This window comes from Rhodospira trueperi (assembly GCF_900101965.1).
Lineage (GTDB): Bacteria > Pseudomonadota > Alphaproteobacteria > Rhodospirillales > Rhodospirillaceae > Rhodospira > Rhodospira trueperi.
On the sequence record NZ_FNAP01000008.1, the window covers coordinates 1 to 56,356 of the forward strand.

The following is a 56,356-nucleotide window of genomic DNA, read 5'->3' on the forward strand; positions in this document are numbered from 1 at the left end:
GTCAGACCATCAACCTCCGAAAGCCAAACCAAAAACGTGTCCCGATCCATACCCGCCTCCCGCGTTCAGCATCCTTTATGATACCAAAAACGGGATCGCATACCTAACGCTAATTGAGCCTTAAATAATTAGAGCGCGTTGGGTGAGTCGGAACGCATGCAACGCGTCCTGGGCCCGTCAATCGTTCTTGGGATTTTGATGCCGAAACCTGAAACGGGCGTCAGTTGTTACGTCTTGGCTTCATGTTTTCAGCCCAGAATCACACGGCCCTCTTCCGCATCCCGGATCATCCGGTGAGCTTCGGAGGGCCGCGCGTCCCGAACCCCGCCGAGAGGTGACCGGGACCGGCCACCTCCGCAGCAAGGGCTTACATGACGTCGGGCTCGAACACCTTGACGGAGACGAACTTGCCGTCCTGGATTTCCCACAGTTCGAAAGTGCCGGCGACGTCGCCGTTGGAATTGAAGTTCTGCGAACCGGCCGCGCCCTCGTAATCAATGTCGGTGCCGGCGGCGATCAGCTCCATGGCCTTGGCGAACTCGCCGGGGTTCACCGTCTCGCCGGGCGGGTTGGCGACATCGCGCAGCGCATCGCGCACGGCCGCCGGATCGGTCGAGTCGGCCGCCAGCGCCGCCAGCGCCAGCAGATAAACGGCGTCATAGGCGGTGTCGTGATAGGGCTTGTCGGACTCGGCGCCGTATTCGGCCGCCCAGGCCTCGGCGAAGTGCTTGCTGCCCTCGCTTTCCAGGGACTTGGCGGTGGTGCCGAAGGTGCCGTTCAGATATTCGGCCCCCAGCGCCTCCACCAGTTCCGGGGCCTTCAGGCCGTCGGTGAAAATGAACTGGCTGAAAGTGCCGCCCTCCAGCGCCTGACGCAGAATGGTCTGGCCACTTTCCGGATAGGCGATCAGCACCAGATGACCGGCGTCGTCCTCGGCGGCGTTCTGCAACTCACCGCGGTAGGAGGACTGGTTCTTTTCGAAGCCGACCGACTGCGTGACCGTGCCGCCCATGGCCTCGAACGCGGCCTGGAAGGAATCGGCCAGTCCCTTACCGTAGTCGTTGTTGACGTACATGATCGCGACGGTGTCGATCTCGCGCTCCTTGGTGACCTGGGCCAGCGCCACGCCCTGTCCGGCGTCGGAGGGCACGGTGCGGAACAGGAAGTCGTTGTCCTCCAGGTCGGTGATGACCGGCGAGGTGGAGGCGCCCGAGATCTGCGGCACGCCGACCACGGCGGAGACGGACTGGGCGATGGGAATGGTCACGCCGGAGGACAGCGCGCCGACCAGACCGCTGACCTGCTCGACCGAGACCAGCTTCTGGGCCGCGTCCACACCGGCCTGCGGGGCGGTCTGGGTGTCGCCGACCACGACCTCAATGCTGCCGCCGGCCGCGTTGATCTCCTTTTCCGCCAGACGGATGCCGTTCAGCGAGGTTTCGCCGTAGGCCTGGAGGTCACCGGTCATCGGCACGATGGCGCCGATCTTCATGTCCTGCGCGTGGGCGGCGGTGCCCAGGGCGACGGCCGTGGCGGTCGCGAGGCCCGCGATCTTCAGGATGCGCGTCGTCATGATGGTCTTCCCCGTGAAGTGGTGATGGTGCGTTTCGTTGTGTCGGCGCCGCGTGCGTTTCGGACGCGCGCCTCGCCCCATATGGTGAGCCCGGGGAGGATAGGAAAGCTTCATGTGTGCGGGCAATGCCGCAATGACGTGTCGCGCGGTGTCATTGGATCTGTTCGCCGGGGGTTCCCCAGAGGCGGGTCGGCGGATAAAGTGCGGATCAAACGCGTCTCGCGCGGCCTTGCCGGGTCCCCCGCGCGCTTTCGTGACAGCCAGACTCCGGAGTTTTCCATGGCAGGCAGCGTCAACAAGGTCATCCTCATCGGCAACCTGGGTCGCGATCCCGAATGCCGCTCGTTCCAAAACGGGGGCAAGGTCGCCAATCTGAACATCGCCACCACCGACACCTGGAAGGACCGCCAGACCGGGGAGAAGCGGGAACGCACGGAGTGGCACCGGGTGGCCGTGTTCGGCCCGCTGGCGGACATCTGCGAGCGCTATCTGCGCAAGGGCTCCAAGGTATACCTTTGCGGGTCGTTGCAGACCCGCAAGTGGCAGGACCAGTCCGGCCAAGACCGCTATTCGACCGAGGTCGTGCTGCAGGGGCCCGGCGCCGAAATGACCATGCTGGATCCGCCGCGCGGTGGCGGCGGAGGCGGCGGCATGAGTAACGGCGGCGGCGGGGGCTACGATGCCGGCCCGCCCGATGGCGGCTATGGCGGGGGCTATGGCGGTGGCGGCGGCGGCTGGGACTCCAGCCCGCCGCCCGGCCCGGGGCGCGGTCCCGGTGGCGGCGATCCGGAGGACGACATTCCGTTCTGAGCCGGCGGCAAGGGGGGCTGTTGAAGGCCGTTGACAGGGAACCGAACCTCATTAAATTAACGGCATTCGGTTTCCTGGAGTCCCTTAGCCCATCATGGCCCGTCCGCGCAAGGATCAGGCGCTCGACATTCGTGCCCGCGCCATCACCGAAACCATTCGCCTGCTGTCCGAAACGGACGCGCGGGATCTTACGCTGGCCCGGGTGGCGGCGGCGGTGGGCTGCCGCCCCCCGGCGCTGTACGGGCACTTCCGCGACAAGAACGACCTGCTCCGCGCCGTCCACGACGCCGGCTTCGCGTGGCTGTACGTCGAAAAGCTGGACGTCTGCGCGGACACGCAAGGCGATGCGCTGGCCCGTCTGCGGGAGGGCGGGCGGGCGTATGTGCGCTTCGCCCTGGAGAACCCGGCCCTGTACCGTCTGATGTTCGATCCGCCGCCGGACAGCGGTTTGGACGTCGGGCCCTTCGACAGCGATAGCGATGCGGCTCTGAAGTCCCTGGGGTTCCTGCGCGCCGGGATCGTGGCCGCGCAACGGGAGGGATGCCTGCCCGGCGCCGATCCGGACGACATCGCGTTCACCCTGTGGTCCGCCGTGCATGGCGCGGTCTCCTTGCTGCTTCAGGGCCGGGCCCCCGCCACCGAGACCGATCCCGTGGTCGCCGCCGAAGCGGTCGTGGATCAGGTCATGGCATTCATTGCCGCCACCCGCGCCACGACTCCCGGAGGCTCCGATGCTTGATCTGCCCGACCTGCTGATGATCGGCGCTCTTCTGGCCGCCGCCCAGGCCACGCCCGGGCCGACCATCGCCACCCTGCTGGCGCGCACCGTGGCGCAAGGCCATGACGGCGCGGCGCCGTTCATTGTCGGATTGATCGTCGCCGACCTCGTGTGGCTGTCGGCCGCCGTGTTCGGGCTTGCCCTGCTGGCCGCGACGGCGCAACCCGTGCTGTTGGTGCTCAAGTACGCGGGCGTGGCTTATCTGGTGTATCTGGCGTGGCGCCTGTGGACCGCGCCGGTCCATGCGGTTGAGGGCGGCGCGCCGGCACGGGACAGCCGCCTCGGTCTGCTGGGGGGCGGCCTGTCGCTGGGCCTCGGCAATGCCAAGACGGGGGCGTTCTATCTGGCCCTGCTGCCCGCCGTGTTGCCGGTGGCGGAGGTGTCCGTCGCCGGGTACCTGGAGATCAGCGCCGTCTTGGTCGTGGTCTATGCCGGGGTGCTGACCGGCTACGTCGCGTTGGCGGCGCGCGCCCGGCGCCTGCTGATGGCCCCCCGGCGCCTGAAGGCCGTGAACAGGCTTGCCGGGGGCGTGATCGCCGGCACGGCCGTCCTTGTCGCCGCCCGGGCCTGAGGCCCGCTTCATCCAGACCATTTCGGAGGAACGCGATGTCCCGTTTTGTCCGGATGATCGGCCTGCTGCTGGCGACGCTTGTGCTGGCCATGGCCGTGGTTGCCGTATGGAGCCATGCCAACATGGAGGCGGCCATCACCGCGTGGCGTGATCGGGTGACCGACATCGCCGCGATCATGCCGTCGTCTCGTCCGGATCCGGGTGCCCTGGCGGCCTTGCCAGACTCGGTGCGGCGGTACATCGCGTTCACGTTCCCCGATGGCCTGCCGGACCCGACAACAACCGTCACCGTGGCGATGGAGGGAGACTTCCGCCGTCCCGGGGTCACGGCCTTCGAGCCCACCACGGCCCATCAGGTCACCGCTGCCGGCACGCCGGCGTTTGTGTTCGATGCCACGACCCCCATTGTCGCGGGGGTCTGGGCGCGGGTGTATGACGCCTTTGTGGATGGGGAGATGGACATGAAGGCGCGCATTCTCTCCACCCTGACGGTGGTCGACTACTCAGGGTCGCCGACGTTGAACCAGATTTCGCTGCGCCGCTGGCTGATCGAGAGTCCGCTGTACCCCATGGCGTTGCTGCCCGGCGGCCCGGTGACCTGGGAGCCCATCGACGACCGCCATGCCCGCGCCGTGGTGTCGTGGGGCGGGATGGAGGCGGACTTGATCGCCACGTTCCGCGACGATGGGGCGCTGGTCGAGTTCCGGACCGAGGAAGATGGCGACCTGTCGACGCCCTACCATGGCTCCGGGGAGGTGGCGACGCGCGATGACTTCCGCATGGTGGAGGGAGTGCGTCTGCCGCACGCCTTCTCCATCGCCCGGGCGGCCAACGGCGAAACGTATCCGTTCTGGGTGGGCCGGGTGACTAATTTTTAACACCTTTCTCCTATAAACTCGCTTGTCCCCCAAGCACACTGAATCGTGTTGCAGAATCATACAAATTATGCGACCTAACGTGCTTGTGTTTGTCGGCTTCGATCATTAGCCCACTAATGTGTTGGGAAATTTTATTATCACTTTTGTCCAATGGAGGCGCCGGTGAATAGCATTTTTCTCAATTTTTCTATCGGTGTTATTGGCTCTTTAATCGCCACAGCCTTGGCGGCGTTAGCGATTGTTTTTTTTAGAAAAACTTTTTCTGCAGAACAATACATACTAAAACAAAAGGGGAAAATTGAAGAAATTCAAATGTACTCTTCCGATATTAATTTATTATATGCTGCGACCTTACGGGATTTAGTCATAATGAATGTTTTGTTTTTTGCCGATTCTGCCCTATGGAATATCGGTGAAGTTCTAATGTTTTCAAGCGATTTGCAGCGCTATGTCATGCTGATCGACAACTTAGGCATGTTTTCAATTCGCCTTACAACAGTCGTCATTCTTATTGTTGGACTCTTCATTAGCGTAGCCGCAATAAACCGAATAAACAGAGTTCTAGCGTACAGAGCATACATAAAAGGCGAAGCCCCCCCGGCGTCGCCGCCGACCTCTTCGTGAAGCGCACCACCCCCACATTGCTCCGACCAGCCGCGTTTGATAAGGTCCTGACCCTTTCCCCTGTCCGCACTGGCGTCCCAACGGCCGCCGGGCGTTGGGGCTTTTCGTGTCACACGCCGCCGAATCGACGGCCGACGGACCGGGGACAGGCCCAGACACCTTCAGGTGATATCCGCCCGTGACAGATCCTTCCGATACGCCTCCGGCCTCCGACATCGCGCCCGTCACCATCGAAGACGAGATGCGGCGCAGCTACCTTGATTACGCCATGAGCGTGATCGTCAGCCGCGCCCTGCCCGACGTGCGCGACGGCCTGAAACCGGTTCACCGGCGCATCCTCTACGCGATGAACGAGAACGGCTACGTCTACAACCGCCCGTTCCGAAAATCAGCGCGCATCGTCGGTGACGTCATGGGTCAGTACCACCCCCATGGCGACAGCGCGATCTACGACGCCATGGTGCGCATGGCGCAGGATTTCTCCATGCGCCTGAAGCTGATCGACGGCCAGGGCAACTTCGGCTCCATGGACGGCGACAAGGCCGCGGCCATGCGATACACCGAGGCCCGCCTGTCGAAGGCCGCGCACGCGCTCTTGGAGGACATCGACAAGGATACGGTCGATTTCCAGCCGAACTACGACGAGAACTCGGTCGAGCCGGTCGTCTTGCCGGCGCGCTTCCCCAACCTGCTGGTCAACGGCGCCGGCGGCATCGCGGTCGGTATGGCCACCAACCTGCCGCCGCACAACCTGGGCGAGGTCATCGACGCCACTCTGGCGCTGATCGACGACCCCGAGCTGTCGGCGGAGGACCTGCTGGAGATCGTCCCGGGCCCCGACTTCCCCACCGGCGCCCTGGTCATGGGCAAGGCGGGCATTCGTGCGGCCTACCTGACCGGACGCGGCAGCATCGTCATGCGCGCCCGCTGTACGATTGAGCCCATGGCGCGCGACCGTGAAGCCATCGTGGTCACCGAGGTGCCCTATCAGGTCAACAAGGCGGCGATGATCGAGCGCATGGCCGAGATGGTGCGCGACAAGAAGCTGGAGGGCATCTCGGACATCCGCGACGAGTCCGACCGGCGTGGCGTGCGCGTGGTGATCGAGGTCAAGCGCGATGCCGTGGCCGACGTGGTCCTGAACCAGCTTTACCGTTTCACGGCGTTGCAGACCAGTTTTGGTGTCAACATGCTGGCCCTGGATCAGGGGCGGCCGCGCATGCTGACCCTGATGGATATCTTGAAGGCGTTCATCGCTTTCCGTGAGGAGGTCATCCGCCGCCGCACCATCCACGAACTCGGCAAGGCCCGCGACCGGGCGCATGTGCTGGTCGGTCTGGCCGTCGCCGTGGTCAACGTGGATCGGGTCGTTGCCATGATCCGGGGCGCGCCCGATCCGCAGACGGCCCGAGAGCGCCTGATGGCCGAGGCTTGGCCGGTGGGTGAGGTGGCGCCAATGATCGCCCTGATCGACGAGCCGGGCCGTGGCGTCGAGGACGGCTGCTATCGCCTGTCCGAGACCCAGGCGCGCGCCATCCTGGACCTGCGCCTGCACCGGCTGACCGGCCTGGAACGCGAGAAGATTCAGGAGGAACTGCGCGAGATCGGCGCCCGCATCGAGGAATACCTCGCCATCCTGGGATCGCGGGAGAAGCTGTTCGCCGTGATGCGCGGCGAGTTGGCGGAGGTGCGCGAGGCCTTCGCGACGCCGCGCCGGACGGAGCTTCAGGACGTCGAGTTCGAGGTCGATGACGAAAGCCTGATCGCCCGCGAGGACATGGTGGTGACCGTCACCAACACGGGCTACATCAAGCGGGTGCCGCTCTCCACCTACCGGGCGCAGCGGCGCGGCGGCAAGGGCCGCGCCGGCATGGCCATGCGCGACGAGGATTTCGTCACGTCGGTCTTCGTGGCCAGCACCCACACGCCGCTGCTGTTCTTTTCGTCGGCCGGCATCGTCTACAAGCTGAAGGTCCACCGCCTGCCCCAAGGCACGCCCCAGGCGCGTGGCAAGGCCATGGTCAACTTGCTGCCGCTGGGCGAGGGGGAGACCATCTCGACCATCATGGACCTGCCGGAGGACGAGGACACCTGGGGCGAGTTGGACGTGATGTTCGCCACGGCGTCCGGGTCGGTGCGGCGCAACAAGCTGTCCGACTTCACCAACATCATGGCCAATGGCAAGATCGCCATGAAGCTGGAGCCGGGCGATTCGCTGATCGCCGTGCGCACCTGTTCGGAGACCGACGACGTTCTGCTGGCGACGCATGCCGGCAAGTGCATCCGGTTCCCCGTGGGCGAGGTGCGGGTCTTCGCCGGCCGGACCTCCACCGGGGTCAGGGGGATCCGGCTGGGCAAGGGGGACCGGGTGATCTCCATGGGGATTCTGCACCATGTCGAGCACGATCCGGCGACCCGCGCCGCCTTCCTGAAGCGGGCCAACCAACTGCGGCGCCGCCCGGACGAAGAGGACGGAGAGGCTGATCGGGCTCCCGATGTCGAGGCGGAGGCCGTGGAGCCAGGGGCACTGTCGGATGACGACTATGAGCGCATGGCCGAGGGCGAGGAGTTCGTTCTCACCGTGACCGAGAACGGATTCGGCAAGCGGACATCATCCTATGAATACCGCATTACCGGCCGGGGCGGGCAGGGGATCATCAATATCGACACGGCGGCTCGGAACGGGAACGTGGTGGCGTCCTTTCCCGTCGCGGCGGACGATCAGATCATGCTGATCACCAACGCCGGAAAGCTGATTCGCATGCCGCTGAACGACGTGCGGATTGCCGGCCGCAAGACCCTGGGCGTGCGGCTGTTTCGCACCGCCGACGACGAGGTCGTGGTCTCCGCCGCCCACCTGCCGGCATCGCTGGCCGACGGGGACAACGACGAGAACGACGGGGATCACGGCGGTGCGGAGGACGGGGATGTCGGGAGCGAACCGTGATCCCGGCGAAGCGGGGGGGTAGGCTGATATGACAGCGCGCAAACACGTCGGCATCTATCCGGGGACGTTCGACCCGGTGACCGTCGGGCATCTGGACATCATCAACCGGGCTACGCGATTGGTGGACCATCTGATCGTGGCGGTTGCGGTGAATGCGGGCAAGGGCCCCATGTTCTCGCTCGATGAGCGGGTCGCCATGGTGCGCGAATCGGTGGCGGAGTTCGGGACCGAAGCCAATGGCTCTGCCCGGATCGAGGTGCGGCCGTTCGAAACCCTGCTCATCAATTTCGCCGTCGAAATGGAGGCGTCCGTGATCATTCGCGGGTTGCGGGCTGTCTCCGACTTCGAATACGAGTTTCAGATGGCCGGTATGAACGCGCGGCTGAATAACTCTGTGGAGACCGTCTTTCTCATGGCCTCCGAACGCTCGCACTTCATCTCGTCGCGATTCGTCAAGGAGATCGGGCGTCTGGGGGGCGATATTGGCGCGTTCGTGACACCGACCGTCCACCAACGTCTGATGACCCGGTTCGGAGAGACACAATGATGGACACTCGAATGACGGATACCCGAGAACCGCGCCGACCCGGGTCCCTGACGCTGTCGCGGCGGGGCCTGTTTGCCGCGGTCGCAGCGCTTATCACCCTCACTGGAAAGGCAAGACCCATGGCCGCCGATACCGGACGGGATCTGGATTCCGAAAACACCCTGTTTATGGACCTGCCCGCCGGCCGGGTCACCATTGCCCTGCGACCCGATCTGGCTCCGAATCATGTGGAGCGCATCAAGACCCTGACCCGACAGGGCTTCTACGATGGCGTGGTGTTTCACAGGGTCATCGAGGATTTCATGGCCCAGACCGGTGATCCCACGGGGACCGGTATGGGGGGATCGGATCTGCCCGACCTGAAGGCGGAATTCTCCGATCCGGGTGAGGCCCAGCATGTGCGCGGCACCTGCTCGATGGCCCGCACCCAGAACCCGAACTCTGCCAACAGCCAGTTCTTCATCTGTCTGGCGGACGTGCCTCATCTGGACGGCCAGTACACGATCTGGGGTCAGGTGACCGACGGCATGGATGCCGTGGACAAGATCAAGACCGGGTCATCGGCCCGCAACGGCAAGGTGGATGATCCGGACAGCATCATCCGGATGTGGGTTGCCGCCGACGGGTGATCGGGCACGATCGGGGACGGGCGATGCCGCATGCCGGCTCATGATACGGGCTACAAGCTGCTGTTCTCCCACCCGGAGATGGTGCGCGATCTGATCACGGGCTTTGTTCCAGGCGATTGGGTGAGGGAGGCGGACTTCTCGACCCTGACGCCGGAGAAGGCCAGCTTCGTCAGCGACGACGAAAAGGAGCGGCACGACGATCTGGTCTGGCGCGTGCGTCTGCGGGATCGGTGGCTCTGGGTTTACCGTCTGCTGGAATTCCAGAGCACGCCGGACCCGTGGATGGCCGTACGCCTGATGGTGTCCGTGGGGTTGTTGGCCCAGGATCTGATCCGGCGCGGCGAGGTGCGGGCGGGCCGTCTTCCGCCGGTTCTCCCCATTGTGCTGTATGACGGTGGTCCCGCGTGGACGCCGCCCATGGACGTGGTGGACTGTTTCGAGGCGCCGCCGCCCCCCCCGGTCTGCATCCCTTCCAACCCCGCCTCAGGTACAGCAGTTCTCATTTTGGCCGCGCGGCTTCCGAAGGGAACGGCTGTGAGCCCCAGGCGCGAATCGGACTCCCTCCCCTGGATAGGGGAGGGCTGGGGTGGGGGTGATATCGGAAACACGCGGGGTTGGAATTGCAAGCGCCGCTGGCGCGAAAAGCCAACGCGCCCCCCTCCCAACGTCCCCCCGACGGGGGGAGGAGAACAGGCCGGCGCCGGCCGCAACGGGTGTTCTCCCCCCATCCTGAGAATTGCCAACCAATCCCCCTTGCCCCGCGCCGTCCGGGCGTGCTTCGATCCTCCTCCCGCGTTTCCTTCCCGACCGTCCCGGATCATGTCGCCTCTGTTTGCTCCGCCCCCCTATGGTGACCGTCGCCGCGTTCGCATCGGCCTGCTGGGCGGATCGTTCAACCCGGCGCACGAGGGCCACCGCCACATCAGCCTGATGGCGTTGCGCCGCCTGCGGCTCGATCAGGTGTGGTGGCTGGTCTCGCCCGGCAACCCGCTGAAGACGGGCCAGCCGATGGCGCCGTCGGCCGAGCGTCTGGCCAGCGCCCGCCGGCAGACCCGCCATCCGCGCATGGTGCCCACCGCCCTGGAGGCGGCGCTCGGCACCCGCTACACCTACGACACCGTTCGCGTCCTGCAACGCCGGTTCCCCCGCGTTCGCTTCGTCTGGCTGATGGGCGCGGACAACCTGATCCAGTTGCCGCGCTGGGAGGCGTGGACCGACCTGATGGCCTCCGTTCCGGTTGCGGTTTTCGACCGGCCGCAGTATTCTGTGGTGACGGTTCGGGCGCGGGCCGCGCGGCGGTTCGCGGCGCATCGCCTTCCCGCTCGGGCCGCGTGCCGGCTGGCGGATGCGCCGCCGCCGGCGTGGGTGTTCCTGCCCATACGGCGGCACGGGGCGTCGGCCACGGCCATCCGGGAAGGGCAGGGGTGGCCCGCGTGAGGGGCGTTCGGCGGCATGGACGCGAGCGGTCGCCGAAGGTCCCGGTTCTGTCAGGAAAGGACCGACCCATCTCGACCGCGAGAGACGATTCGACGATGCCGGACCCCATCGTCGAGACCATCGACACCACTCTGGCCAACCACAAGGCCGAGGACGTGGTCCACATCGACCTGGCGGGCAAGAGCGATTACGCCGACGCCATGGTCATCGCCTCCGGCCAGTCGGCCCGCCACGTCGGCGCCCTGGCAGACCACCTCGTCGAAGCCTTGAAGGCGGAGGGCCTGCGCCCCACCGTCGAGGGCGCGGCCCAGTGCGACTGGGTGCTGATCGATGCCGGCGACGTGGTGGTTCATGTGTTCCGGCCGGAGGTTCGGGCCTTCTACAATCTGGAAAAGATGTGGGGCGCGCCGGTGCCGGCCATGCGGAGGTCCGGCATGACCGGAGCGCCGGAGATGATGGCCGGGGTCATGGCCGTCCGGTCCCCGGTGGCCATGGCGGCCAGCCGGTAAGATCAGGGTGTCGACTCTGAAACTCCTTGTGGTCGCCGTCGGAAAGGCGCGCGGCGGCCCTGAGGCGCGGCTGGTCCAGGACTATGCCGGCCGTCTGCGCTGGCCCCTGGAGGTGCGCGAGGTGGAGGAGCGCCGGCCGCTGCCGTCGGCCGACCGCACGGCGCGGGAGGGGCGGCTTCTGCTCGACGCGGTGCCGGCGGGCGCCCATGTGGTGGCGCTCGACGGGGGCGGGCGAACGCTGTCGAGCGAGGCGTTCGCGGCCCATCTCGGTCGGGTGCGCGACGGCGGCGCGCGCAGCGTCGCCTTTCTCATCGGCGGGGCGGACGGACACGACGCGGCGGTGCTGGAGCGCGCGGACCTGACGCTGTCGCTGGGGGCGATGACGTGGCCGCACATGCTGGTCCGGCCTATGCTGGCGGAGCAGCTTTACCGTGCCCAGTCCATTCTGGACGGCCACCCCTATCACCGGGGATAGGGGCCACCGGGGAGCGGGGGACCGATCCAGGACGGATCGGTCGGACCTATTGGGCGTCGGCGCGTGCGGGCAGAACCCGTTCGATGGCGGCGGTCAGGCGTCTGGCGCCCGGTCCCGTCACCGACGAAAACGACCCCGCGAACGTGCCGTCGGGCGCGATCAGGTACTTGTGGAAGTTCCACTTCGGCCCGCCCAGAAGGCCCGCGCGCTGGCGCGCCCAGCGGTAGAACGGGTGGGCATCGGAGCCCGTCACCTTCGCCTTCGCGGTCATCGGGAACGTGATGTTGAAGTTCAGGGTGCAGAAGTCCTGGATCTCGCTGTTCGATCCCGGCTCCTGCGCGCCGAAGTCATTGGACGGCACGCCCAGAACGACAAGACCCCGGTCGCGGTAGCGCTCCCACAACGCCTGAAGGCCGTCGTACTGCGGCGTGAAGCCGCAGCGTGAGGCGGTGTTGACCACCAGGACCGCCTTGCCGGCGAACTGGTCCAGGGGCAGGGGGCCGCCGTCGATGCGCTCGAATGCGAAGGCGTGGGCGTGGCGCGCGGCCGGTGCCGGTGCGTCTGCACCCGACGCGGTGCCCGCCGCCAGCCCGGCCGCCGTCATCATCACGGCCAGACCGCCACCCGCCCTCAAGGTCCGCTGGATGTGTCCGGGGTTCGCCATCGTTCCGTCTCCGTTCGTCCGTCGTGTGTCACGATCAACCGGCCGGTCGCCGGTGTTGAAACGGAATACGGCATGCGGGCCGTTCTGGATCGCTGGAGGCCTCAATAGGTCCGCGTGCAGCGCACCTCCTCGTCCTTGAGCAGGTCGTTGAGCGCGTTCTGCAGGGTCACCCCCCGGCCGCGCGGATCGTCGGCCATGCAGGTGATGCCGCCGGTGGACAGGCTGGAGCAGTCCACGCCGCGATCCAGGCTGCTGTACGCCCAGACCTGACCGGCCATGCGGCGCAGAACCATATCGAGCCGCATCGGCGGGGCGGTCGGATGGGTGCATTCGAACACCACGCGCGGCGGATTGCCGTCAACGCCGATCTCGCGGATCGGGTCCGGTGTTTGCGCGGCGGCCGGCCCGGCCAGCACAAGGCCGGCAAGGGCGGCGATCAAGGAAACGCGGATCATGGTCGGGGCTCCCTCCTGAATGATGGGGCTTCGGATGGGGATGGGGACGTCAAAGGGCTCAGGCAATGGTGCCGGGGCGTCGGGAGTTCATCTGGCCAGCGGAACACGGCCGAATCATGACGCGGTGCGGACGGCCTGGATACGTCGTGCGGTCGGCGGGTCGATCCGGCCGTCGAACCACGACGGGCGATAGCGGCGCTGGAACGCGACCACGGCCGCGCGCGGATCGGCGGTGTCATATCCGATCGCGGTCAGGGCCGCCAGGGACTCGGCCTCCGGGGGCGGCGGTGCTGTCTCGTCGATGTCGGGCCACAGGCCGACCCCGGCGCGGGCCAGACGCGGCCAGTCGAACATCTCGCCCGGGTCCGTCTTGCGGGTCGGAGCCACGTCGGAATGCCCGAGCACGGCGGCCGGTCCCAGGCCGTGGCGGTCCATGATGGCGCGGCACAGGGTCTCGACGGCGGCCATCTGCTCGTTGGGGAACGGCCGATAGCCGAATTCGTGCCCCGGGTTGACGACCTCCACGCCGACGGAGCGGCCATTCACGTCGCCGCGCCCTTGCCACTGCGACACGCCCGCGTGCCAAGCTCGGCGGTCCTCCGGCACCAGGCGGAAAACGCGGCCGTCCTCCTCAACCAGCCAGTGGGCGCTGACGCCCGCCGACGGGTCGCGCAGGCGGTCCAGGGCCGCCGCGCCCGTCGGCATGCCGGTGTAGTGCAGCACCAACAGTTCGATCCGCTGGCCGGGAGGCCGGGCGTCGTGATTGGGTGAGGGGGCGTCGATGGCGGCGTCAACGGTCATCGTCGCGTGGCTCCGGAATGGTCGATCCGGGTTGAGCGTCGACGGCGCGCGCGGGCCGCTCCCCGGATCTGGATGATGGCGACGCCGGTGATGGTCAGGGCGCCGCCCACGAACTTCTGCCATGTGGCCGGCTCGCCCAGCAGCAGCATGCCGGCGGCCATGCCGATGATCGGCGCCATCAGGCCCCACGGCGTGATGACGCCGAGCGGATGACGCCGCACCAACGTATACCACAGCGAATGGGCGATCAGCGAGGCACCGATGGCGGTATAGACGACACCCACCCAGGCCTGCCACGGCGCTGCCCGCAGGGCCTCCAGGTGGCCGTCCTCCAGCCACCATGACAACAGCCCCAGTTGCGGGATCGCCAGCAGGCACAGCCAGCCGGTGACGGCGATGGCCGGCAGGTCGTGGGTCGATTTGACGATCACGTTGCTGACCGCCCAGAAGAATGCGGCGAACAGCATCATCAGCACGGGGGTCACGGCCGGCAGGTGCGGCTCGCCGGCGATGACGACGATTCCGGAAAAGGCCAGCAGGAGCCCCAGGATCCGTCGCCAGCCGATGGTCTCGCGAAAGATCAGCACCCCGAGTAGAGTGCTGAAGGGCGGGCCGGTCTGGATAATGACCGCTGCCGTCGCCGCGTCCAGGTGCTGAAGCGCCGTGAACAGAACGCCGAAGTGCAGCGTGCCGAAGGTTACCGAGAGGGCGATGACGCCCCGCCACGCGCGACCCCGGGGACGCGGCACGAAGGGCACCACCAGGGCGGCGGCGATGGCGAAGCGGATGGCCGTGAACAGCAGCGGCGGTAGCGACTCGACGCCCAGCTTGGCGGCTACGAAGTTCAGGCCCCACAGGGCCTGGACCAGCAGGGCCAGCAGCATATCGGACAATGGCATCGGGTACGGCCCTGACTGCGGCGGCGGCACGGATCGGTCGCCAACGGGCCGTCAGCATGACCCCGCGCACCCGTCCGCGCAAGCCGGTCGGTGCCCGTGTCATCCGCGACCATGTCCCGCTCAGCGCTGGGGGCGGCGGTGCCTGGTCAGGTCGACCACCCGCCGTTCTGCCGCCACCGCGCCGGGGCGCAGGCCGGGCAGCGCCACGGAGGCGGGGGACAGGCGGGCGCGGCGGGCCTCCCGCGTTAGCGGCAGGGCGTGGATCTGCTTGCTGGCCTCGACCAGCAGCACGCCCGAGACCCCGGGGAACCATCGCGCGCCCATGCGCTCAAGCACCGAGCCGGCCGATTTGACCATCGCCGACCGGGTGGGCGGCGTGAACAGCGCCGTGGTCCGTGCGCCCGGAGCGAACAGATTGGCGCGCAGCAGGGCGTCGAGCTGTCCGCTGGAATAGGGCCGACCGCTGGCGAACGGGCTGCGCTCCAATTGCGCCCACAGGCCGCGCCGGTTCGGTACCACGATGAGCAGCCGGCCGGCATCGGTGAGCACGCGCCAGAGTTCCCGCAGCGCGGCGTTGGTGTGATCGAGCCCCTCCAGCCCATGGACCAGAAGAACGCGGTCGATGGACTGGTCCGGCAGCGGCAGTTCCGTTTCCTCCGCCAGCATGGCGAGGTTGCGTCCGTCGGACGGCCAGCGCATCACGCCCTGGGACGGCGGCATGGCGGCGATCACCCGTTCCGACTCGTCGAGAAAGGGATCGAGGTAGGGGACCGCGTAGCCGAGCCCCAGGATCCGCTCGCCCCGGGTGTTTGGCCACATCTCCCGCACCCGCCGGCTGATCTGGAGGCGGGCGGCCTCCCCTAGGGGACTGTCATAGAAGTCGCGCAGGTCGATGACGTCGGCTCGCATGGCACGGCCCCTCCATGGGTGGCGGCTCGTGGTTCAGGAGTTTATATGGAGAGCATCCCGTTCGTCACCAGGGAACCCCACGCAACACATTGCACGACGCACCGGAGGACCCGCCATGGCCGCCCTGATCATTGATCTGGTTCCCGTTCTGGGCGACAACTACGTGCATCTGGTGCATGAGCCGAACAGCGGTGAGACGGCGGCGGTTGATCCGGCCGTGGCCGGGCCGGTGTTCGATGCGCTGCGGGATCGCGGTTGGCGCCTGACCCACATTCTTGTGACCCATCACCACAACGACCACACGGGCGGCATTTCGGAGATCAAGCGGGCCACCGGCTGCACCGTGATCGGGAACCGCAACGATGCCCGGCGCATTCCGGGGTTGGACGTCGGCGTGGTCGACGGCGACACGGTGCGGCTCGGCGACCAGGAGGCCCGGGTGTTCGAGGTGCCGGGGCACACGGTCGGGCATGTCGCCTATTGGTTCGCGGCCTCGCGGGCCCTGTTCTGCGGCGACACTCTGTTCTCCATCGGTTGCGGTCGCCTGTTCGAGGGCACGCCGCATCAGATGTGGGAGTCGCTTTCGGCGCTGAGGGCACTGCCGCCGGAGACGCGAGTCTACTGCGCCCACGAGTATACGCAATCGAATGTCCGCTTCGCGCTGTCGGTTGATCCGGACAACGCGGCCCTGAGGGACCGGGCCGACGAGGTGGCCCGCCTGCGCGAGGCCGGCCGACCCACGGTGCCGTCCGTCCTGGGCGACGAGGCGGCGGCCAACCCCTTCCTGCGCGCCGACGACCCGGATCTGGCCTTCCGGCTGGGGCTCGCCGGCGCCGATCCGGTGACCGTTCTGGCCGATATCAGGGCGCGCAAGGACCGGTTCTGACGGCAGCGCGGGCGATCCCTGCGCCTTGATCCCGGCCCACCGGGGCGTTACGTCAGGGGAACGGTCGCCAGTTCTGCCCGCGCATTTCCCAAAGGGCTCTGCTCCATGGACATCCGAGACGGCTTTCTGTCCACCATCGGCGAGACGCCTCTGATCCGCCTGTCCTGGCCGTCGACGCGGACGGGCTGCACCATCCTGGGCAAGGCCGAGTTCCTCAATCCGGGCGGATCGGTCAAGGACCGCGCCGCCCTTGCCCTGGTGCGCGATGGCGAGGCGCGGGGCCTGCTCAAGCCCGGCGGCACCATCGTCGAGGGCACGGCCGGGAACACCGGCATCGGTCTGACCCTGGTGGGCAACGCGCTCGGCTACCGGACGGTCATCGTCATGCCGGAGACACAGAGTCAGGAGAAGAAGGACACGCTGCGTCTGTGCGGCGCCGACCTCAGGCTGGTGCCGGCGAAGCCCTACAAGGATCCGGGCCACTACATCCACGTCTCGCGCCGGCTGGCGGAGGAAACCGGGGGCCTCTGGGCCAATCAGTTCGACAATACTGCCAACCGAGACGCGCACCGGCGCTCCACCGGGCCGGAAATCCTCCACCAGACCGGCGGCCGGGTCGATGCCTTCACCTGCGCCGTCGGGACCGGGGGCACCCTGGCCGGGGTGGCGCTGGCCCTGAAGGCGCACGATCCGGCGATTCGGGTGGTGCTGGCCGATCCGCACGGCTCCGGCCTGCACGCCTGGATCACCGAGGGCGCGCCGCGCGCGGAGGGAAGCTCGATCACCGAGGGCATCGGCCAGGGCCGGGTGACCGCCAACCTGGACGGCGCGCCCATCGACGACGCGGTGCGCGTCTCCGATGCCGAGGCGCTGGAGGTGCTGTTCAGCCTGGTTCGGCATGACGGACTGGTGCTGGGCGGCTCATCCGGCGTGAACGTGGCCGCCGCCATGCGGGTGGCCGAGTCCCTGGGGCCCGGGCATACCGTGGTCACAGTGCTGTGTGACGCCGGGGCACGCTATCAGTCGAAGCTCTACAATCCCGCGTTTCTGCGCGACAAGGGCCTGCCCGTCCCGCCGTGGCTGGAGCCCGCCGGCTGAGGTCGCTCGTCCCGTTCCGTCCCGCCCAAGATCAAGATAGAGAGGTTTTCAGATGCCGCCGTTTCCGACCGGAGCCCTCGTCACCACCGACTGGCTGGCCGATCACCGAGACGCTCCGGATGTTCGCGTGGTCGACGCCCGTCACTTCATGCCGAACGATCCACGCGATCCCGCTGAGGAGTATGCCCGCGCCCACATCCCCGGGGCGGTGTTCTTCGATATCGATCACATCGCTGATCCGGAGGCGTCCCTGCCGCACATGATGCCGTTGCCGGAGGTGTTCGCGGCGCGGGTGGGGGACCTGGGGCTCGGCGACGGACACAGGATCGTCGTCTACGATCACGTCGGCGGCGCGTGCGCGGCGGCGCGGGTGTGGTGGATGTTTCGGGTGTTCGGGCATGCCGACGTTTCGGTTCTCGACGGCGGGCTTCCCAAGTGGCTGGCGGAGGGCCGACCCATTGAGGATCGGCCGCGCCCGATCACGCCCCGATCCTTCACGGCCCGGGCGGACCGGCGCCTGATCGTGGATGCGGAGGCGGTGCGGGCCGTCCTGGAGAGCGGTTCCGCGCAGGTCGTGGATGTTCGCGCGGCCGAGCGGTTCCGGGGCGAGCAGCCGGAGCCGCGTCCGGTGGCCAACCTGGGGCACATGCCGGGGGCCCTTAGCGCGCCGTTCGGGGACCTGCAGCAGGGGCCGCATAACGAAATGGCGCCGCCGGAAGCGATCCGGGCGCATTTCACGGCGGCCGGCGTTGACCTGTCCCGTCCGGTGATCACGTCTTGTGGCTCCGGCGTGACGGCGTGCTACTCGGCCCTGGCCCTGCACCTGATCGGGCACGAGTCGGTGGCCGTGTATGACGGCTCGTGGGCCGAATGGGGCGACAGGACGGATCTGCCGGTGGTGACATAGCCTCGCGCGGTTCCGGAGTCATGGTCAGCCGTTGCGCGACTCCTCGAACGTCATCGTCAGGGGATCGACCCGGCGCAGGTCGCCGGGGGAGCGGCGGCGCGTGCGGCGCACCGTGCGCCAGTCCCGATAGCCGCTGACCACGCCGCGCGGCAGCACATCGAACACCCGCCGCTTGAGCGGCGGGACGGTTCTCTCCTGTTCGGCCTGCGGGCCGACGGCGGCGGGCGATCCGGCGGCGGCATCCCAGGCGGTGGTGTATTTGCTTTGGGTCGGGATCTCCCGCAGGTGGCCGTCGGGGTCATCCTTGCGCGCCACACAGAGGATGCGCGTTTCTCCCGACGCCCGGAAAAAACTGGGCCGGCCGCTTTCAGCGGGGTCTCTGACCTGCCACCAGTGGGTCTGCCCGGCCGCTGCTAGGTAGAGGCCAAGCACGCGGAAGCCGTTCGGCGGGGAAAATGTCCGGAAATACAGTTCGGGTGAGAACTGGAAGAACCCGGCCCCGATCTGATTGTTGCCGGGACCGCAGGCCATGAAAACGCCGTTCGGGCGCAGCAGTTTCATGACGTTGTCCAGGGCCACAGGGATGTTGAAAACGTGCTCCAGGGTCCCCCCGTCAATCACGACAGAGAAGCGTTCGCAGAGGTCGGTCGGGAGCGGCTCGTTCAGCGAATGCACGATGTCCGCTCCCTCATAGGGGCTCGCATCCAGGGTGTGCACGGCCTCTGCCCCGAGCAGTTCAAGAAACGGGTCTGCCCAGGACGAGGCAAGGGCGCGGGCACGCACCCCGGGGTCCGCGTTCGGCGCCAGTCTGTCCAGAAGGGCGGCCAGTTCGTAAGGACGGATGCTCATGCGCAACCGGCCCAGACAAAGCGGCCGCGACAGGTCGGCTCCGGCCCGGCTTGCTTGCAGGAGGAGGACCGCCATTTCGTAAGGGATACCCATCGCAGAATCCTGACGCTGACGATTTAGGGGCGCGGGCCACGCCTATTCCGGACCAGGAGCCACGTCAAGCGGGGACGATACCGGCCAGCTACAGCAGGAGCCCCGCTTACCGGCCGTCGAACCCAACAGGGGTCCCAAAAAAAGACGACCGCCCCGGTTCCAAATTCCGGGGCGGTCGTCTGGTCCTTGGGCGCCTGGGCGGTGGGCGCAGTGAGGGAGGTTACGGGGTCACCGACGGCTCAACCGGCGGCGAGGTGCCCCTCGTCCTCGAGTTCCATCTTCAGGCCGAACCGGCCGGTGCGCACGCGCGAACCATCGGGCAAGCGCCAGACGGTCGGGGCACCGCCGCCGGAACTGGTGCTGGTCGGGGTTTCGGCCTGGCCGCCGAAGCCCAAAGCGATCTCATCGGCCATCACGGCGATGGTTTCGGGCGCCACCGAATCACGCCAACGGCCGCCGTATCGGCTTTCCATCGTCAGCGTGAACAGGTTGAAGGCGTGATAGGACGTCGGTGTCTGGTTCATCGTTTTCAAGCTCCACCCTTGGGTTTTCTATCCAAGGACGTTTGACCTCAGTTGAAGCCGCCGTTTCGGCACGTGCCCCCTCTGAGTAACCCCCAGGCTCATGGCTTCTTGCTTTGTTGCAATGCAATATTAGGTCGCCGCGAAGCAGTTGTCCAGGATAATGTGATGGTTCAAACGATATATACCAGATGGTGCGCATAAGCTGCGGTGTCGCGGAAGTAGTGCCGAGGGCTTCCGGTGACCCGGATGCCCGTCAACCCTATGGAAATTCCGGATTCGTTACGGATTCGCCGAGGTCGGCCGAACGATCAGTTGGCATTACACATCGGAAGGTATATGACCAAAGTAAATCATTCCAAAGATGTGTGATATATCGAAAGGATCATGAGGGCGTGCGCCTTTTGTGTGCGCTGCGTCAAAAGGGCGCGCCGCGTCGCTTGCGTCCGAAGGGTCGATCCCGGATGGTGAGCGGCCACCAATCACCTCTGACGCGGAGTCGAGACCCTTCCATGACAGACACGTCTTACCGCACGCAGACCCGGATCGTCCATGCCGGATACGACCCGACGTCCCATCACGGCGCCGTCAATCCGCCCGTGTATCACGCCTCGACCATCGCCTTTCCGACCGTGGCGGATCTGAAGGCCGGACAGGCGCGCCGCCTGGACGGGGTCTATTACGGCCGCTACGGCACGCCCACGACCCAGGCCCTGGACGCTGCCGTGGCCGATCTGGAGGGCGGGCGCTGGTGTGTCTCGGTCGGCTCAGGCATGGCCGCCGTCTCGTGCGCCCTGATGGCCTTGCTCAAGGCCGGCGACCACCTGCTGATGGTGGATTCGGTCTACTGGCCGACCCGCAGTCTCTGTGACACGCTGCTCCGTGATATGGGCGTCAGAACGACCTATTACGACCCCCAAATCGGCGATGACATAGCGGATCTGATCGAACCGCAAACCCGTGTCGTCTTCACGGAATCGCCGGGGTCGCTGACGTTCGAGATGCAGGATATCCCGGCCATCACGGCCGCCGCGCACACAGCGGGGGCGCTGGTGGTGCTGGACAACACCTGGGCGTCGCCGCTGTTGTTCCGGCCGTTCGATCACGGCGTCGATCTTTCGGTGCAGGCGGCCACCAAGTACATCGTCGGCCACTCCGACGCCATGCTGGGCACCATCACCATGACCGACCGGGCGTTGTTCGAGCGGGTCAAGGCCATGGCCGGTCAGATCGGCCACGCGGTCGGCGCGGACGAGGCGTATCTGGGCCTGCGCGGACTGCGCACCCTGGGGGCGCGCCTGCGCCAGCACGAGGCGCATGCGCTGACCGTGGCCCGCTGGCTCCAGGACCGATCGGAGGTGGCCCGGGTGCTGCATCCGGCCCTGCCCGAGGATCCGGGCCATGCCCTGTGGAAACGCGACTTCTCCGGGGCCAGCGGCCTGTTCGGCGTGCTGCTGAAGCCCGGGCCGACGCCCGAGGCCATGGCCGCGATGCTGGACGGCCTGCGCCTGTTCCACATGGGCTTCAGTTGGGGCGGCTATGAAAGCCTGATCCTGGACACCACGGCCTCCATCACCCGCACCGTCAGCCCGTGGACCCACGACGGCCCGTCGCTGCGCCTGCACATCGGCCTGGAGGACCCGACCGACCTGATCGCCGACCTGGAAGCCGGGTTCGGGAGGATGGGAGGGCGTTAAAGCCGCATTTTCATGCCGATGTGGCTGGCCTCGAAGCCCAGGCGTTCATAGAAGCGCCGGGCGTCCTCGCGGGTGCGGTCGCTGGTCAGTTGGAGCATGCCGCAGCCCGACGACCGCGCCAACGCGATGACGTGGGTCATCAGGGCGGCGCCGATGCCCTGTCCGCGCATGTCGCTGCGCACATGCACGCTTTCCACCTCGGCCCGGGGCGCGCCGCGACGGCTGAGGTAGGGAATAACGATGAACTGACAGAAGGCCACCACGGCGCTGCGGTGTTCGGCCACGATCAGGCGGTTGTCCGGCGCCGCCGCGATGGTGTCGAACGCCGCCCCATAGTCCGGGTGCAGCGGCAGGTCCGCGTTTTCCCGGGCGCGGCCCAGCCGGTCGTCGGCCAACAGCGCCACCAGATACGGCAGGTCGGCGCGGCGGGCCTCGCGGAACAGCAGCGTGGTGAGGATGTGGTCCTTGTGCGCGGTGAGGTGCGGCGGTGGGGTCGGCTGGTCCATGGTCGGTCTCACGGGCGGTGACGGCGCCACGACCCATCCCGCGCCAGCGACGCTGTCGCCGTCGGCCTGGACGGTCCCCCCTTCGTGGCGCCCTCTTGACGGGACGATCGTCTCATGCAGGGTACACTTGCCGCGTTACGTCCTCAATGTCTCCCGCCAAGGTCTTCCGTCATGTCCGCCATGTCCGATGAGACACCCGTGCTTGATGCCATTCGTTTCACACCCGACGGTCTGGTTCCCGCCATCGCCCAGCAGCACGACACCGGCGAGGTGCTGATGATGGCCTGGATGACCCGCGAGACCATCGCCGAGACCCTTCAGACGGGCCATGTGTGCTACTGGTCGCGCTCGCGCGGCAAGCCCTGGCGCAAGGGCGAGACCTCCGGTCAGGTGCAGACGCTGAAGGCTTTGCGGGTGGACTGCGACGGCGACACGCTTTTGTTGCTGGTGAATCAGGTCGGGGTCGCGTGCCATACCGGGCGGCGCACCTGTTTCTACCGCGAGGCCGGCGACGGTGGCGCGCTGACGGAGATCCTGGCGCCGGAGGCCGATCCGGAGGCGCTGTACGGACACAAGGCCCCATGAGCACGCTGCCCGTCACGGTCCTGACCGGTTTTCTGGGCAGCGGCAAGACCACCCTTCTCAATCACCTGCTGTCGCATCCGAACATGGCGCGGACGGCCGTGTTGGTGAACGAGTTCGGCGAGGTCGGGCTGGACCACCTGCTGGTCCGTCATGTCGATGAGGACATTGTGCTGCTCAACGCCGGGTGCCTGTGCTGCTCGGTGCGCGGTGATATGGTCACGGCCCTGCGCGACCTGTTCCTGAAGCGGGTGCGTCAGGAGATTGATGAGTTCGAGCGCGTGCTGATCGAAACCACCGGACTGGCCGATCCGGCGCCCATCCTGCACACGTTGATGAGCGATCCCCTGATCGCCAACCACTTCCGGCTCGACGGCGTGGTGACGCTGGTGGACGCCGTCAACGGCCTGGACAGCCTGAACCGCCATCCCGAATCGGTCAAACAGGCGGCGGTGGCGGATCGCCTGGTTCTCAGCAAGGCCGATCTGGCATCCGCCGAAACGGTGACGGCGCTGGAACAGCGTCTGGACGCCCTGAACCCGGGGGCGCCGCGACTCCAGGCGGCCTGGGGGCGGGTCGACCCGTCGGGCATTCTGGACTGCGGCCTGTTCCGGGCCGAGGGCAAGCACCCGGACGTGGCGGGCTGGCTGAGGGACGAGGCCGTGACCGATCACGATCATGGGCATGATCATGATCACGATCATGGACACGACCATCACCATCATGACGTCAACCGCCACGATGACCGCATCGCCGCGTTCTGCCTGACGTTCGAGGAACCGCTGAACTGGAATGCCCTGATCACGGGTCTCGAACTGCTGGCGGCCAGCCGTGGCGCCGATCTGCTGCGCATGAAGGGCATCGTCAACGCCCGCGACAGCGACGCCCCGCTGGCCCTGCACGGCGTGCAGCACATGTTTCATCCGCCGTCGCGGCTGCCGGCTTGGCCGCGCGACCCGGAGACCGGTGAGGAAGACCGCCGCACCCGGCTGGTCTTCATCACCCGTGATGTCGGCCGCGAGGCGGTGCGGCGCGTGCTGACGGCGGTTCTGGAGACCGAACCGGACCCATGATGGGTTCGGTGGCGGTTGCGCCCGCAGTCCACTTGTGGCCATGGTGACCCACCGTCCGGTTGGGGTGCAGGGGCTTTTGCGTGCTCGATCACCGTCCCATTCTGTTGTTCATCGGCTCTCTGGTGTCCATCCTGGCGTTGGGAATGATCATTCCGGCGCTGGTGGATTTCGCCCACGGCAATCCCGACTGGATCGTGTTTGTCGTCTCGGCGGCGCTCACGCTGTTCGTCGGCGTGCTGCTGATCCTGGCCAGCCGCAGCGGCCCGTTGCGCCTGAGCATCCGGCAGGCCTTCCTGATGACGACCGTCAGTTGGATCGTGCTGCCCGGTTTCGCGGCGCTGCCGTTCGTGCTCGCGGATCCGGACATCGGTTATACCGACGCCTATTTCGAGGCCATGTCCGGCATCACCACCACGGGCTCGACCGTGATGACCGGCCTGGACCTGATGCCGCCGGGCCTGTTGTTGTGGCGGGGGGTTCTGCAATGGTTGGGCGGGATCGGGATCGTCATCATGGCGCTGACGGTGCTGCCCATGCTGCGCGTCGGCGGTATGCAGATGTTCCGGGTCGAGGCCTTCGAGACCCAGGAAAAGGTGCTGCCGCGCGCGGCCGGCTTGGCCAGCGCGTTGGTGCTGATCTACGTGTCGCTGACCCTTGCGTGGGGCCTGATGCTGTACGGCGTCGGCATGCCCGCGTTGGACGCGACGGTGCACGCCATGACGACCATCGCGACGGGCGGTTACTCCACCCGCGACGCGTCCGTCGGCCATTTCCGATCCCTTGAGGTGGATTGGATCGTGACCGCCGGGATGATCGTCGGCTCCATCCCGTTCCTGCTCTACTTACAGGTCGTGCGCGGTCGGCCGGGTCTGCTGTTCCGCGATACCCAGGTGCAGTGGTTCCTGGGGACGGCGCTGGCGGGCGTGGTGGCCGTGGCGTGGTGGCTGTGGCGCGACGCCGGCATGGCGGTGCCCGACGCCTTGCGTTATGCGGCGTTCAACACGGTGTCGGTGATGACCGGCACCGGCTATGCCACGGCCGATTACTGGCAGTGGGGCGGGCTGGTCGGCGGCGCGCCCGTCGCGGTGCTGTTCTGTCTGATGTTCGTGGGCGGGTGCGCCGGGTCCACGTCGTGCGGGATCAAGGTCTTCCGATTCCAGATTCTGGCGGCCATGGCCTCGATCCAGTTGCGGCGCCTGTTGCAGCCGAACGGGGTGTTCATCGCGACCTACAACAAAAAGCCCATCCAGGAGGGTGTGGCCGAAGCCGTCATGGCGTTCTTCTTCATGTACGCGCTGTCGGTGGCGTTTCTGGCCATGTTGCTGGGGGTGACGGGCCTGGACTACGTCACCGCGCTGTCCGGGGCGGCGACGGCGATCTCCAACGTTGGTCCGGGCCTGGGCGACATCATCGGCCCGGCCGGGAACTTTTCCACATTGCCGGATGTCTCGAAGTGGCTGCTGTCCGCCGGCATGCTGCTGGGGCGTCTGGAACTGTTCACGGTTCTGGTGCTGTTCCTGCCTCGATTCTGGCGGGATTAGCAATCATTGATGATCTTTCCTCGCAGCGGTGGCCAACGTCTATGAGTCAGGGCCTTGTATGAGTCAGGGCCTTGGGTGAACCTGCTGAAATGAAACAAGAAGCGCCGGACTGGCGGGCGTGGGCAAAGCCCGCGCAAAAATCATGAAATCGGTGTCATGCGGTGCGGTTTGCCGTTGATTTCCAGGCCGGTTCATCCATATTGCCTGTATTCTGTTCATCTTCAGAGGTGCAACCATGGCTCTCAACACCGACCGTCGTTACATGGGCTCCGGCGTGGCCGATGCGGCGCAGATCGACGCTGGCCTCCGCGCTCATATGCTGCGGGTTTACAACCTGATGGCGTCCGGCCTGGTGCTGTCTGGCATTGTCGCGCTGCTCATCGACAATGTGCCCGCGATCCAGTCCCTGTTCTATGTCACCGTGGGCGGGCAGGTCGCCGGCCTGACCCTGATGGGGACCATCGGCATGTGGTCGCCGTTGATCGTTCTGTTCGCGGCGATGTTCATGGTGCGCTCGGCCAGCGCCAGCGTGGTGCAGGGGATGTACTGGCTGTTCGTGGCCCTGCAGGGCATCGGCCTGTCGATCCTGCTGCAGGTCTACACCGATGCCAGCATCGTGCGCGTGTTCTTCATCACGGCGGCCGCTTTCGCCGCGTTGAGCCTGTACGGGTATACGACCAAGAAGAGCCTGTCCGGCATGGGCAGCTTCCTGATCATGGGCGTGTTCGGACTGGTCATCGCGTCGATCGTGAACATCTTCCTGGCCAGCACGATGATGCAGTTCGTCATCAGCGGCATTGGCGTGCTGGTGTTCTCGGGCCTGATCGCCTATGACACCCAGCGCATCAAGGAAGAGTACAGCGCCTCGCTGGACAGCGAGACCCTGTCCAAGTCGGCCACGCTGGCGGCGCTGTCCCTGTACATCAACTTCATCAACCTGCTGCAGTTCCTGCTCTACTTCCTGGGGAACCGCGAATAGGAGACGTCCCGGTTTAAACCCCGGATGACGACATGACAAACGCCCCGGACCTCGCGGTTCGGGGCGTTCTGTTTGGTTCGGTCGGGCGCCGTCGGTCAGGCGGCCTGGCTGGCACGATTGGAGATGAGCAGGCCGTACAGCGCCTCCGGCGTGTCGGTGCCGCGCAGCTTCTCGCACATCGCGCGGTCGCGCAGCAGACGCGAGACCCGGGCCAGCGCCTTGAGATGGTCGGCCCCCGCCGATTCCGGGGCCAGCAGCAGGAAGATCAGGTCCACCGGCTGCTCGTCGATGGCGTCGAAGTTGATTGGACGGGCCAGACGCGCGAACACCCCGTGCATGCCGGTCAGGGCAGGCAGGCGGCCATGGGGAATGGCAATGCCGTTGCCAACGCCCGTGGTGCCCAGGCGCTCGCGCTCCAGCAGGATATCGAAAATGGTGCGTTCGTTCTCTCCGGTCACATGAGCGGCGCAGCGGGCCATGGCCTGGAGCGCCTGCTTCTTGCTGGTGACTTTCAGGGGAACCATCACGCCCTCCGGCGTGATCAGATCGCTGATGTCCATCCCTGTCCTTTCGGAAACCATGGCGTATCAGGTTCTTCGTGGTGTTCCGCCCCGCTGTTCGGGCGACCCGACACCGATCGTGTCCCCGCCGAACTGCGGGGTGGGGTGAGCCTCCGCCCGTGCTCAGGGAGCAGAACGGTCTGACGATGGTCAAGGTATGTTGCGGATGGATCCCGACACGAACCTTGGCCGAACGTGATTGCGCGTGCGATTCAAGTCAAGGGTTGCAATGGGACGGTGCGTTCACGCCCCAACCGCGGCTCTTCACCGGGCGGGCGAAGACACCGAGCGGACCGCCGATTCGAGCCTCCGATGTCCTGTCTGTCTTGGCTCCGGCCGTGGTCCGACTGGCGGACCTCACGCCATGCCCAACATGTTCTGCCCATTCTCGGCCACGGTGCCGTGAAGGCGCCACCGAACGGGGGTCAAACCTGCGTCCGGAACGATCCGAAGGCAAGTGAAAATGTGCTTATTTATTGCGGTCACGAACGGCCGGATCGACACTTCACCCGGGCGGGACGCGCCTTTCCCGCGCGTCCCGGAGTGATACCGTGACCGGCCTGCTCAGGCGGTGTGCGGAATGATGTGCAGTTCAACCCGGCGATTCATCTGGCGGCCTTGCGGGGTGGCGTTCGTGGCCACCGGGCGCCGTTCCCCGTGCCCCTGCCAGTAAAGCCGTTCGGGCATGATGCCCTGGGACTTGAAGAACTCAACCACAGAGCGGGCGCGTCGCTCCGACAGACCCTGGTTGTAGTCGGACGTGCCGGTCGCGTCGGTATGGCCGTGGACCTGAATGGTGCTTTGCGGGTTTTCGCGCAGCGTCCGGGCGACATCCGCGAGGGTGGGGCGGAACGCCGGCGAAATGTTGGACGAATCGACGGCAAACGTGACATTCGACGGCATTGTCACAAGCAGGTTGTTACCTTGCCTTTGAATCTGGACATCGGTTCCGGCAAGGTCCTGGCGCAGGGCCTGTTCCTGCGAATCCATGTAGGCGCCGACCGCTCCGCCGGCCAGAACACCGACTCCGGCGCCGATCAGCGCGGCGTTGCGGACGTTGCCGCCCACGGCGGCGCCAATGGCGGCCCCGGTCGCGGCGCCGCCCAGCGCCCCCAAGCCGGCGCCCTGAGCGGTGTGGTAGTTACCCTGAGTCACGCAACCGGACAGCATCAGGCCTCCGGCCGTGGTGACGGCAATGACGGAACGACGCATGGGGATGTCTCCTTGTCGTGAAGCGACCGCGACGACCGGCACACACGGCGTCACTGTGCATTGATGCTTGATGGTGCCGCGAACGGCGCATTGACGCAATGTGTCGATCCATCGATAGAAACACAACCGGTCGGAGCCTGCCTCAGGCCCTGCCCAAATTGGAGAGTCCCGGTTCATGGCGCGCCGTTCCGTCGTCAAGAGTTTGGTGGCCCTTGCGGCCCTGGCAACCATCGTTGTTGCGCTGTGGCAGTTGCTGTCGCCAATGGCCGCACTGACGATCACGAGCACAACGGTCGGACGCACGCCCGTGACCGTGTCTCGTCTGACCGCCGCGCCGGACGGCCCGGTTGTTGTGGTCGCCCACGGGTTCGCGGGGTCGCGTCAGTTGATGCAGGCCCAGGCGGTGGCCTTGGCCCGGAACGGGTTTGTCGCCGTGACCTATGACGCCCTTGGGCACGGGCGCCAGCCCGATCCTCTGGGCGGGGAACTGACTCTGGAGACCGGCGCAACGGTTCATCTTGTTCACCAACTCGATTCCATCGTGGAGTACGCGCGGACCCTCACCCCGGCGGACGACGACCGGGTGGCCTTGCTGGGGCACTCTATGGCCGCCGACATCATCGTTCGTCAGGCGGTGAGCGACCCGGACGCATACGCCGCCACGGTGGCCATCTCCATGTACTCGCCGGCGGTCACACCGGACGCGCCGCGCAACATGCTGGTGATCGTGGGCGGGCTTGAGCCCTGGGTGCACCACAACGAGGCCCGGCGGGCGGCCAGTCTGCCCTTGGACGGTGTTCAGGCCGAGCCGGGCGTGACGTACGGGGATTTCGCCGACGGGTCGGCTCGGCAGTGGCGCATCGCGCCCGGGGTCGAGCACATCGGCGTCCTGTACAGCAAGGACGCCATCATGGCGTCGGTGGACTGGCTGAACCATGCCTTCGGGCGCACCGATGCGACCGTCGATCCGCCGTCGGCCCGGGGCTCGTGGATCCTCATCCTGCTGCTGGCGGTGGTGGTGCTGGCGTGGCCGGCCTCGGCCTTGTTGCCGCGCGTGGCCGACGAACCGGTCGGCGCCGCGCTGTCCTGGCGGCGGCTGCGGCCGCTGGTGATCTGGCCGGCGGTGCTGACGCCGCTGATCCTGGCGCCGCTGCCGACGGACTGGCTGCCGGTTCTGGTTGGAGACTACCTTTTGCTGCATTTTGGCCTGTACGGACTGTTGACGGGCCTGGGGTTGTGGTGGTGGCGTCGACGCTGGCCGTCGGAGCGGCCGAGCGCGCCTGTGGTGGCGCGTCCGGGCGCCTTGGTGTTGGCGACCGCGATGCTCCTTGCCTACGTCATGGTCGGCTTGGGTGTGCCCATCGAACTGTTCGTGTCATCCTTCATCCCAACCTGGGAGCGGCTGATTCTGGTGCCGGTCATGATGCTGGGCACGCTGCCCTTTTTCATGATGGACGAATGGATCACGCGCGGTTCGACCCGGCCACGCGGGGGGTATGTGGCCACGTCGGTGGCGTTCATGCTGTCCCTGGTCCCGGCCATCATCCTGAAGCTTCACGACCTGTTCTTCCTCATCATCCTGTACCCGATCATCGCCCTGTATTTCGTGCTGTTCGGGCTGTTCAGCGCCTGGAGCTGGCGGCGCACCCATCATCCGTGGGTCGCGGCCATCACAAGCGCGTTCGTTTTCGCGTGGTGCGTGGCGGTGACGTTCCCGATCACGACGGGGGAGTAAGCCCGGCCGGAAAAAGGGTGATCGTTTCGGAGGTCAGCCGGCGCAGGGCGCGTCGGCACTGGCGCAGCAGGCCCGGGCGATTCGCTGCGTCGAATGCTTGGCCTCTTTCTTGAGGCGGGCGATCAGGCCGGAGATGTCGTCAACGCTTCTGATCGTATGGGCGCGCGGCAACTCGACGATGGCCGCCGAGGCGGTCAGCAGGTGCAGGCGGCGTTCGACGCCGTCGCGGTCTTTTGCCACGATGTACCGGTTCCGACGGGCCTCCTCGTCATAGAAGCTTTCGACCTCGACACCGAACCTGTCCACCAGGTCCCGGATGCGCGCGACGGCGTGGTCGGCCTGGAATTCCTTGAAGCCCACAAAGAAATCGTCACCGCCGACGTGGCCGATGAAGATGTCCGCTGTGTTCAGCTTCTTGCGCATCAGTTCGGCGAACAGAGTGATGGCCCGGTCGCCTTGCCGGTATCCGTAGGTGTCGTTGAATGGTTTGAAGTGGTCGAAGTCCAGGTAGACCATGATGTGGGAATTTTCGGTGTCAGTCAGGGCTTCTGAAATGAACTCGTTGATCATGGTGTTGCCGGGTAGGCGGCTGAGCGGGTTCTGGTCCCGGGCCAGGGCGAGGTTCTTCTCGTTGACGACTTTCAGCAACGCAGCCGCCGACATGAATCCGATATACTGGCGGTCGCGGGTGATCAGGATGCACTCGGCGCCGCTGGAGGCGGAAAAGATCTCCAGGATCTTCTCCGCCTTGGTGTTGACGTCGGCCACCGGACAGCGGGCGACGAAGGCGTCGAGGGTGCGGCCCAGGGCCCGATTGCTGAGCAGATCCTTGCCGTACAGGCTGTACGTGTACTCCTTCAGGTCCAGTTCGCGGATGATGCCAATCGGTTCGCCCGAGCCATCCACCACCGGAAAGAAATTCCGGTCCTTGTCGTGCCGGAAGCGCTCGAACACGGCGCCCATGTGCGTTCCCAGGGTGATCGGCGTCAGGGCCTGGGTTTCGGCCGAAATAAGGGCCGAGTCGGTGCCGATCCGCCGGTGGTCGGAGTCGTTCAACGCGAGGATCTCGGCATGATCCCGTTGCAGCGCGTCGGGTTCGAATATCCGGGTACCAGCCAGCCGGCCTTGGATGTAATCGCACCCGGCCTGCCGGCAGATCTGGTACTCCTCAATCGAATGGACCCCTTCGGCCACGACCTGACTGCCCAGCAGATGGGCGAGGTTCGTTACCGTGTTCAGGATGAGACGCTTGCCGCGCTCCTGCGCCGCCATTTCGATGAAGAACCGGTCCAGCTTGACCAGATCCGGGCGCGCGAGCGTGAGCAGCGGGAGGCTGGCGTAGCCGGCGCCGAAATCGCCCAACGCCAAGCGGCTTGAGAGGGACCGCAACGTGCCCAGCAGCATCGTCAGGTCGCGGTTCGCGTCGCCCGGGGCCGGGGCGCTGTCGCACAGGGCTTCGGTGCTGAAGAACGGCAGCCGTTCCGAAACCTCCAGGATCACGTTGGCGGTTGAGACGGCGTGCCGTTCCAGGTGTCGGCGCAGGGTCGCGACAATGGTTTCTGCTCGTGCCGCCAGCCGCAGATCGAGGTTGAGAAACAGTTTCAGGCCGGTGCGGTCGGGCACCCGAGCGAACAGGGCGATGGCGCCGATGTGCGCGGCGGCCTCGACATCCGCCAGCCGATCATCTCGACGCAGGGGATCTTCGGGATTGCCGGTGTCGTGGGCGCAGTCGAGCAGGTCGTGGACGGAGGCGAACCCCAACTCCCGGGCGTTGCCGATGACGGCCTCGACGCCCAGGGTACGGCCGGAGTGGGTGCCGACCACGGGCTCCAGCGCCATGCGCAACCGGGGAATGATCGCGTCCCATCCAAGCGCACGGGCCACGGTGCCCCCCTGAACGGAGTCCGGGCCGTCGCGGCCGAACGTGAAGCGGGGCCGATACCAGAGGGCGTCGCTGGCAACTGGCAGCGTCCGCGCATCTTCGGTCCCGTGTTCTTTGGCCTCCCAGACCACGTTGTCCTCGACCATGAAACCCTCGTCTGACCGGAGCCGCGCTTACCGTGCGACCCGACAGGATGGTGATATGTTAAAAAGGCCCTGCCATTGACGGGAACGGGCAAGGGGACAATGACAATGAGCCGGACCCAAAGTCCGGTCAATCGCCTCCACCACCAAGCATGGGCAAGAATTTGGCCATCTTCCGCCAATAACCCAGCGATTGATGGACATGATTGCGGCGGTTGGAAAAACGAAAGTTTCATGACGTCGGGGATGAGGCGCGCGTTTAGAATCGAAGGCTCGCTGATACCGGGCTTGTCTTTCAAATCGACAACCGCGAAAAACTAACCTTTTCTCATAGGTGCGGCGAATCCGCGTCGGCGGCGGGGCGTGATGCTTCCGGGACCGGAGGGTCTCCCCCCTGGGTTGCCCAGAGGTTGGCATAAAGGCCCCCGGTTTCCAGAAGCTCCGAATGGTGTCCGCTTTCGACAACCCGACCCCGGTCCATCACGCAGATCAGGTCGGCGTCGCGGATGGTGGCCAGGCGGTGCGCCACCACCAACGTGGTCCGTCCCCGTCCGAGCCGGTCCAACGCCACCTGCACGCGTCGTTCCGTGTCCCGGTCCATGGCCGCCGTGGCCTCGTCCAGCAGCAGAATGGGCGGGTTCTTGAGCATTGCCCGGGCGATGGCAATGCGTTGCCGTTGCCCACCGGACAAACGCAGACCGCTTTCACCGATGTCCGTGTCATACCCGTGGGGCAGGTCCATGATGAAATCGTGGGCTTCGGCATCCCTCGCGGCCGTCTCGGCGCGGGTCCGCCAGCACGGCGGCGGATTCCGGGGGTCGATCCGATCCGGGCAGCCGAACAGGATGTTCTCCAGCACCGTGCCGTCGAACAGGGTGACGTCCTGCGTGACGAGGCCGACGTGTCGCCAGAGCGAATCCAGGGTGACGTCCCGGATATCCTGTCCGTCGATCAGAACGCGGCCGTCGGTCGGGTCAAGCAGGCGGGCGATCAGGTTCAACGTGGTGGACTTGCCGGCGCCCGAGGGGCCGACCAGGGCCACCTTGCGGCCGGGCGCGCAGGTCAGGGACACGCTCTGCAGGGCCGGCATGGCGGTGTCGGCGTGGCTGACGCGGACGCCTTCCAGTCGCACGGCGCCAGCGGTCACCCGCAGCGGCCGGGCGTCTGGGGCCTCGCGGAGCGTCGGCCGACTGTCGAGCACCTCGAACAGGCGGTCGATGGCGGCGATGCCCTCCTGCACCAAGGCGTTCAGACCGCCCAACTTCTTGATCGGTCGGTAAGCCAGGATAAGGGCCGTGATGAACGCGAAGAAAGTGCCCGGTGTGGACTCGCCCGACACCACCCGGTGGCCACCGTACAGCACGACCAGCGTGACGGCGATTCCGGCGGCGCTCTCGATGAAGAGCGATGTCAGGGCCATGGCCCGCGACACTTGGTACATGGCCTCGAACAGGCCCATGACCACACCGTGCAGGCGCGCCCGCTCCCGCGCTGGCGTGGCGAACACCTTGACGACGCGAACGCCCTCGAACGCCTGATGTAGCATGGCATCATAGCGGCCCAGGGTTTCCTGGAGCGTGGTCGTCTGTCGGCGCGCCCGCCGACCGAGTGCCATGACGGGCAGGACAAGGACAGGGAAGATGGCAAGACCAACCAGGGCAAGCTCCCAATCCATCAGCAGCAGTGTGCCGATCAGCGCGACCAGTGTGCCGGCATCGCGGCCCAGCGAGATGGCTGTCGCCGTGATGGTCGTCTTGAGCGTGTCGAGATCGTTAATGAGCCGAGACGTCAGGTCGCCGGACTGGTGGCGCTGGAAGAAGGCCAGATCCAGCGACAGGAGATGTCCGAACAGGCGCGACCGCGCCGTGGCGACCAGACCGAGCCCAGCGTACAGCATGCAAGCGCGTTGCGCGTAGTTGGCGAGACCCTTGAGGGCGAAGGCGGCGGGCAAGCCGAGGCCCACCACCCACATCATGACCGGGTCACCGGCCGCCAGCACATCATCGACGGCCGGCTTCATCAGCCAGACCGTCAGCGACGTGGCGCCGATCACCCCAAGCATGGCGATGCCGCCGGCCACCATCCATGGCCACCAGCGTCCGCCCATTTCGTGCGTAAAGCGCCAGATCGCACGGCCTGTATGGCCCACGGGGAGGCGTCGGGACGACGGACCCGCCGCCGGGCTCGCTTTGGTCGGGGCCTTCGTCATCGGCCGGCCGGCCCGGCGATGGACGGAGCCAGGCGTTCCCTTGGGCCGGGTTGCGGGTAGCGCGTCAGCCACCAAACGCCGAGGGCGGCCGTTCCGAGGGGACCCACATACAGAAGCGGCAGATAGAGCAGGTCGGCCTTAGCCAGGTTCGCGGCACCCAGCATGGAGGCCTGAGCCAGGACGACCGCGACGACCGCGACGATGATGCGTCGGTTGCGTCCGCGTCGGTTGAATTCCCCAGACAACAGCGCGCCGAGCGCAGCCAGGGCAAAGGCGACGTTCGCCAAGGGTCTGGCCAGCCGTTGGTGGGCTTCCATGCGCATGCTGCGGACCATGCTTTCGGTGAAGCGGTTCGGGAACGTCGGCGCCACGTTGTCCCGCGTGGTCAAGGTGAACAGGTCGATGATGCCGCGTTCCCGCCTTTCGGGAACCCGCACCATGGACGATGTGCGCTTTTCTCCCAAGGCTATGGCATGGCTGTCGAAATACAGGAATGTGACCTCGCCGGTCTGGCGGTCGCGTTCCTGACGCACACCGTTGACCATCAGTACGGAAGGCCGGCCGCCGTCCTCCACCATCATGCCGCGCGCCGCGGTGATGGTGATGTCCAAACCGGGATCGCTGCGGTCATGGATGATGAGACCTTTCAGCTCGCCATTTTCGGATCTGGCCCGCACATAGACCGTCAGGCGGTCGTTGACTTCCGTTAGGGTTCCTTCCGTCAGGGCAATGCGTGTGATCTCATGGCGAATCTGGAAATTCAGTTGATTGAAGGCGCGCTCCAGACGGGGCACCGCGTCGAGCGTCAGGTAGTACCCGAAGGCGCACAAAACGACCGCCAGCATCAGGGCCGGCTTGGAGAGGCTCCAACGGCTGACACCGGCTGCCTGCAATACAACCAGTTCGCGATCCAAGATCATGCGGTGGTAGACGAAAAGGATGACGGCGCATAGGGCCAGGGGCAGGAAGACCGACAGGAACCCCGGCATCAGTAGCACGGTCAGTTTCAGGAAGGTGCTGACCGGCAGTCCCTTGTTGATGAAGGCGTCGAAAAAGCGCAGGGAGTTGATGAGCCACAACAGCACCACCAGGGCCGACGTGCCGAGCACGAGGGCCACAAAGAGCTGTCGCAGGAGGTATCGGGTCATCAGGCGCATGGCGGGCCGGAGTATAGGCGGGCTGGCCCCACCCTTGAAAGGGAAAGCAAGGACGTGCATGCGCGTCGACGCTTGACGATCCGGGAGTCCGACCTGAAATTGGGGCTTAAGGTGTTCGATCCGACTCTCGTGGTGCCGTTGCCGGACCGCATATGTCGCGACCGAACCGACACCGGGCGAATGCCGCAGGCGCGGGTTCGCCGATCCACTCGCTCGACATCGGGGAGGAGGAGCATTCATGACCCGTGTATCGGGGTTCAACAGTCCGCTGTTGGTGGGCTTCGAGCATGTCGAGCGCCTGCTCGACCGGGTGCAGAAGTCCCAGGCGGAGGGGTATCCGCCCTACAACATCGAGCAGCTTGGCGAGACGCGGTTGCGCATCACGCTGGCCGTGGCCGGCTTCGCGGAGGAAGACCTGTCGGTCTCGGTCGAGGAAAACCAGCTTGTCATCCGGGGTCGGCAGCAGACCGACGACGGAGAGCGCCTATTCCTGCATCGCGGCATCGCGGCGCGCCAGTTCCAGCGCGCCTTCGTTCTGGCCGAGGGGATGGAGATCCTGGGGGCCAGCCTGGAGAACGGCCTGTTGCACGTCGATCTCGACCGGCCGGTTCCGGAGCCGCGCGTGCGTCAGATCCGGATCACCAGCCAAGACGGACAGGCCCGTGTCGACGCCGGTGTGCGGCGGGCCATTGACGTGGCGGATCGGGAAGGAGACCCAGTATGACCGACGATCACGACCTTTTTCACAGCGGCGTCTATGTGGACGACGATGACGATAGCGAGACCGATGGCGCCGTGGGTGACATGACGCCGCGTGACTTCGCCCGGTTGGGGCTCAACCACATTGCCTATGTCCGGGCCGTGGAGAGCGACGACGACGGCAGCGGTTGGGGCATCTTCGCCGCCAACGGCCGGCGCATCGGCATGGCCTCGACGTGCGAACTGGCGTTCGCGGCCACCCGCCAGCATGACATGGTGCCGTTCAGCGTCCATTGATTCAGGCACGGCGGCGGCCGTTCAGGTGAGGGCGGGCGCCGCGCGCTCCAGCACGGCGACGAAGAACCCGTCGGTGTCGTGCCGATCCGGCGACAGACGCAGGGCCGTGGCGCTCTCCGGGACCGGGCAAGGGGCCGTGAGGCCGGCGTCGGTCCAGGCCCGGGCGATGGGCACGGGCGTGAAGGCAGTGCCGGCCTCCCCTCCCAGGAAGGCCGCGACGCGGTCCTCGTTTTCCGTCGGCAGCAGGGAACAGGTCACGTAGACCAGCCGTCCGCCAGGCTTCACCAGCCGCGCGGCGCGGGCCAGGATGGCGTCCTGTTCAACCGCCAGCCGGGACAGATCGTCGGCCGACAGGCGCCAGCGGGCATCCGGGTTGCGCCGCCACGCCCCTGTGCCGGTGCAGGGCGCATCCACCAGGACGCGGTCGAAGCCGCCGGCCTGCCGCTTCAGCCATTTCCGCGAGGCCTCGTCGAGCGCGCGCAGCGTGGCGTTGTGCGCTCCGGCGCGGCGCAGGCGCACCCGCGCCCGCTCCAGGCGCGCGGCCGAAACGTCCAGCGCCAGCAGGCGACCGCCGTTGCCCATGGCGCCGGCCAGCGCCAGTGTCTTGCCGCCCGCCCCGGCGCAGAAATCGCACACCGCCATGCCGGGCGCGGCGCAGACCAGCGCGGCCGCCACCTGGGAGGCGGCGTCCTGCACCTCCACCAGTCCGTCGCGGAAGGCCGGCGTGGCTGCCAAGTTGACCCGCTCCCAGACGCGCAGGGCGAGCGGCGCCAACGGCCCGTCCACGGCGTCGATCCCGGCGTCGGCCAGCGCGGCGCGGGCGCCCTCTCGGTCTGTCTTCAGGGCGTTGGCGCGCAGATCGAGGGGGGCCTCGCCGTTCAACGCGGCGACCACGTCCCGCCAGTCCTTGCCGAGGCTGCCCTCAAACAGCGGTTCGAGCCACGCGGGCAGTTCCAGCCGCGCGGCCTCCGGCATTTCGGGCGGCTCCAGCGGTTGGCCCCGCAACCGCGCGGCCAGCGCGCGTTCGTCGGCCGACAGCGGCGCCGGGTCGTGGCCCTTGCCGGTGAACAGCGTCTTCAGCGCCGCGCCGTCAAGGCCGTCGGTGAGCACCAGATCGGCGAGCAGGCGTTCGCGCGCGCTGCCGTCGCCGGTCCACCAGCCCAGGCGGGCGTGCCGGCGCAGCAGGCCATAGACCCGCGATGTGACCGCCCGCCGGTCGCCGCCCCCCATGTAACGTCGGGCGCGCAGGAACCCTTGGACCACCGCGTCGGCGGGGCGGGGCGATTCCGCGATCTCGACCAGCAGGTCGAGGGCGGCGGACAGACGGGATCCTGGTGTCATGATGGACGGCCTGATCGGGAACGATGGGCCGTCCGGTCTACTCCACCCGCACGTCCACCGCCAGCCGTTCCGGTGGCTGCGGCGCCTCGATCAGGCCGCGTTCGGCCAGGAAGGCGCTGAAGCGGGCGTACCGCGGCCCGTCCACGGCGGCCGGCCGCAGGGCGAACCGGGGCAGGGTGTCGGCCCAGGCGCGGTGGTTGAGGTCGTCGTCGAGGTCCGGATAGGCCTTGATGAACAGCGCCCAGGACTCGTCCGGGTGGTTGATCAGATACTGGGTGGCCTGCTCCAGGGCCTCCATGAAACGGGCCAGGCGAGGATCGCCCACGCTGTCCCGATGCGCGACCAGGATCAACTGGTCGTAGAGCGGGACCCCGTGCTCCTCGGGATAGAAGGCGCGCCCGGGCCGGCCCACCAGATCCATCTGGTTGAGTTCGAAGTTGCGGTACGCGCCCACCACGGCGTCGACCTGTCCGGACAGGATCGACGGCGACAGGCTGAAGTTGACGTTGACCAGCGTGATGGTGTCGGCCTCCACGCCCACGCTCTCCAGCATGGTGCCCAGCACCGCGTCCTCGAATCCGCCGACGGAATACCCCACCGTGCGTCCCTGAAGGTCGGCCAGGGTCTGGATCGGGCCGTCGGCGAGGACGACGACGGAATTGAGCGGCGTGGCCACCAGCGTGCCGACGCGCACAAGGGGCAGGCCCTGGTCCACCTGAAGATGCAAGTTCGGCTGATAGGAGACCGCCAACTCGGCCTGTCCGGCGGCCACCAGCTTGGGCGGATCGTTCGGATCGGCCGGGGCGATCAGCGAGACCTCCAGCCCCTGTTCGGCGAAGAACCCGTGTTCCTTGGCCACCACCAGCGGCGCATGATCGGGGTTGACGAACCAGTCGAGAAGCACAGTGAGGGGCTCGGCGCGGGCCGGTTGGGCGGCGGCGGTGAGTCCGGCCAAGATCAGGGCGGGCACGATGGTCCGCAGGTGGGCGGGAAAGAGCGTCATGAGGATCCTCGCGTCAGGGGATGATGCCGGCCGACGGTGACCGTGGCGGCTTCGCCATCTGATGTCATATCTAGGAGAGCTGAACCTAACGGTCATTGAGCCTGATCAGTGATGCGTTCGGAGGGGCGGTGTTGAGGCATCCGGGCTAGAAGCGGTCCATCAGGCGATCAAGATAATGGCGTTCCGGTACCGGCCGGTCGGACTGATTCGCACGGCGGCGCAGTTCGCGGAGGATCTCGTGGGCGCGCCGCGTTTCCGGCTCATCCGGAACCGTCACGCTGCCATCGTCCGCCCTGCCCCCCGGCCGGTTGAAGGGGTCGCGCCCCCCCAGGGGACGGGGGAACCCGGGCACGAGGCCCGGGCGCCCGGGCCTCATGCCCGGCATCGGCAACAGCGTGCCACCGCCCAACATCTGTCCCATCGCCTGCCCCTGTCCGTCGGTCAGCGCCTCCAGCGCCCGGCCCTGGGCCAGCGCCGCCGCATCCGTGTCGCCGGCCGACAGCGCCTGTTCGGCCTCGCGCATGGCCATGTCGGCCTCGCCGAGCGCCTCGGGAATCCGGTCCAGCATGTCGCCGACATCGGCCATGAGGTCTTCCAGGCTCCGGCGGATGTCCCGCTGCAGGACCTGAAGCCGGCGGGTCTCCGCCGTTGGGGTGGGGGGGCTCTGATTGGACAGGGGCGCCTGTTCGCGGAACCACCGCTCCAGGGATTCCGCGTCCGGCGGCAGCCCTTCCGGCGGCCACGGGGCGGAGGGCCGGGGCTCGGCTCTCCGGGCCCCCTGTCGGAAGGTCTCGTCGAGCAGGCTGCCCTGGCGGGCCACGATCTCCCGCAGACGGGCCATCAGGTCGGCGGCCTGGGCCATCGCCCGCTGTTCCGCCGCCGTCGGCGGACGCGCCGATTCGAGGCGGCGCAGCATGTCCTCAAGCCGATCCAGCATGGCTCGCGCGGCCTCGTCGGCGCCCAGGTCGCTCAACTCCTCCATGCGATCCATCAAGGCCTCGATGTCTTGCGGGCTCATGAGGTCGGCGCCGTCGGGGATGGGCATCATCGGCAGGTCCGTGAGCGGCATCGAGTCGGCCATGGACTCCATCAGGCGGGCCATGGCCTCGCGGACGCGGTCGAGCGCCTGACGGATCTCCTCGGGGGGCGCGCCCCGGTCCAGGGCCTCGCGCAGGGCTCCGCGGGCGGCCTGGAGGTCCTGTCGGGTCAGGGCCAGCGTTCCGTCCTCTATGGCCAGGGCGAGCGACCACAGCAGGTCGAGGTCGGGCTCAAGCGCGATCCCCTCGTCGCGCAACGCCAGACGGGTCGAGGCGGCCTGGAGGGTCAGGTAAACGGCCAGGGACACATCATCGCCGGTTGCGTAATCCTTGGCCAACAGGGCCAGATCGACGGCGGTCTGAAACGCCTGATCGGGTCGGGTGACCAGCCCCCGACGCGCATCAAGAACCGCGCGCGCCAGCGGCTGCGTGAAGCGGCGGGACGGCAGGACGATGGAAACCGACTCGCTGATGCCCTCCTGACCGGCCGCGTCGGTGGCCCGCAGCTGCGCTGACACGGCGGTGCCGGCCCAGGGATGGCTGCTCAGATCGTGGGTCTCGAGTCGCGCCGTTCCGTCCCCGCCCGGTCTCAGGTTCACCACCGGGGCCGCGCCCAGGCGCTGGCCGCCGTCGGGGTGGACCTCCAGCACCGCCGTTTCGATCCCGTGATCGTCGGCCGCGCGATATCCAATGGTCAGGCGGCCGCGCCCATCGCTGCGCGGAGCCTCCGTCCAGGCGATTCGGGGCGGGCTGTCGGCGAGGACTTGAACCGGCCGATCCAGCACGATCCGGCCGCGCTGGGTCAGGCGGACGCGGGAGGTCTCGGCGGCCAGCGGGAGTTCGAGGCGTTGTCCGCCGTCTCCGGCGGTCTGAAGGGCGCGCGGGGCAGCGCCGTCCTCCAGATCCAACCGGGCCTGCCCGTGACCGCCGCGTAGCAGGGCCAACACGTTGGAGCCCGCTGGGACGGTCACCGGGTCCGCCTCGCGCGGCGCCGACCCCAATGGGGACGCGCCGGCTTCCATCATCAGCGGTGGCCGGCCGGTGTACTCGGGCGGTGTGATCCAGACCTGCGCCAGCACCGGCGCGGCCGGCGGCCCAAACTGAGGGACAAGGGCCCGCGCGACCCGTTGTGGGGCGTTGGGCCCGGCGGCGGCGGTGGCGGCGGCCAGCAGCAGAAGGGCGAGGACGCGGGTGGCGCGGCGGTCTCGCGCCGCCAGTCCTGGGCGCGGCGGCGACACGCGCAAGGCGCGGGCACGGGCGCGCATGACCGCCTGGTGACGGCGCCACAGGGCGCGGGAGGTCGGATTGTCAAGACCGAAGGCAAGGCGGTCGCGGCCGGATGTCAGGGGCCGGTGTCCCTCCGGTGTCGTCGATTCCAGGCGCGCCACGGCCTCGGCGGTCGTCGGCGTGGCCCAGGTTCGGAGTCCCGCGCCTAGCGCCGCCAACACCGCCAGCCCCATCAGGGCCAGGGCTGCCAGATGGGGCCAGCCGGGGAGCAGCGGAAGCAGGCCGGACAGCAACAGCGCCAGGGCACCGCCGCACAGGGACGCGGCCGGCCAGAACTGGCGGCAGACGCGTTCCCAGGCCAGCGCGAGCCAGGACAGGACGACCCGGCTGTCGGCCGTCAGGCCGGGCATCGGTGCGCCTCCGCCATCCTCTCGAATGCGGGGCAGGGAGGCGCGGCGATCCGCCTTGGGCTGCGGGGTCGGGTCCATGGGCCAGCATATGGCCACGCTTTGCCGATTCGTCCATGGTTTCGGGCATGCTTTTGGGCGGGGGCGCGAACGGTTTGTGGGTCAGTATTGTTGCGGGTGCGTATCAGACGGCGTTGGCCGGGACGCGGCGCCCTTTCCACGACGACTCCGCCCTTGGCGGCGGGGTCATCGCTGTGCAGGGAAAATCGAGCTAAATTCAATCATTCTGGGAAACTCGTTGCGCTGTGGGATCGTGTTCGCATCCGTGGGAGCCGCTTGGCAGAATCAGGTCCCAAGTGGCGGAAATAAAACAGGAACGAGGTTCACGAGTCGTCCGATCTGGGAAGTCGCGGGTTACGAATCCAACATCTTGAGGGCAGTCCGGCGCGAGACGCTTTATATGGCGTCAATCCCCAAAGAATTCGCCATGTTCCTGTTTCGATCACGTTGCCTGAAGGGAAGGGCGGGGGTAGTCTCGCATGCATCAACTGGAGTGATCGGCAAGCGAAACAGACGCTGGGCTCATTGTTCCCTTGCGAACCACTCTGCGTTGTTGGTGAGAAGCTTGAGTGTGGCGATCGTGTTGCGGTGTTGTTGTTTCTTTTCTGGTTTTTCTCGCGGTTTTATTTGTTTGTTTCGGTTTAATTTCAAGTTTGTTTATCTGTTCAGGCTGGGTGGCGTCGCCGGTTCCGAGGTGACGGGCATCGGTTTTGTCCTTGATGGTGCGTACAGAGGCAAGGCAAGGTCTGAACGGTTCACGAATAACTGAGAGTGTATGGGGCGGGCTCGCCGGTCACGGGGCGGACCCGGGCAGGGGGTCTTTGTAACGGGTCGGTGACAACCGAGGGGCGCGCGGAATCGCTGAGTCACGGCCGAAAGACCAATGGAATCGGGATGCCGTCTGGACGTCCCGGTCAGTCAGGCGAGGGATAAACGTCACCGTGTCGGACATGGACATCAGTGAACTGTGGGAGCGTGTGCGCCGGCAATTGAGGCGCGAATTCGGTCCGGCTGCATACAATAGCTGGGTGCGGCCGATGACGGTCTCCTCCCGCGATGACAGGGAAGTGACACTCGGCCTGCCGACGCGCTTCATGCGCGACTGGGTCATGACGCATTACGCGGATCGGATTCGCGACCTGTGGTCGGGGTCCGATCCGGGCGGGCGGTCGCTGATCTTCGAAGTGAGCCCGTCCGTTCAGGACGACATCGGACTTGTCGCCGTCTCGGATCCGGACGCGGTCGCGGATGATGCGCTGGATGGCGCTGGCCGCGCCAACGGTGCCGCGCGCGGTCGCGGGAACGGGAACGGGAACGGCAACGGCGGAACCCGGTGGAGCGCCGACACCGACTCGCCGGCGCGGCCGACGCTGGGGGCCAGCGTGGTGGATCGCGGCGCGGGCGAGGTGTTTTCCGCGCCGCTGGATCCCCGTTTCACCTTTGATCGCTTCGTGACCGGCAAGCCGAACGAGTTCGCCTACGCAGCCGCCAAGCGTGTGGCCGATTCGGAACACGTCCCCTTCAACCCGCTGTTCCTGTACGGCGGGGTCGGCCTGGGCAAAACCCACCTGATGCATGCCATCGCCCACCGGATTCGCGAGTCCCATCCGCACCGCCGCGTCGCCTACCTGTCGGCGGAAAAGTTCATGTACAGCTTCATCCGCGCGCTGCGGATGCAGGACACGATTTCGTTTAAGGAGCAGTTCCGCTCCGTCGATGTGCTGATGATCGACGATGTGCAGTTCATCAGTGGCAAGGAATCCACCCAGGAAGAGTTCTTCCACACCTTCAATGCGCTGGTGGACCAGGGCCGGCAGATCGTGCTGTCGGCCGACAAGTCGCCCAACGATCTGGAGGAGATCGGCAACCGGCTGCGTTCTCGGCTCGCCATGGGGCTGGTGGCTGACCTGCACCCCACGACCTACGAACTGCGCCTCGCCATTCTGGCGTCGAAGACCGAGCATCTGGGCGCCGACGTGCCGCCCAAGGTGCTGGAGTTCATCGCCCACAAGATCGTTTCCAACGGTCGCGAGGTGGAGGGTGCCCTGACCCGTCTCGTCGCCCATTCCCAGCTTGTGGGGCGGCCGATCACCCTGGAGGCCACGCGGGAGGTGCTGCACGACCTGTTGCGCACCCACGACCGCCGCCTGACCATCGAGGAAATCCAGAAAAAGGTGGCGGAACATTACAACGTGCGCGTCGCCGACATGTCCTCGGCCCGGCGCAGCCGCGCCGTCGCCCGCCCCCGGCAGGTCGCCATGTACCTGTCCAAGCAGCTGACCCAGCGCTCGCTGCCCGAGATTGGGCGCAAGTTCGGCGGCCGCGACCACACCACGGTCATGCACGCGGTCAAGAAGATCGAGGAATTGAGCCAAACCGACGCCGCCTTCGCCGAGGACGTGGACCTGCTGCGCCGCATGCTGGAGAGTTGAGGGGGGCGGGGAGCGTGAGGACCCAGGCGCGGTCATTGCGAGGAGCGCAGCCCGTCGGGCGGAGTCGGGACGACGCCCCAGTCCGCCGGATGTGCGTTTCGGGACGGCGGGTTGCGCCTTCGGCGCGAACCCACCCTGCGGATCGCGCGAACGTTGGGCCATGCAAAACCTTGTAGGGCGGGTTCGCCCCGCAGAGCGGGGCAATCCGCCGCGAAGAGCGCCGCATGCGGCGGGTTGCGCCTTCGGCGCGAACCCACCCTAAGTGGTTATGATCCGTCCGCCATCCCCTTCAACCGGTACAGCGCCTCCAGCGCCTCGCGTGGGGTGAGGTCGTCCGGATTGATCTCGGCCAGGGCGGCCTCCAGCGGAGACGGGCCGGCTGGGGCCGGGGCCTCGGCCGGCGCCGGTTGCTTCGCGGCGGCGAACAGCGGCAGGTCCTCGATCAGGCGGGCCGGGCTCGGCGCCCCCTCCATTCCGCTTTCCAGGCGTTTCAGCACCGCGTCCGCCCGCTCCAGCACTGGCCCCGGCAGCCCGGCCAGCCGCGCCACATGGATGCCGTAGGAGCGGTCGGCCACCCCTGGCGCCACCTCGTGCAGGAACACGATGCCGTCGTTCCACTCCCGCACCCGCATGGTGTGGCACGATAGCCCGTCCAGCCGCTCGGCCAGCGCCGTCAGTTCGTGATAGTGCGTGGCGAACAGCGCCCGGCAGCGGTTGGAGTCGTGCAGGTGCTCCAGCGTGGCCCAGGCGATGGCCAAGCCGTCGTAGGTCGCCGTGCCGCGCCCGATCTCGTCCAGGATCACGAGCGACCGTTCGGTCGCTTGGTTGAGGATGGCCGCCGTCTCCACCATCTCCACCATGAATGTCGAGCGCCCGCGCGCCAGATCGTCGGCGGCGCCGACGCGGCTGAACAGGCGGTCCACCACGCCCACATGGGCCGACTCCGCCGGCACGAAAGCGCCCATCTGGGCCAGGAGGACGATCAGCGCGTTCTGGCGCAGAAAGGTGGACTTGCCGGCCATGTTGGGGCCGGTCACCAGCCACAGCCGCGACCCTTCGCCCAGGTCGCAGGCGTTGCCGACGAAGCCGCCGGCCTGCTCGCCCTCCAGCGCCGCCTCGACCACCGGGTGGCGCCCCCCTGACACGGCGAACGAGCGCGACTCGTCCACATGGGGGCGGGTGTAGCGGCGCGCCTCCGCCAAATCGGCCAGCCCGGCCAGCACGTCGAGCGTCGCCAGCGCGCGCGCGGCCTGGGCGATGGGATCGGCGCGCGCCGTCACCTCGGCCACCAGATCGGCGAACAGGTCGAGTTCCAGGGCCAGCGCCTTGTCGCCGGCGCCGCGCAGCTTGTTCTCCAGGTCGGACAGTTCCACCGTGGTGAAGCGCGCCGCGTTGGCCATGGTCTGGCGGTGGATGAACCCGGAGTCGGGCGCCATCAGCTTGTCGGCATGGCGCGACGGCACCTCGACGAAATAGCCGATGACGTTGTTGTGCTTGACCTTCAAGGCACCGATGCCGGTCTCGTCGGACAGCCGCGCCTGAAGGGCGGCGATGTGGCGGCGGCTCTCGTCCTTCAGGGTGCGGAGTTCGTCGAGGCCGGCGTGATACCCCGGGGCGATGAAGCCGCCGTCGCGCGCCAGCAACGGCGGATCCGAGGTCAGCGCCCGCGCCAGTCGGTCCACCAACGCCGCGTGTTCGCCCAGGTCGCGCATCTGCCCGGCCAGCAGATCGGGCAGCAGGCCGCGCAGGCCTTCGTCTAGGTCGGCGCGCAGCCCGGGGATTTCGGCCAGGGCGTCCTTCAGCATGGCCAGATCGCGCGGCCCGCCACGCTCCAGCGCCAGCCGGGACAGGGCGCGCTCCACGTCCGGTACCCGGCGCAGGCGCTCCCTCAGGGCCTCGCGCGGTCCCGGGGCGTCCACCAGGGCGGCCACCGCGTCGAGCCGCGCGCCGATGGCCGCCGGATCGGTCAGGGGCGCGGCCAGCCAGCGTTCCAGCAGGCGCGCGCCGGCCCCGGTCAGGGTGCGGTCGATGACCGCCAGCAGCGAGCCCCGGCGCTCGCCCGCCAGGGTGCGGGTGAGTTCCAGGTTGCGCCGGGTGGCGGCGTCGATCTCCAGGTGGCTGCCCTCGGCCACGCGACGCGGCGGGTCGAGCCGGGGCAGGCGGCCCTTCTGTGTGGCCTCGACATAGTCCACCAGGGCGCCCGCCGCCGCCAGTTCGGGCCGGCCGAAGGCCCCGAAGGCGTCCAGGGCCTCGACGGCGAAGGCTGCCTTCAGGCGCCGCTCTCCGCCCTGGACGGTGAACCGCGCCGCCGGCAGCGGCGACAGCGCGCTCTTCCACTCGCCCCAGGTCTCGTACAGGTCGGGCCGCTCCAGCAGGCGGTCGGGAACCAGAATCTCGCCGGGGGTCAGTTCCGCGAGCGCGGCGCCCAGCCGGCGTGCGTCCACCGGGCGCACGGCGAAGGCGCCGGTGGAGATCTCCACCCAGGCCAGGGCCAAGGCACCGCCGGCCTCCGCCACGCAGGCCAGATAGTTGTGCCCGCGCGGGTCCAGCAGGCCGTCCTCGGTGATCGTGCCGGGCGTCACCACGCGGATGACATCGCGTTTCACGACGGCCTTGTACCCGCGCTTCTTGGCCTCGGCCGGGTCCTCCATCTGCTCGCAGATGGCCACCTTGCGCCCCGACGCGATCAGCTTCGAAAGGTAGCTTTCATGCGAATGCACCGGCACGCCGCACATGGGGATGTCGTCGCCCTGGTGCTTGCCGCGCTTGGTCAGGGCGATGTTGAGGATCTCGGCGGCGGCGACGGCGTCGTCGAAGAACAGCTCGTAGAAATCGCCCATGCGGTAGAACAGCAGGCAGTCCGCGTGCGCCGCCTTGATCTCCAGGTATTGCGCCATCATGGGGGTGATGGTCTCGGCGTCGGGCGGCGCGGTGGACGATGGTTCGGTCATGGCGATCAGGAATTCGGAGAAAGCAACAGGGGCAACGACAGTGAAACGGGCCCACGGTGTTCCGGGCTTTCTAACGGATCAGGGCTTTCAGGGTTTCATCGATGCGCTCGCGCCAGCCCGGTCCCTGGGCCTGGAAGTGCCTGACCACGTCCACGCGGAGATCAAGGGACACCGGGACCTTGTCCGCGGCGGTGTCCGCATGCGTGGCCGTGGCGCCGGTCTTCGGAAAGGCCGCGCGCACCGCCTCGGGCAACGCCGACGCCGGTTTCGAGCGCGCGAAGTCCGCTTCCGTCCATTCCGGATTGTCCGGATCATCGATTTTTGACATGGCGCCGGATTTCCCTGTCGTGAGCGCGGCGGAGACTGATGACGCGACCCGTGTCGTTCCTGAGCGTGAAGGCAAGGGCATACATCTCCCCGTCGATCAGACCCCAGGCCCGAAACCTTGGTTCGCCGGAATCTCGGCGGTCATCGTCAACGAACCGAAGGATCTCCATATCGGCCGCGCGCGCCAGTGAATTGCCGTGCTTGGCGTGATTGGATCGGTCCTTCCGGTCATCGAACTCAATCTCCATGCCCTCAAGGGTATCATACCGGCGCCCGGTTATGCGCCCGCAGTGATGCGGTCCCCTACGCCTTCACCCCCGCCCCCGCGCGTTTCGGCGCGTCTGGGTCGAGCGGCCAGCGCGGGCGCGGCCGGAAGTCGAGCGGGTCGCTCAGCCCCAGGCGCAGCCGTTCCAGGCCGGCCCAGGCCACCATGGCGGCATTGTCGGTGCACAGCGCCGGGGCGGGAGCGACGAAGCGCCACCCCCGTGTGTCGCACAGTCCGGTCAGGGCGGCGCGCAATGTCTGGTTCGCGGCCACGCCGCCGGCCACGACCAGGGTCGGTGCCGGTTCCGAGTCGCCCGCCTCGTCCATCATCGTCATGGCGTGTCCGGCCCTGTTCACCAGGACGTCGGTCACCGCGCCCTGCACCCCGGCGGCCAGATCGGCGAGGTCGCGGTCGGACAGCGGGCCGGGCGGCAGCGTCTCCAGCGCGTGGCGCGTGGCGGTCTTCAGACCCGAGAACGAGAAGTCGCAGCCCGGTCGTCCCACCATCGGCCGGGGCAGGGCGAAGCGCGCCGCATCGCCGCCTTGGGCCGCCCGTTCCAGCGCCGGCCCGCCGGGATGGCCCAGGCCCATCATCTTGGCGGTCTTGTCGAGGCACTCTCCCGCCGCGTCGTCCACGGTCGTCCCCAGACGCCGGTAATCGCCGACCCCGCGGACCGCCAGAAGCTGGCAATGCCCGCCCGAGACCAGCAGCAGCAGGTAGGGGAACGCCACGTCGTCCGTCAGGCGCGCGGTCAGGGCGTGCGCCTCCAGGTGATTGACCGCCAGAAACGGCCGGCCCGTGGCCAGCGCCAGTGCCTTGGCCGTCATGACGCCGACGATGACGCCGCCGATCAGGCCGGGACCGCCCGTGGCGGCCACGCCGTCCACATCGGTCAGCCCGATCCCCGCCTCTTCCAGGGCTCCGGCCACCAGCCGGTCGAGGTGGCCCAGATGGGCGCGCGCGGCGATCTCCGGCACCACACCCCCATAGGGCCGGTGGGCGTCGTGCTGGGACAGCAGCCGCTGGGCGCGCACGCGACGGGAGTCGTCCACCACGGCGGCGGCCGTCTCGTCGCAACTTGTTTCAAAGCCGAGAACGATCATGGGGGCTAGAAATAGGGCTTTGCAGAGCGAAGATCACCCCTTACAAACCTGCACCCATGAATACGACACCGCTTCTCAAGATCGGCACGCGCGGCAGCCCGCTCGCGCTGGCCCAAGCCCATGCCGCCCGCGATGCTCTCGCCGCCGCCCATCCGGCGCTGGCCGAGCCCGGGGCCATGGAGATCGTCGTCATCAAGACCACCGGGGATTCGGTCCAGGACCGGCCGCTGTCGGAGATCGGCGGCAAGGGGCTGTTCACCCGCGAGATCGACGACGCCCAGTTGAACGGCGCCATCGACATCGCGGTTCATAGCATGAAGGATGTCCCCACCGTGCTGGAGGACGGGCTTTCGCTGGGCTGCATCATGCCCCGCGAGGATGTCCGCGACGCCTTCATCTCCACCCGTTACAAGAGCTTCGCCGACCTGCCCGAGGGGGCGGTCATCGGCTCCGCGTCGCTGCGCCGGGCCGCGCAGATTCTGGGACGCTATCCGCATCTGAAGGTCATCAATTTCCGGGGCAACCTCCAGACCCGCATGCGCAAGCTGGAAGAGGGCGTGGCCGATGCCACCATGCTGGCCATGGCCGGGCTGAACCGCATGGGCATGGCCGAGGTGGCCACCGCGCCGATGTCGCCGGAAGAAATGCTGCCGGCGGTGGCGCAGGGCGCCGTGGGCATCACCCACCGTGAGGACGACGACCGCGCGCGGGAGTGGCTGACCGCGCTCGATTGCCGGGATTCGAATTTGCGGGTCGCGGCGGAGCGAGCGTTCCTGGCCCGGCTCGACGGGTCGTGCCGTACGCCCATCGCCGCGCTGGCCGAATGGACCGGCAAACACCGCATGCGCCTGCGCGGGCTGATCGTGCGTCCGGACGGTCGCGATCCACTATCGACCGAGCGCGCGTGGGACGTGCTCACCGTGGCCGACGCCGTGGCCATGGGCGATGACGCCGCGAGCGAACTGGTCGAGCGGGCCGGCGATGCCCTGCCCGTCTACCGGGGCGAGGTCATGCACGGAGGCGGCCTTTAGGGGGAAGCCGGGTCCGTCCGTCATGGCGGGCGCGGTTGATGGCAATTGCTCATTTGCGGTACTGACACGGAATCAAGAGGGAGCTTGGGACGGCAATGCGCGCCTTGGTCAGTCGACCGCGGGAAGACGCCGAGAGAATCGCGGCGCCTCTGCGCGCCATGGGCGTGGAGGTCGTTAGCGAGCCCCTGCTGGTCGTTGTGCCGGTGGCTGGCCCCAACGTCGATCTGACCGGGGTTCAGGCCGTCCTGGTGACCAGCGCCAACGGCGCTCGGGCTCTGGCCACGGCGGTGGAACGGCGCGACGTGCCGGTGTTCGCGGTCGGCGATCAGACGGCACGGGCGGCCCGGGACCTTGGGTTCGCCAGCGTCGAGAGCGCCGGGGGTGATGTCGAGACCCTGGCGGCCCTGGTGCGCCGCCGTCTGGAGCCGTCCCGTGGCTCTCTGTTGCATGCCGCCGGGTCGACCCATGCCGGTGATCTGGCGGGGGCGTTGGGTGCCGATGGATTCGACGTGCGCGTGGCGCGGCTGTACGATGCTCGGCCGACGGCGGCGTTGTCGGCGTCTTTGCGCGCGTCCCTGGACGTGGGCGGGATTGATGCCGCGTTCTTCTTTTCCCCGCGCACCGCGCGCACGTTTGTCGAGCATATCCGCAAGGCGGGGCTTGCCGACAAGCTGGGAAGGGTGACCGGATACGCCCTGTCGCCTGCCGTCGCGCGCGAGCTGGAGTCGATACTGCCGGGGCGCGTGCGCGTGGCCGGGCAACCCACGCAGGACGCCCTGCTGGACGTGTTCAAAGCCGATGTGGCCGATGCAAAGGAGGCTTCCCTGAAACAGCCGCAAGATGCCGAGAACGGCACGCCGACCGACCGGACCGGCGCGGAGCGGGCGGACGGATCGATCGACGAAACCAGCGCGGCCGAAGACGCCGTGTCCTCGTCTTCGCCGAGCGAAGCCGAGGCCGGGCAGGACGCAGCGACATCCGGCGAGGACGCCGCGCGTCCGCGCGACGACGATTCGGCCGACAAGGCTCTGGACGACGGCGACGGCGTCTATGGCGGATCGGCCGGCCATCCGGGGAGCCACGATGATGATCGCGGTGGCCTCAGCGCGCAGGAGCAGGCGGACAGTCACACGTTGCACTCCCTGGGACGTTGGATCCTCGTCCTTGTCGTGCTGGGGGCGATCGGATTCGGCGCCATGCCGTGGTGGCGGGCTTCCGTTCCCGAGCCCCTCCAGAGTTGGCTGCCGACGTTCCCGGCCGCGCCTGATCCGCCCGCCGTGGTGGACCTGCGCGCGCGGATCGAGACCCTTTCGGCGGCCTTGGAGGAGGTGCGCGGGCAGGCCGATTCGGCCGCCGACGCCGCTGACGCCGCGCTGGACGCGGCACGCTCTGGCACGGCTGGGGGCGCATCGGCCGCTCTTGAAGACCTGAGCGCCCGCTTGGCAGCGCTGGAGGAGCGCGCCGACGAACGGGCCGTGGCCTCCGCTGCGGACGGGACCGCGTCGGGCGAAGCCGCCCAGGCGGCCAAGGCGGTCCTTTCCAACATTGATGAGCGTCTGACGATGTTGGAGGCGGCCACCGAGGAGCAGGCCACCGGTCTTTCCGATCTGCGCTCCCGGGTTGGTGCGCTTCAGGCGGAATTCGGTTCCGATGAACCGCGCGCCGTTGGCATGGTGCTGGCCGTGGGCCAGTTGCGTGATCGCGTGGCCACCGGCAAGCCCTACGACGAGGCGCTGGAGGCTGTCCGGTCTCTCGTCAGCGGAGCCGAGTTCGAGAAAGAACTGGCGGTTCTCGCCACGCATTCCACGGCCGGCGTGTCGACCCTGCCCGAATTGCGGTGGCGGTACGCCGAGGTCTCGAAGGTGGCCGCACATCGTGTCATTGTTCCCGAGGGTGAGGGCTGGTGGTCGGATACCGTGTCTTCGCTCATGTCAGGTGTGACGGTGCGCCGCAAGGACGAGGTTGTTGCAGGGAGCGCTCTGTCGAGCTTGTCCGCCGCGGAGATGCGACTCGCCGAGAATGACCTTGAGACCGCGATCGACGTCCTGTCTTCCCTTGAGGGCGACCCTGCCGGTGCGGTCGCCGATTGGCTGGCCGATGCCCAAGCGCTGGCTTCGGTCAATGCCGCCCTTGCCTCATTGAACTCGGCCGCCCTGGAACGTGTCGGCGCGGCCCAGACGACGGAGTAACCCCATGTTCGTGCTTGCCCTGATTATCATTCTGGGGGTCGCGCTGGTCGCTGGCGGCCTGTGGTTCGCGGCCAATCCAGGGAGCCTGAATGCCGAATGGCTGGGCTGGCAGATCGAAACCAACATGATCTTCGGCCTGATCGGTTTGATCGTCTTTTTCGTGGCGTTGTGGGTTGTGTGGCAGTTGGTGTTGACCTTCGCCACCATGCTCGGCCTGCGCGGAGTCAAGACCCGCGGCAACCTTGTCGGGGCCGCCAAGGGCATGGGCGAAGCCTATGCGGCGCTCCGGGTCGGCCGTGGTGGTCAGGCCCGCGTTGAAGCCCACCGGGCCCGTCGCGCCTATCGGGACCCGGTCAAGTGCCCCGCCACGCTGATGGAAGCCGACGGTTACGCCATGTCCGGCGAGGCCGAGGCGGCGCGCGATCTGTATAAGAAGTTGCTCGACAACCACGACACCGAAGGCGGCGCCATTCGCGGGCTGTTGGAACTGGCGGTGGCCGAGGGTAACGACGCGGAGATCCGGGAATACACGGAACGCGCCTTCTTCAAGGTGGACAACCCGGTGTGGGCGGCCCGTCCGGCCCTGGACGAGGCGTTCCGCAGCGGTCGCCTGGAGGACGTTGAAAAGCCGCTCCAGGTTCTGGAGCAGTCAGGGCAGGCCGATGCCGATGAGATGCGCCGCCTGCGCTCCGACGTCTTCCTGAAGCGCGCCGAGGCGGCCAAGGCCTCGGGCCGCAAGGGCGATGCCGTGACCCTGGCCCGGCAGGCGGTCGAGCTGGTGCCGGAATCGGAGACGGCCGTCGATACGCTGGCGCGCATGCTGGCCGCCGACGGCAAGGCCCGCAAGGCCGAGCAGCTTGTCCAGGACACCTGGCGCAAGGCGCCGCACGCTCTGCTCGCCCGCACTTGGCGCGATCTGGCCGGCGGCAAGGACGCCAATGCGCTGGCCACCCGCATGCAGACCCTGGCCGCGCTCAACCCGGATCATCCGGAAAGCCGGCTGGCGGCCGCCGAGGGCGCGGTCGAGGCCAAGCTGTGGGGGCAGGCACGCACGCAGCTCCAGCCGCTCATCACCAACCAGCCGTGCATGCGCACCTGCCTGCTGATGGCCCGCGTCGAGGACGGCGAGTCCGGTGACGGCGCCAAGGCGCAGGACTGGCTGCGCCGCGCCGTTGCGGCGGCTGACGGCTTGGGCGGTGTCGAGACGCCGGCCGCGCCCGGGACCGGGATTCAGGCCAACGCGGCCTGATCTGAGCCCGGGCGTCGAAAGGCGACCGTTGAGAAACGCGGGGCGATCCGGGACAACCCGGGTCGCCCCGTGTCATCATGGAGGCCCGCCGGCCGCTGCAGGCCCGCCGATATCAAACCCGCCGATATCAAAACGGAGTGCCGCATGCTCCCTCTGCGCGACGACAACCCCACCAGCCTGACTCCGGTCGTCACTTGGTCGCTGATCGGGCTGTGCGTCGCGGTGTTTCTCTATCAGCTCGGGCTGGGCGCGATGGAGGAACGGCGGTTCATGGTGGCGCTGGGCACCATTCCGGCGGTGCTGCTGGGTGGAGAGCGCCTGCCGCCCGATCTGGCCCTGGTGCCAGCGTTGATGACGCCGCTGACGTCGATGTTCCTGCACGGCGACATCCTGCACCTAGGCGGCAACATGCTCTACCTGTGGATCTTCGGCAACAACGTCGAGGACGCCATGGGGCACTGGCGGTTCCTGGCGTTCTATGTGGTCTGCGGGGTCGCCGCCGCGCTCTTTCACGCGGTGCAGGATCCGGGCGACGTGGTGCCCATGGTCGGGGCCAGCGGCGCGATTTCCGGCGTGCTGGGGGCCTATCTGCTCCTGTTCCCCATGGCCCGGGTGTTCGTCTGGTTCGGGTTCATCTTCATGTTCTGGGTGCCGGCGATCGTGGTTCTGGGGCTGTGGTTCGGATTCCAGGCCCTGAGCGTGCTGGGTGATCCCAGCGGCGCCCAGTCCGGGATTGCGTGGTGGGCGCACCTGGGTGGGTTCGCGGTCGGCATGGCCCTGACCCTGCTCCCGGCCATGCGACGGCGCGGCTTTCCGCTGTTCAACCGCAAACAGACGGTCACCCGCGTGACCGTGATTCCCCGCACCGGGCAACGGGCCGCCACCCGCCGGCGCGGCCCCTGGGATCCACCCAGCGGCCCGTGGGGCGCTGGGCGGCCGTGAGAGCGTTACCGCGTGCCGTCGGTTGACCAGGGGAGACTTTCGTAGAAAGTCCGGACAGCTTCATAGGCGACATCAAAGGGCGGCAGAGGCTCTTCGATTTCCATGGCGATGTCGTCGTACTGTTGGGCGGATCGGGCGCGGATTTCCGGGTCGGCTATGTCACTCGGCTTGGGGTCAAGGCTCCGTGAGCGGGCCTTGTCGACCAGCACCCTGAGGATGTCGGCGCGGGTGCGCGCGTCGAAGCGTTCGGGTGCGGTGCGCAACAGGAAATGGATGTCGTAGATATCCTGGCGGCGGGTCCGGTCGCGCGCCTCGCTTTTCTGCTGCAAGGTGGCGCGGAGCTTCTCCGAGACCAGATCGACCAGTCCGTAGGTCCTTAGGTGGTCGTGTTCGTCGAGGGTGTAGATATCCTCTGTGCCGATCACCTCGTTGAGGCTGTGGTCGACGTGGATGACGGTGGTGGCCTGTCCGGCGCCGAGCCGGCGCATTTCCCTGACGTTGCCCCGGCGGGCGTAGCCGACGCTGGCCCGAATGGTCGGGTGTGTTCGATCCGCCCCGGGCGGTTGCTGTTTGCAGGTCCGGACGGCGCACAGGATCGGATAGCCAAGGCTGTCGCTGGTGCGCCTGAGGGCGGCGTCGAGGTCGGTTCGAAATCGGTCCAGGTCGAAGGCCGAAAGGCGCTGTCGGGTCGAGAAGTCGATATCCTTCGTGTAGCGCGAACTGCCGAACGCCAACGCCATGAGCATCCCGCCCTTGAGGGCCATCGTCGTCCGCAGGGACTCGGTGCCCGCGATGGCGGTCAGGACGATATGGACAGCTTGTCGAAAGGTCGTTCGCCCGGGGTCGGCCGTGACCCACGCGTCAATGGGGATCATGGCGGCTCACCCCTCGACATTGATGGACAGGCACCAGCGTTCGGAGTAGCGCGGCGCGTAGTCGGCGGTCGGGTCCAGTCTGCGGGACCCACCGCGCTGGACGTCTGTCAGCCAGCGGTCGAAGGCCGGATGCGACAGCCCCAGCCGCTCCTCCAGGATATATCCCGCCCGCACGCGGTCGATCTTGCGGCCGTGGGTATCGAATTCCGCCACGATCAGGTCCAGATTGTCGGCGGCGCGGTTCTCGAAAATGTCGAGCACATGATAAATGCCGCCGCACAGATCGGGGGCGCGCAGCATGTCGAGAAACGTCCGGCCCAACGTGGCCACGCGCAGGGGCGTTCCCTTGACCGTGATGTAGGCCCCCAGGTGGGCACTGGCGTGCCTGTGGACCGTGGTGCGGCGAATGCGGGTGAACCGATAGCGCTTCAGGGTGGGCAGGCCGGCTTGGAGGTAGTCGACGAGTCGGTCCTCGCCGATATCGCGACGCATGCGGTTCTTGGCGTGGCGCGCCCACTCGGCCGGAGGCGGCGAGGAGAGGAACAGGATCTTGGGAAGGCGGTCGGTCAGGCCGTGCCACTCCATCGCGCTCAGATGCGAGACATAGGCGAAGGGATCAATGCAGCAGGCGATGTCGGCTTCTGAAGCGTGTTCGCGGCTGAGGGTCCGATAGACGTTGACGTTGTCCACGAGTTTGCCGGTTTCGAGAACGCCGGCGTCCTCCAGGTTGGTCATGGTGGTGTCGAAGCTGGAAATATCGGCGTTCTTTTTCTGAAGGCGCTCAATGGTCTCGCCTCTATACGCCTTGTCGCGATATAATTGGTCGATCAAACAACCCAGATCGTAACGGTTCATGACCGGTTTCATTTGGTCGGCAATGGCAAGGGTCATCGCCTTCTGAAGAAACATCGTCGGCTCCTTAGCCATAGGCATCCGTCCTAAGGACGGATGCCTATGGCTATCACGGAACGAAGGCGTTGGCAAGGTTGGTGTGCATGGGAGCGAATTGACTTGACAAGGCGGCAGGCTCGGCAGAACAATACGTCCTTAGGACGTATTGTTCTGCCGAGCGAGGGGTCGTGCGTGCCGGTAGCTTTTCTTGAAACATGGATCGCTTCTGACCGCCGGCCGTGTGGCGCGGTCTCACGGTGTCGATCAAGCCTGACGCGCAGCACCCTGGCGGCCATCGCGATACTGGCCTGGGCTGGGGCCGGTGTCCTGGCGGCCGGCACGGTGGCGCGCGCTGCGCCGTGCGAGCCACTGCCGGACGCCTTTGATTACGCCGCCTATGATGCGCAGATCCGGCTGGACCTGACCAGGATGGTTTCGCTGCCCCCACGGACAGTGGTTGTCACGGGGTCCTATCGTGATGCCGCCAACACGGTTCATCCGGCGCTGCTGACCTCCACGGACGGCGGCGAGACGTGGTCGCGGGTGCCCGTGCGGATCCACGGCGCCGCGATCGGCCGCCTTGAGTCGGATGCGGCGGCCTCGGTCTGGGGGATCGTCAGCTTCAGGCAGGAAGGTTTGGGCACGCCCTTGGCCCTGCTGCGGACCCGCGATGGGGCAGGGTCCTGGTGCCTGGTGTCGCTTGAGGGGCTCGACACGCTGAACGGCGTCGACCTGTTCCGCATGTACGACGACCGCCATGGTCTGATCGTCTTCTCGGAGGAGCCGTTCGGCGGCGGCTTTCGCGCCTATCAGACCCGTGATGGCGGCGAAAGCTGGCACGCCCTGTGGCGCGCGGACGGGCCGCCGCCGGACCAGATTGATACCGCCGCCGAC

General features: G+C 67.3%; 51 protein-coding genes (1 of these 51 cut by a window edge). 28 read left to right on the forward strand and 23 right to left on the reverse strand.

Annotation, left to right across the window (positions count from 1 at the left end; translation table 11 throughout):
- Positions 1 to 367: 367 nt before the first annotated feature.
- Positions 368 to 1,573, reverse strand: a complete 1,206-nt coding sequence (locus BLS85_RS11205) for an ABC transporter substrate-binding protein (protein ID WP_092786634.1) — start codon at positions 1,571 to 1,573, stop codon at positions 368 to 370.
- 279 nt (positions 1,574 to 1,852) lie between these two features.
- On the opposite strand from BLS85_RS11205, the gene ssb reads away from it, so the two are divergent.
- The 11 genes from ssb (at position 1,853) to rlmH (ending at position 11,778) form a co-directional block, all read left to right on the forward strand.
- Entirely contained in the window at positions 1,853 to 2,383 is a 531-nt protein-coding gene (gene ssb / locus BLS85_RS11210) for a single-stranded DNA-binding protein (protein WP_092786307.1), read from the forward strand.
- Between the two features lie 94 nt (positions 2,384 to 2,477).
- On the forward strand, positions 2,478 to 3,122 hold the full coding sequence (locus BLS85_RS11215) for a WHG domain-containing protein (protein WP_092786309.1): 645 nt from the start codon (positions 2,478 to 2,480) through the stop codon (positions 3,120 to 3,122).
- Positions 3,115 to 3,732: a LysE family translocator gene (locus BLS85_RS11220; protein ID WP_092786311.1), complete on the forward strand. Its 618-nt coding sequence runs from the start codon at positions 3,115 to 3,117 to the stop codon at positions 3,730 to 3,732. Before BLS85_RS11215 ends, BLS85_RS11220 begins: the two co-directional genes overlap by 8 nt.
- Before the next feature lie 35 nt (positions 3,733 to 3,767).
- Positions 3,768 to 4,610, forward strand: coding sequence for a DUF6920 family protein (locus BLS85_RS11225; protein ID WP_092786313.1), 843 nt, complete (start codon positions 3,768 to 3,770; stop codon positions 4,608 to 4,610).
- Between the two features lie 162 nt (positions 4,611 to 4,772).
- On the forward strand, positions 4,773 to 5,234 hold the full coding sequence (locus tag BLS85_RS18725) for a hypothetical protein (RefSeq protein WP_143027166.1): 462 nt from the start codon (positions 4,773 to 4,775) through the stop codon (positions 5,232 to 5,234).
- Positions 5,235 to 5,412: 178 nt separating this feature from the next.
- Complete coding sequence (gyrA, locus tag BLS85_RS11230; protein ID WP_092786315.1) at positions 5,413 to 8,181, forward strand: DNA gyrase subunit A; 2,769 nt, start codon at positions 5,413 to 5,415, stop codon at positions 8,179 to 8,181.
- A 28-nt stretch (positions 8,182 to 8,209) separates the two neighbouring features.
- Positions 8,210 to 8,728 carry a pantetheine-phosphate adenylyltransferase gene (coaD, locus tag BLS85_RS11235; RefSeq protein WP_092786317.1) on the forward strand — a complete coding sequence of 173 codons (519 nt, stop codon included), beginning with the start codon at positions 8,210 to 8,212 and terminating at the stop codon, positions 8,726 to 8,728.
- A gap of 119 nt (positions 8,729 to 8,847) precedes the next feature.
- Positions 8,848 to 9,357, forward strand: coding sequence for a peptidylprolyl isomerase (locus tag BLS85_RS11240; RefSeq protein ID WP_092786319.1), 510 nt, complete (start codon positions 8,848 to 8,850; stop codon positions 9,355 to 9,357).
- Positions 9,358 to 9,387: 30 nt separating this feature from the next.
- Positions 9,388 to 10,794, forward strand: coding sequence for a nicotinate-nucleotide adenylyltransferase (locus tag BLS85_RS19720; protein ID WP_092786321.1), 1,407 nt, complete (start codon positions 9,388 to 9,390; stop codon positions 10,792 to 10,794).
- Between the two features lie 95 nt (positions 10,795 to 10,889).
- Positions 10,890 to 11,303: a ribosome silencing factor gene (gene rsfS / locus BLS85_RS11250; protein ID WP_092786323.1), complete on the forward strand. Its 414-nt coding sequence runs from the start codon at positions 10,890 to 10,892 to the stop codon at positions 11,301 to 11,303.
- Between the two features lie 16 nt (positions 11,304 to 11,319).
- Positions 11,320 to 11,778, forward strand: a complete 459-nt coding sequence (gene rlmH, locus BLS85_RS11255; RefSeq protein ID WP_092786636.1) for a 23S rRNA (pseudouridine(1915)-N(3))-methyltransferase RlmH — start codon at positions 11,320 to 11,322, stop codon at positions 11,776 to 11,778.
- A 46-nt stretch (positions 11,779 to 11,824) separates the two neighbouring features.
- Here the strand turns inward: rlmH and BLS85_RS11260 are convergent, their stop codons facing one another.
- The 5 genes from BLS85_RS11260 to BLS85_RS11280 all read right to left on the reverse strand — a co-directional run bounded on the left by BLS85_RS11260 (position 11,825) and on the right by BLS85_RS11280 (position 15,506).
- The gene (locus tag BLS85_RS11260) at positions 11,825 to 12,442 is read right to left on the reverse strand and encodes a glutathione peroxidase (RefSeq protein WP_245699189.1); all 618 of its coding nucleotides are present in this window, start codon (positions 12,440 to 12,442) and stop codon (positions 11,825 to 11,827) included.
- 101 nt (positions 12,443 to 12,543) lie between these two features.
- Positions 12,544 to 12,897, reverse strand: coding sequence for a hypothetical protein (locus tag BLS85_RS11265; protein ID WP_092786325.1), 354 nt, complete (start codon positions 12,895 to 12,897; stop codon positions 12,544 to 12,546).
- 114 nt (positions 12,898 to 13,011) lie between these two features.
- Entirely contained in the window at positions 13,012 to 13,698 is a 687-nt protein-coding gene (locus BLS85_RS11270) for an N-acetylmuramoyl-L-alanine amidase (RefSeq protein ID WP_092786327.1), read from the reverse strand.
- The gene (locus BLS85_RS11275) at positions 13,695 to 14,597 is read right to left on the reverse strand and encodes a DMT family transporter (RefSeq protein WP_092786329.1); all 903 of its coding nucleotides are present in this window, start codon (positions 14,595 to 14,597) and stop codon (positions 13,695 to 13,697) included. The genes BLS85_RS11270 and BLS85_RS11275 overlap by 4 nt, the downstream gene beginning before the upstream one ends.
- 120 nt (positions 14,598 to 14,717) lie before the next feature.
- Complete coding sequence (locus BLS85_RS11280; protein WP_092786331.1) at positions 14,718 to 15,506, reverse strand: class I SAM-dependent methyltransferase; 789 nt, start codon at positions 15,504 to 15,506, stop codon at positions 14,718 to 14,720.
- A 115-nt stretch (positions 15,507 to 15,621) separates the two neighbouring features.
- Here BLS85_RS11280 and gloB point away from each other — a divergent pair, with 115 nt between their 5' ends.
- The 3 genes from gloB to sseA all read left to right on the forward strand — a co-directional run bounded on the left by gloB (position 15,622) and on the right by sseA (position 18,397).
- Positions 15,622 to 16,392 carry a hydroxyacylglutathione hydrolase gene (gloB, locus tag BLS85_RS11285; RefSeq protein WP_092786333.1) on the forward strand — a complete coding sequence of 257 codons (771 nt, stop codon included), beginning with the start codon at positions 15,622 to 15,624 and terminating at the stop codon, positions 16,390 to 16,392.
- Between the two features lie 105 nt (positions 16,393 to 16,497).
- Complete coding sequence (locus BLS85_RS11290) at positions 16,498 to 17,490, forward strand: cysteine synthase A (protein WP_092786335.1); 993 nt, start codon at positions 16,498 to 16,500, stop codon at positions 17,488 to 17,490.
- Between the two features lie 52 nt (positions 17,491 to 17,542).
- Positions 17,543 to 18,397: a 3-mercaptopyruvate sulfurtransferase gene (gene sseA / locus BLS85_RS11295; RefSeq protein WP_092786337.1), complete on the forward strand. Its 855-nt coding sequence runs from the start codon at positions 17,543 to 17,545 to the stop codon at positions 18,395 to 18,397.
- Positions 18,398 to 18,421: 24 nt separating this feature from the next.
- On the opposite strand, the gene BLS85_RS11300 is transcribed toward sseA, so the two are convergent.
- Positions 18,422 to 19,246 carry a class I SAM-dependent methyltransferase gene (locus BLS85_RS11300; RefSeq protein WP_143027167.1) on the reverse strand — a complete coding sequence of 275 codons (825 nt, stop codon included), beginning with the start codon at positions 19,244 to 19,246 and terminating at the stop codon, positions 18,422 to 18,424.
- 332 nt (positions 19,247 to 19,578) lie between these two features.
- Complete coding sequence (locus tag BLS85_RS11305) at positions 19,579 to 19,863, reverse strand: hypothetical protein (RefSeq protein WP_092786341.1); 285 nt, start codon at positions 19,861 to 19,863, stop codon at positions 19,579 to 19,581.
- 509 nt (positions 19,864 to 20,372) lie between these two features.
- Here BLS85_RS11305 and metC point away from each other — a divergent pair.
- The gene (gene metC / locus BLS85_RS11310) at positions 20,373 to 21,557 is read left to right on the forward strand and encodes a cystathionine beta-lyase (protein ID WP_092786343.1); all 1,185 of its coding nucleotides are present in this window, start codon (positions 20,373 to 20,375) and stop codon (positions 21,555 to 21,557) included.
- Here the strand turns inward: metC and BLS85_RS11315 are convergent.
- Positions 21,554 to 22,063, reverse strand: a complete 510-nt coding sequence (locus tag BLS85_RS11315; RefSeq protein ID WP_092786345.1) for a GNAT family N-acetyltransferase — start codon at positions 22,061 to 22,063, stop codon at positions 21,554 to 21,556. The genes metC and BLS85_RS11315 overlap by 4 nt on opposite strands.
- A gap of 171 nt (positions 22,064 to 22,234) precedes the next feature.
- Between BLS85_RS11315 and hisI the strand changes: the two genes are divergently transcribed.
- The 4 genes from hisI (at position 22,235) to BLS85_RS11335 (ending at position 26,238) form a co-directional block, all read left to right on the forward strand.
- Complete coding sequence (gene hisI / locus BLS85_RS11320) at positions 22,235 to 22,648, forward strand: phosphoribosyl-AMP cyclohydrolase (protein WP_245699190.1); 414 nt, start codon at positions 22,235 to 22,237, stop codon at positions 22,646 to 22,648.
- Entirely contained in the window at positions 22,645 to 23,718 is a 1,074-nt protein-coding gene (locus BLS85_RS11325) for a CobW family GTP-binding protein (protein ID WP_092786347.1), read from the forward strand. The genes hisI and BLS85_RS11325 overlap by 4 nt, the downstream gene beginning before the upstream one ends.
- Before the next feature lie 80 nt (positions 23,719 to 23,798).
- Positions 23,799 to 25,259: a TrkH family potassium uptake protein gene (locus BLS85_RS11330; RefSeq protein WP_245699191.1), complete on the forward strand. Its 1,461-nt coding sequence runs from the start codon at positions 23,799 to 23,801 to the stop codon at positions 25,257 to 25,259.
- Positions 25,260 to 25,494: 235 nt separating this feature from the next.
- Positions 25,495 to 26,238, forward strand: a complete 744-nt coding sequence (locus BLS85_RS11335) for a Bax inhibitor-1/YccA family protein (protein WP_092786349.1) — start codon at positions 25,495 to 25,497, stop codon at positions 26,236 to 26,238.
- Between the two features lie 95 nt (positions 26,239 to 26,333).
- Here the strand turns inward: BLS85_RS11335 and ptsN are convergent, their stop codons facing one another.
- Together ptsN and BLS85_RS11345 are read right to left on the reverse strand one after the other, a co-directional pair.
- Entirely contained in the window at positions 26,334 to 26,798 is a 465-nt protein-coding gene (ptsN, locus tag BLS85_RS11340; protein ID WP_092786351.1) for a PTS IIA-like nitrogen regulatory protein PtsN, read from the reverse strand.
- Positions 26,799 to 27,362: 564 nt separating this feature from the next.
- Positions 27,363 to 28,010: a YiaD family glycine zipper/OmpA-like lipoprotein gene (locus tag BLS85_RS11345; RefSeq protein ID WP_092786353.1), complete on the reverse strand. Its 648-nt coding sequence runs from the start codon at positions 28,008 to 28,010 to the stop codon at positions 27,363 to 27,365.
- 175 nt (positions 28,011 to 28,185) lie between these two features.
- Here BLS85_RS11345 and BLS85_RS11350 point away from each other — a divergent pair, with 175 nt between their 5' ends.
- Positions 28,186 to 29,745, forward strand: a complete 1,560-nt coding sequence (locus BLS85_RS11350) for an alpha/beta hydrolase (protein ID WP_092786355.1) — start codon at positions 28,186 to 28,188, stop codon at positions 29,743 to 29,745.
- 33 nt (positions 29,746 to 29,778) lie between these two features.
- Here the strand turns inward: BLS85_RS11350 and BLS85_RS11355 are convergent, their stop codons facing one another.
- The 3 genes from BLS85_RS11355 to BLS85_RS11365 all read right to left on the reverse strand — a co-directional run bounded on the left by BLS85_RS11355 (position 29,779) and on the right by BLS85_RS11365 (position 35,127).
- Entirely contained in the window at positions 29,779 to 31,773 is a 1,995-nt protein-coding gene (locus BLS85_RS11355; RefSeq protein ID WP_092786357.1) for a GGDEF domain-containing protein, read from the reverse strand.
- 325 nt (positions 31,774 to 32,098) lie between these two features.
- Entirely contained in the window at positions 32,099 to 33,853 is a 1,755-nt protein-coding gene (locus tag BLS85_RS11360) for an ABC transporter ATP-binding protein (protein WP_176793630.1), read from the reverse strand.
- Between the two features lie 122 nt (positions 33,854 to 33,975).
- Positions 33,976 to 35,127 carry an LptF/LptG family permease gene (locus BLS85_RS11365; RefSeq protein WP_176793632.1) on the reverse strand — a complete coding sequence of 384 codons (1,152 nt, stop codon included), beginning with the start codon at positions 35,125 to 35,127 and terminating at the stop codon, positions 33,976 to 33,978.
- A 247-nt stretch (positions 35,128 to 35,374) separates the two neighbouring features.
- On the opposite strand from BLS85_RS11365, the gene BLS85_RS11370 reads away from it, so the two are divergent.
- Together BLS85_RS11370 and BLS85_RS11375 are read left to right on the forward strand one after the other, a co-directional pair.
- The gene (locus tag BLS85_RS11370; RefSeq protein ID WP_092786363.1) at positions 35,375 to 35,860 is read left to right on the forward strand and encodes an Hsp20 family protein; all 486 of its coding nucleotides are present in this window, start codon (positions 35,375 to 35,377) and stop codon (positions 35,858 to 35,860) included.
- Complete coding sequence (locus BLS85_RS11375) at positions 35,857 to 36,132, forward strand: DUF1150 family protein (RefSeq protein ID WP_245699192.1); 276 nt, start codon at positions 35,857 to 35,859, stop codon at positions 36,130 to 36,132. The genes BLS85_RS11370 and BLS85_RS11375 overlap by 4 nt, the downstream gene beginning before the upstream one ends.
- A 21-nt stretch (positions 36,133 to 36,153) precedes the next feature.
- Here the strand turns inward: BLS85_RS11375 and BLS85_RS11380 are convergent, their stop codons facing one another.
- The 3 genes from BLS85_RS11380 to BLS85_RS11390 form a co-directional block, all read right to left on the reverse strand.
- Positions 36,154 to 37,473: an RsmB/NOP family class I SAM-dependent RNA methyltransferase gene (locus BLS85_RS11380; RefSeq protein WP_092786365.1), complete on the reverse strand. Its 1,320-nt coding sequence runs from the start codon at positions 37,471 to 37,473 to the stop codon at positions 36,154 to 36,156.
- A 37-nt stretch (positions 37,474 to 37,510) separates the two neighbouring features.
- A complete protein-coding gene (locus tag BLS85_RS11385) occupies positions 37,511 to 38,476 on the reverse strand; it encodes an ABC transporter substrate-binding protein (RefSeq protein ID WP_092786366.1) in 966 nt (321 codons plus the stop codon).
- A gap of 145 nt (positions 38,477 to 38,621) precedes the next feature.
- Positions 38,622 to 41,150 (reverse strand): TIGR02302 family protein, encoded by a 2,529-nt coding sequence (locus tag BLS85_RS11390; protein ID WP_176793634.1) that lies wholly within the window; start codon positions 41,148 to 41,150, stop codon positions 38,622 to 38,624.
- A gap of 1,007 nt (positions 41,151 to 42,157) precedes the next feature.
- Here BLS85_RS11390 and dnaA point away from each other — a divergent pair.
- On the forward strand, positions 42,158 to 43,639 hold the full coding sequence (dnaA, locus tag BLS85_RS11395; protein ID WP_092786370.1) for a chromosomal replication initiator protein DnaA: 1,482 nt from the start codon (positions 42,158 to 42,160) through the stop codon (positions 43,637 to 43,639).
- Between the two features lie 266 nt (positions 43,640 to 43,905).
- On the opposite strand, the gene mutS is transcribed toward dnaA, so the two are convergent.
- From mutS to tsaD, 4 genes are all read right to left on the reverse strand, one after another.
- Positions 43,906 to 46,590 carry a DNA mismatch repair protein MutS gene (gene mutS / locus BLS85_RS11400; protein ID WP_092786372.1) on the reverse strand — a complete coding sequence of 895 codons (2,685 nt, stop codon included), beginning with the start codon at positions 46,588 to 46,590 and terminating at the stop codon, positions 43,906 to 43,908.
- Positions 46,591 to 46,660: 70 nt separating this feature from the next.
- A complete protein-coding gene (locus BLS85_RS11405) occupies positions 46,661 to 46,918 on the reverse strand; it encodes a BrnA antitoxin family protein (RefSeq protein ID WP_092786374.1) in 258 nt (85 codons plus the stop codon).
- Entirely contained in the window at positions 46,902 to 47,165 is a 264-nt protein-coding gene (locus BLS85_RS19790; RefSeq protein ID WP_092786376.1) for a BrnT family toxin, read from the reverse strand. Before BLS85_RS19790 ends, BLS85_RS11405 begins: the two co-directional genes overlap by 17 nt.
- A gap of 55 nt (positions 47,166 to 47,220) precedes the next feature.
- Positions 47,221 to 48,285, reverse strand: a complete 1,065-nt coding sequence (gene tsaD, locus BLS85_RS11415) for a tRNA (adenosine(37)-N6)-threonylcarbamoyltransferase complex transferase subunit TsaD (protein ID WP_092786378.1) — start codon at positions 48,283 to 48,285, stop codon at positions 47,221 to 47,223.
- Positions 48,286 to 48,341: 56 nt separating this feature from the next.
- Here tsaD and hemC point away from each other — a divergent pair, with 56 nt between their 5' ends.
- From hemC to BLS85_RS11435, 4 genes are all read left to right on the forward strand, one after another.
- Positions 48,342 to 49,316, forward strand: coding sequence for a hydroxymethylbilane synthase (hemC, locus tag BLS85_RS11420; RefSeq protein ID WP_092786380.1), 975 nt, complete (start codon positions 48,342 to 48,344; stop codon positions 49,314 to 49,316).
- 95 nt (positions 49,317 to 49,411) lie between these two features.
- Positions 49,412 to 51,505: a uroporphyrinogen-III synthase gene (locus tag BLS85_RS11425; RefSeq protein WP_092786382.1), complete on the forward strand. Its 2,094-nt coding sequence runs from the start codon at positions 49,412 to 49,414 to the stop codon at positions 51,503 to 51,505.
- Between the two features lie 4 nt (positions 51,506 to 51,509).
- Positions 51,510 to 52,754, forward strand: coding sequence for a heme biosynthesis HemY N-terminal domain-containing protein (locus BLS85_RS11430; RefSeq protein ID WP_092786384.1), 1,245 nt, complete (start codon positions 51,510 to 51,512; stop codon positions 52,752 to 52,754).
- Positions 52,755 to 52,898: 144 nt separating this feature from the next.
- Complete coding sequence (locus BLS85_RS11435) at positions 52,899 to 53,696, forward strand: rhomboid family intramembrane serine protease (RefSeq protein WP_092786386.1); 798 nt, start codon at positions 52,899 to 52,901, stop codon at positions 53,694 to 53,696.
- Positions 53,697 to 53,701: 5 nt separating this feature from the next.
- Here BLS85_RS11435 and BLS85_RS11440 read toward each other — a convergent pair whose 3' ends face one another.
- Positions 53,702 to 54,571, reverse strand: a complete 870-nt coding sequence (locus BLS85_RS11440) for a nucleotidyl transferase AbiEii/AbiGii toxin family protein (protein WP_092786388.1) — start codon at positions 54,569 to 54,571, stop codon at positions 53,702 to 53,704.
- Positions 54,572 to 54,577: 6 nt separating this feature from the next.
- Complete coding sequence (locus BLS85_RS11445) at positions 54,578 to 55,480, reverse strand: type IV toxin-antitoxin system AbiEi family antitoxin domain-containing protein (protein ID WP_092786390.1); 903 nt, start codon at positions 55,478 to 55,480, stop codon at positions 54,578 to 54,580.
- A 174-nt stretch (positions 55,481 to 55,654) separates the two neighbouring features.
- On the opposite strand from BLS85_RS11445, the gene BLS85_RS11450 reads away from it, so the two are divergent.
- A protein-coding gene (locus BLS85_RS11450; RefSeq protein ID WP_092786392.1) for a WD40/YVTN/BNR-like repeat-containing protein crosses the window boundary here: on the forward strand, positions 55,655 to 56,356 show its 5' portion. Its footprint extends 216 nt past the window's final position; only the first 702 of its 918 coding nucleotides appear in the window; the start codon lies at positions 55,655 to 55,657; the stop codon falls past the right edge of the window.

Bases quoted from the DNA above. Each gene is read 5' to 3' on its own strand.
- BLS85_RS11225 (WP_092786313.1), top strand. From the start codon at position 3,768: ATGTCCCGTTTTGTCCGGATGATCGGCCTGCTGCTGGCGACGCTTGTG.
- BLS85_RS11440 (WP_092786388.1), bottom strand. From the start codon at position 54,571: ATGATCCCCATTGACGCGTGGGTCACGGCCGACCCCGGGCGAACGACC.
- hisI (WP_245699190.1), top strand. From the start codon at position 22,235: ATGTCCGCCATGTCCGATGAGACACCCGTGCTTGATGCCATTCGTTTC.
- BLS85_RS11270 (WP_092786327.1), bottom strand. From the start codon at position 13,698: ATGACCGTTGACGCCGCCATCGACGCCCCCTCACCCAATCACGACGCC.
- BLS85_RS11305 (WP_092786341.1), bottom strand. From the start codon at position 19,863: ATGAACCAGACACCGACGTCCTATCACGCCTTCAACCTGTTCACGCTG.
- BLS85_RS11205 (WP_092786634.1), bottom strand. From the start codon at position 1,573: ATGACGACGCGCATCCTGAAGATCGCGGGCCTCGCGACCGCCACGGCC.
- BLS85_RS11360 (WP_176793630.1), bottom strand. From the start codon at position 33,853: ATGGTGGCCGGCGGCATCGCCATGCTTGGGGTGATCGGCGCCACGTCG.
- mutS (WP_092786372.1), bottom strand. From the start codon at position 46,590: ATGACCGAACCATCGTCCACCGCGCCGCCCGACGCCGAGACCATCACC.
- BLS85_RS11290 (WP_092786335.1), top strand. From the start codon at position 16,498: ATGGACATCCGAGACGGCTTTCTGTCCACCATCGGCGAGACGCCTCTG.
- BLS85_RS11275 (WP_092786329.1), bottom strand. From the start codon at position 14,597: ATGCCATTGTCCGATATGCTGCTGGCCCTGCTGGTCCAGGCCCTGTGG.
- hemC (WP_092786380.1), top strand. From the start codon at position 48,342: ATGAATACGACACCGCTTCTCAAGATCGGCACGCGCGGCAGCCCGCTC.
- coaD (WP_092786317.1), top strand. From the start codon at position 8,210: ATGACAGCGCGCAAACACGTCGGCATCTATCCGGGGACGTTCGACCCG.
- BLS85_RS11350 (WP_092786355.1), top strand. From the start codon at position 28,186: ATGGCGCGCCGTTCCGTCGTCAAGAGTTTGGTGGCCCTTGCGGCCCTG.
- BLS85_RS11355 (WP_092786357.1), bottom strand. From the start codon at position 31,773: ATGGTCGAGGACAACGTGGTCTGGGAGGCCAAAGAACACGGGACCGAA.
- BLS85_RS11405 (WP_092786374.1), bottom strand. From the start codon at position 46,918: ATGTCAAAAATCGATGATCCGGACAATCCGGAATGGACGGAAGCGGAC.
- BLS85_RS11325 (WP_092786347.1), top strand. From the start codon at position 22,645: ATGAGCACGCTGCCCGTCACGGTCCTGACCGGTTTTCTGGGCAGCGGC.
- ptsN (WP_092786351.1), bottom strand. From the start codon at position 26,798: ATGGACATCAGCGATCTGATCACGCCGGAGGGCGTGATGGTTCCCCTG.
- dnaA (WP_092786370.1), top strand. From the start codon at position 42,158: ATGGACATCAGTGAACTGTGGGAGCGTGTGCGCCGGCAATTGAGGCGC.
- ssb (WP_092786307.1), top strand. From the start codon at position 1,853: ATGGCAGGCAGCGTCAACAAGGTCATCCTCATCGGCAACCTGGGTCGC.
- gloB (WP_092786333.1), top strand. From the start codon at position 15,622: ATGGCCGCCCTGATCATTGATCTGGTTCCCGTTCTGGGCGACAACTAC.
- BLS85_RS11435 (WP_092786386.1), top strand. From the start codon at position 52,899: ATGCTCCCTCTGCGCGACGACAACCCCACCAGCCTGACTCCGGTCGTC.
- BLS85_RS11385 (WP_092786366.1), bottom strand. From the start codon at position 38,476: ATGACGCTCTTTCCCGCCCACCTGCGGACCATCGTGCCCGCCCTGATC.
- BLS85_RS11375 (WP_245699192.1), top strand. From the start codon at position 35,857: ATGACCGACGATCACGACCTTTTTCACAGCGGCGTCTATGTGGACGAC.
- tsaD (WP_092786378.1), bottom strand. From the start codon at position 48,285: ATGATCGTTCTCGGCTTTGAAACAAGTTGCGACGAGACGGCCGCCGCC.
- BLS85_RS11300 (WP_143027167.1), bottom strand. From the start codon at position 19,246: ATGAGCATCCGTCCTTACGAACTGGCCGCCCTTCTGGACAGACTGGCG.
- BLS85_RS11425 (WP_092786382.1), top strand. From the start codon at position 49,412: ATGCGCGCCTTGGTCAGTCGACCGCGGGAAGACGCCGAGAGAATCGCG.
- BLS85_RS11280 (WP_092786331.1), bottom strand. From the start codon at position 15,506: ATGCGAGCCGACGTCATCGACCTGCGCGACTTCTATGACAGTCCCCTA.
- BLS85_RS11335 (WP_092786349.1), top strand. From the start codon at position 25,495: ATGGCTCTCAACACCGACCGTCGTTACATGGGCTCCGGCGTGGCCGAT.
- BLS85_RS11345 (WP_092786353.1), bottom strand. From the start codon at position 28,010: ATGCGTCGTTCCGTCATTGCCGTCACCACGGCCGGAGGCCTGATGCTG.
- rsfS (WP_092786323.1), top strand. From the start codon at position 10,890: ATGCCGGACCCCATCGTCGAGACCATCGACACCACTCTGGCCAACCAC.
- BLS85_RS11445 (WP_092786390.1), bottom strand. From the start codon at position 55,480: ATGTTTCTTCAGAAGGCGATGACCCTTGCCATTGCCGACCAAATGAAA.
- BLS85_RS11215 (WP_092786309.1), top strand. From the start codon at position 2,478: ATGGCCCGTCCGCGCAAGGATCAGGCGCTCGACATTCGTGCCCGCGCC.
- BLS85_RS11365 (WP_176793632.1), bottom strand. From the start codon at position 35,127: ATGACCCGATACCTCCTGCGACAGCTCTTTGTGGCCCTCGTGCTCGGC.
- BLS85_RS11370 (WP_092786363.1), top strand. From the start codon at position 35,375: ATGACCCGTGTATCGGGGTTCAACAGTCCGCTGTTGGTGGGCTTCGAG.
- sseA (WP_092786337.1), top strand. From the start codon at position 17,543: ATGCCGCCGTTTCCGACCGGAGCCCTCGTCACCACCGACTGGCTGGCC.
- BLS85_RS11430 (WP_092786384.1), top strand. From the start codon at position 51,510: ATGTTCGTGCTTGCCCTGATTATCATTCTGGGGGTCGCGCTGGTCGCT.
- BLS85_RS11390 (WP_176793634.1), bottom strand. From the start codon at position 41,150: ATGCCCGGCCTGACGGCCGACAGCCGGGTCGTCCTGTCCTGGCTCGCG.
- BLS85_RS19790 (WP_092786376.1), bottom strand. From the start codon at position 47,165: ATGGAGATTGAGTTCGATGACCGGAAGGACCGATCCAATCACGCCAAG.
- BLS85_RS11380 (WP_092786365.1), bottom strand. From the start codon at position 37,473: ATGACACCAGGATCCCGTCTGTCCGCCGCCCTCGACCTGCTGGTCGAG.
- BLS85_RS11315 (WP_092786345.1), bottom strand. From the start codon at position 22,063: ATGGACCAGCCGACCCCACCGCCGCACCTCACCGCGCACAAGGACCAC.
- BLS85_RS11260 (WP_245699189.1), bottom strand. From the start codon at position 12,442: ATGGCGAACCCCGGACACATCCAGCGGACCTTGAGGGCGGGTGGCGGT.
- BLS85_RS11265 (WP_092786325.1), bottom strand. From the start codon at position 12,897: ATGATCCGCGTTTCCTTGATCGCCGCCCTTGCCGGCCTTGTGCTGGCC.
- metC (WP_092786343.1), top strand. From the start codon at position 20,373: ATGACAGACACGTCTTACCGCACGCAGACCCGGATCGTCCATGCCGGA.
- BLS85_RS11220 (WP_092786311.1), top strand. From the start codon at position 3,115: ATGCTTGATCTGCCCGACCTGCTGATGATCGGCGCTCTTCTGGCCGCC.
- BLS85_RS11240 (WP_092786319.1), top strand. From the start codon at position 8,848: ATGGCCGCCGATACCGGACGGGATCTGGATTCCGAAAACACCCTGTTT.
- BLS85_RS19720 (WP_092786321.1), top strand. From the start codon at position 9,388: ATGCCGGCTCATGATACGGGCTACAAGCTGCTGTTCTCCCACCCGGAG.